The organism is Vibrio sp. Vb0349 (genome assembly GCF_033338975.1).
In genome coordinates this window covers 57,672-99,764 of the sequence record NZ_JAWOTS010000015.1, presented here as the reverse complement: position 1 = coordinate 99,764, position 42,093 = coordinate 57,672, and the positions used below count along the sequence as shown (strand labels likewise).

Below are 42,093 nucleotides of genomic sequence, written 5' to 3'. Positions count from 1 at the left end.
GGACGGATTCGAACCATCGAAGGCAGTGCCGGCAGATTTACAGTCTGCTCCCTTTGGCCACTCGGGAACCCCTCCAGAGGATTTTTATACTTAGTAAGATGTTTTCCCAACTCATCTCCCAAGTGCGGAGCGAATCATAGCAAACTCGCTCAGGCTGTAAAGCGTTTTTCTTACGTTTTTACGTTGAATGCTGTCTTTTTGGGCAAAGATGGTAGAAAGTCAGCGTTTTGTTTGTCCTTTGAACAGAAGAGAAGCGCGCTTTTTACTTGAATTTACACTACTTGACGTTAAACACCGTATCTACTGATAAACTGTAAGCAGTTTAATGACATAAGTTTATTCGTTTAGAAGTCAATATCATGAGCATGAAAGCCACGTTATCGTTATCTGTTTTAACGCTTTCTATATTACTGAGTTCTCCATCGGTTTGCGCTGCGATGCGAGGAGGCTCAGCGGTTACCGTTGTGACTGAACAAGTAGAAACGCACGAGATCAATCAATCCTTAACTCTTATCGGCAAATTAAAGGCAGCGGAGTCTGTGGTTGTCGCATCGGAAGTCGCCGGCAAAGTGAATCAAATCGCTGTTAAAGCGAATCAAAATGTTCAGCAAGACCAGTTATTAATTAAGTTAGATGACGATAAGGCTCAAGCCGCTTTGATTGAGGCAAAGGCGTATCTAAAAGATGAACAGCGTAAGTTAAAAGAGTTCCAACGTTTGGTTAAGCGGAATGCGATTACTCAAACTGAAATCGATGCACAAAAAGCCAGTGTTGAAATAGCACAAGCGAGGCTAGATGCTGCTCAAGCCAATTTAGCTGATCTCCATATTACTGCTCCATTTTCTGGCACTGTTGGTTTTATCGATTTTAGCCGCGGCAAAATGGTCAGTGCGGGTACTGAACTTTTGACGTTGGATGATCTTTCCGTCATGGAACTGGATTTACAAGTACCGGAGCGCTATTTATCGATGCTTTCTATTGGTATGGAAGTCATCGCTAAAACCAGTGCATGGGGTAGCCAGATCTTTACTGGTCAAGTCACAGGTATTGATACGCGTATCAGCGCCGAAACACTGAATCTTCGCGTGCGTATTGAGTTTGATAACCCAGAAAATCAATTGAAGCCGGGCATGTTGATGAACGCTTCACTAGCATTTCCTGCTATTAAGGCGCCAATCATTCCTGTTCAAGCGCTTGAATACTCCGGAACTAAACGTTTTGTATATGTAATTGATGAAAACAACAAAGCTACTCGTCAAGAAGTGTCGCTAGGTGCTCGTGTTGGTAACGAGGTGGTGATCGAATCTGGTGTTGAGATTGGTGACAAGATTGTGGTTCAAGGCATTGTTAACATGCGTGATGGTGTCGAAGTGAAAGAAATTGTCGCGCCACTAAAAGCGAACACCACGGATGTGACACGCAATGACAGTGAATCGGATGAGGAAGAAAACTAATGTTACTGTCCGACGTTTCAGTTAAACGCCCTGTCGCGGCGTTGGTTCTGAGCATGCTGTTGTGTGTGTTTGGCTTTGTGTCATTCACCAAATTAGCCGTTCGTGAAATGCCTGATATAGAAAGCCCAGTCGTTTCTATCAGTACGCGTTATGAGGGTGCATCGGCGACTATTATTGAAAGCCAAATTACCTCCGTTTTGGAAGACCAGCTTTCTGGGATCAGTGGGGTTGATGAAATTAGCTCCACTACTCGTAACAGCATGTCGCGTATCACGATCACGTTTGAGTTAGGTTACGATCTCAACACAGGTGTGAGCGACGTGCGTGATGCCGTAGCTCGTGCTCAGCGCTCGCTACCTGATGAAGCGGATGACCCTATTGTTTATAAGAACAATGGCTCGGGAGAGGCGTCGCTCTACATCAATCTCAGTTCTGCAGAGATGGACCGTACTCAATTAACGGATTATGCCGAACGTGTATTGATGGACCGCTTTAGCCTGATCTCTGGGGTTAGCTCCATTGATCTCTCCGGTGGTTTGTACAAGGTAATGTACGTGAAGCTTAAGCCAGAACTAATGGCTGGACGTTCAGTTACAGCTTCGGACATTACATCAGCTTTACGAAGTGAGAACCTAGAAAGCCCAGGTGGTGAAGTTCGCAACGACTCAACAGTAATGTCCGTGCGTACGGCTCGTACTTATAACACGCCTGAAGATTTTCAATATCTTGTCATTAAACGCGCAAGCGACAATACACCTATCTATTTAAAAGATGTAGCAGATGTCTTCATTGGTGCAGAAAACGAAAACTCAACCTTCAAAAGTGATGGTGTAGTAAACATCAGTCTTGGTGTGGTACCGCAGTCAGACGCAAACCCGTTAGAAGTAGCGAAGCTGGTTAGGTCTGAAGTCGATAACATCCAGAAGTTCTTACCAGAAGGTACACGTCTTGCGATAGATTACGACGCGACAGTATTTATCGAGCGTTCAATCGAAGAGGTGTACAGCACGCTATTTATCACAGGCGGCCTGGTGATTTTGGTGTTGTACATTTTCATCGGCCAAGCGCGTGCAACCTTAATTCCTGCGGTTACGGTGCCTGTTTCTCTGATTTCTTCGTTCATTGCCGCGTACTACTTTGGGTTTTCTATCAACTTGATCACCTTGATGGCGTTGATATTATCGATTGGTTTGGTGGTGGATGACGCAATTGTGGTTGTAGAGAATATCTTCCACCATATTGAACGCGGTGAATCGCCATTACTCGCCGCATATAAAGGCACCAGAGAGGTTGGTTTTGCTGTTATAGCAACAACATTAGTGCTGGTGATGGTGTTCTTACCGATCTCCTTTATGGATGGCATGGTAGGTCTACTATTTACAGAGTTTTCTGTATTGCTGGCTATGTCTGTCATATTCTCCTCTTTGATTGCCCTGACGCTGACTCCTGTATTAGGTAGTCAGATTTTGAAAGCGAATGTAAAACCAAATCGATTCAATGAAGCGGTTGATCACTTGTTTAGCAAGCTTGAGAGTGGCTATCGCGCATTATTGAAAGGCGCATTGAAAGTACGTTGGGCTGCTCCGCTGGTGATTCTAGCTTGTTTGGGCGGTAGCTATTTCTTGATGAATCAGGTACCGGCCCAGCTGACCCCACAAGAAGATCGCGGTGTGATATTTGCGTTTGTGCGCGGTGCAGATGCTACGTCATACAATCGTATGTCAGCCAATATGGATATTGTCGAAGACCGATTGATGCCATTACTAGGGCAAGGTTATCTGAAGTCATTCAGCATCCAAACGCCAGCGTTTGGTGGCCAGGCAGGAGACCAGACAGGCTTTGTGATCATGATTCTAGAAGATTGGAACGAACGTGATATCACGGCTCAGCAAGCCCTTAACAAAGTACGGAAAGAATTGGCAGGTATCCCAGATGTTCGAGTGTTCCCATTTATGCCAGGTTTCCAAGGTGGTTCGAGTGAGCCAGTTCAGTTCGTATTAGGCGGCTCTGATTACGATGAGCTCGTTGTTTGGGCTGAAATGCTAAAGAACAAAGCAGAAGAATCACCAATGATGGAAGGAGCAGAGATAGATTACTCGGAAAAAACGCCTGAGTTATTGGTTACAGTTGACCGACAGCGTGCCGCAGAGCTAGGAGTCAGTGTTAAAGACATTTCTGACACCCTAGAAATCATGCTCGGTGGTAAAAGCGAAACGACTTATGTTGAGCGTGGCGAAGAGTACGATGTGTATCTTCGCGGTGATGAAAATAGCTTTAATAATGCTGCAGATTTAAGTCAGATTTATCTGCGCACGAATAGCGGTCAGCTAGTGACGTTAGATGCGGTCACAAAAATTGAAGAAGTGGCGGCCTCTATTCGTCTTTCTCACTACAACAAACAGAAGTCCATCACTATTACTGCCAACCTGTCGGAAGGTTATACATTAGGAGATGCGCTGAATTACCTAGACCAGGAAGCCATCGACAACTTACCGGGTGACATTTCGGTGAGCTATTCGGGGGAGTCGAAAGACTTTAAAGAGAACCAAGCGAGTGTTGCTGTTGTGTTTGCATTGGCACTACTAGTGGCGTATCTCGTGTTGGCGGCTCAGTTTGAAAGCTTCGTAAACCCGTTAGTGGTCATGTTTACGGTGCCGATGGGTGTATTTGGTGGCTTCCTTGGTTTGGTTATTATGGGCCAAGGTATGAACATTTATAGCCAGATCGGCATGATCATGTTGATTGGTATGGTGACGAAAAACGGTATTTTGATCGTAGAATTTGCCAATCAGCTACGTGATCGTGGCGTTGGGTTTGAAAAAGCGATCATTGATGCAGCTGCGCGACGTCTACGTCCAATCTTGATGACTGCGTTTACCACACTTGCTGGCGCAATTCCGTTGATCGTATCGACAGGGGCGGGTTATGAGAGCCGTATTGCCGTGGGTACGGTAATCTTTTTCGGGATGGGGTTTGCGACATTGGTGACCTTGTTTGTTATCCCGGCAATGTACCGATTGATTTCGGCGAAAACACAAGCACCAGGTCATGTAGAAGCAGAGTTAAACAAAGCAATTAGCCATGATACGAAGGGCCGTGTTGCCCACCCCTAGCAGTAGCACGTAAAGCTTTGATTGAAAACGCCGGGCAATTTTTGTTCGGTGTTTTTTTATATAGATAGTGATTACTTATAGATTTAATGATTATTTTTGTTTATTATTTCGCCACTTCTTCGAGGGGCACAGGACTCGCTCATCGTTTTGACTGAATGTTGGGTCTTGTTAGGTTTAATGCTAGGAAAGCAGCCTATGCCTATTATTATTGAGGTGTTTCCTTGAAAAAAGTACGTGGTAGTTACATGGTCGAAATGGTTTTAGTTGCAGGTGTTATGGCGTTGCTAGCAACTACCGCACTTCCAACGTTGACGAATGCATTAAAAGATCGTCAAGATGGTATTTTGCATTCTCTCGATGCTGGTCAACCAAGCAACCATGTGAACAAAGAGGCTACAGAAACGTTCTCTGTTCAGTAAGTGACGACATATTATAGAATCTAAAAGAAGCCGAGGTAAAACTCTCGGCTTCTTTGTTTTTCAATTATGGAAACTTGGTGCTATCTAATGTTAGAAGCGTTTCCCTAGGCTGATTTGTACACCTTCGTAGCTGTCGTAAAAATCTTCAAAACCCATATCCGCGACATTATAAATGTACTCTGCGCGTAACCAGATATCTGTACTCATATCCCAATGGACACCAGCACCGATGTTGAATAGTGCGCCTGAGTCATCTGTGACTTTTTGTTCGTTTGGTACGTACATTTCGACTTGAGTGCCAAGCGCTGTTACGCGACCGAATAGTGATAGTGGCGTATCGCCTAAGTCATCACTCGTTACAACAGCTGACATACCTGCTTGGTAATAGTGAAGATCTAAGTCAGTTTTTAGAGCATCGTTCTTAAGTTCATTTTGTGAATAGCGCAGAACCCCTTCAAACGCGAGGTATTGGTTTACATGGTAACCCCAGCCAACTGTGATATGTGGTGTTGACCACTCATTGTCTCTATCCGAGCCGAAATACGGTGTATCAAAACCAACGTTACCAGTACCCAGATAAAAATAAGATTGATGAGCTTGTTCTTGAGCAGCTAAAGTTGGCACGCTAATGGTCAAGGCAGACAATAATAGAATGGCGTTTTTCATAACTAGACGATAACCTTGGTAAAAGACCGTTGTAATGATTTGTTTAAATGTTAATTTAATCAATAGGATGGATGGTAATTATCATATCAGCTTTTATCAAAGGTAGTGATTTTAGAATGGGAATTGTTGCGCTAAAGCATACTTATTACTCATGACTACCGACTAACTAGATATGGTGACGAAACTAGCTAAATAAGAGAGAAGGAAAGGAAAGTGGCTGAATTCAAATACAAAAACTTGACTCAAGAAGAACAAGATAAGTTAGACGCGGCGACATTTCGCCGTTTATTGGCGCATTTAGATGCCAACAAAGACGTACAAAACATCGACCTGATGATCCTTGCGGGCTTCTGTCGCAACTGCTTTAGCAAATGGTATAAATCTGAGGCTGAAAATCTCGGTTTGGATTTAGATATTGATGACGCTCGCGAACGTGTTTACGGGATGACTTACGATGAATGGAAACAAAATCATCAACCAGCGGCAACGCCAGAACAATTGGCTGCGTTTGAAGCGCGCCAGAAAAAGTAAAACCCAGCGATAAAAACAGCCCGCATGAAGTTGGGCTGTTTTTTAAAGTCCAGTTTGCACGTTAAGCGTTAGTTGAGCCGCAACAAGCTGGCTCAACGCAACCTTTTGCTTGAATGACTTCGAGTTGAGCTAAGTAAGGTTGAATATCGCCGATGTTCTCTTTTACCCATGTTAAGTCATAATACGTATCTAGGTAACGCTCTCCAGAATCACATAGAAGCGTCACGATAGAACCCTTCTCACCGCGTTGTTTCATCTCACAAGCCAATTGCAGCACACCGTAAAGGTTGGTGCCTGTTGATGCGCCGACTTTACGCCCAATCAGCTGAGATACCCAATGGGCGGTTGCCACACTGGCTGCGTCTGGAATTTTGCGCATTTCATCAATGACACCAGCAATAAAGCTTGGTTCGACACGTGGTCGCCCGATACCTTCAATTTTGCTGCCAGTATCACCTTTCAATGAGTGGTTTCCTGACTGGAAAGCGTCGTAAAACACTGAGTTTTCAGGGTCTACCACGCAAAGCTTGGTGTCGTATTTTTGGTAACGAATAAAACGGCCAATGGTTGCTGATGTGCCGCCTGTTCCAGGACTCATCACTACCCAGCTAGGAATCGGGTGATCCTCTAACTCCATTTGGCTAAAGATAGAGTTCGCGATGTTGTTGTTACCGCGCCAGTCAGTCGCACGTTCAGCATAAGTAAACTGATCCATGTAGTGACCATTTAACTCTTGAGCCAAGCGTCGAGACTCGTCATAAATCTGATCTGAGCGCTCTACAAGATGCGCTTTACCACCGTAAAACTCAATTTGTTCAATCTTTTTACGTGCGGTGGTTTTCGGCATAACAGCAATGAACGGTAAGCCAAGCAAGCGAGCAAAATACGCTTCCGAAACGGCAGTGCTGCCTGAGGACGCTTCAATCACTGTGGTTTCAGGACCAATCCATCCGTTACAAATCGCATAAAGAAACAACGAGCGTGCCAATCGGTGTTTCAGAGAGCCTGTTGGATGCGTGCTCTCATCTTTTAGGTAGATATCGATACCATCAAGAGAAGGCAGTTCAAGTTTAAATAAATGAGTATCAGCAGAACGTTGGAAGTCTGCTTCAATTTTACGCACTGCATTGTTGATCCAATTGTGGTCAGTACACATGGCGTCTCTCCTTGGGAAATCGATAGATAAGTATTAGATAGGGATAATTTATCTATAATTTTCGAGAAAAACTTTGCTATTGTTACTCTTAATAAATATTTTTGTAGAAAAATTTTCTACATTTTATGGGTTTTATAGAAATGAGTTTAGATCGAATAGATAAGCAGCTGCTTGCTTTACTACAAACCGACAGCACCTTGTCATTAAATGACGTGGCTGAGCGAGTCAATCTTACTACAACACCATGCTGGAAGCGCTTGAAAAGGTTGGAAGAAGAGGGCTACATCGAAAAACGCGTGGCGTTGTTAAGTGCAGAAAAGCTCGAGCTATCTTTCATTGCATTTGTTCAGTTAAAAACGATTGATCATTCCGAAGGTTGGTATCACCATTTTGTTACAACTGTGAGTGACTTTCCTGAGGTAATGGAGTTTTATCGTATGGCTGGCGAGTATGACTACATGATGAAAGTACTAGTCAAAGATATGAAGTGTTTTGACGAATTCTATAAGCGGTTAGTTAATAGCGTAAAAGGGCTATCTAATGTGACTTCAACATTTGCTATGGAGTCCATTAAATACACAACAGAGTTACCAATCCTAAAATAACTCGCCCTATAAGAATTCTATCTAATGTTAATTCTACCTTTTAGTATTTTAAATGTTAAAAGGTAGTTTGATTATGCTTTTAAAACTATTTCCTATCAGATTTTCATAAATATAAACGATATTTATTCTCTCTTCTATTTTTCATTAACCATTTGTTTTTACAGTCCATTAATCCCATACATCATAATGAAAGAAAAAATAACGCAATTTTTTCTCTTTCTTTTTCATGTTTTATTTTATTGAATATTAATTTTTACTAAATTAATGGAAGAGTTTGATTTAAACGTTTGCTTTTTGTGTTTTCATGTAATTTGGTCGCTATTTTTGAGTATTTGTTTTTAGGATTAATACAGTAGCAATTACTTAAGTAATAAAGTACTCAAAAATGGGGATAGTGATTAATAAAACATCGTATTATTATCGCCCCATCTTGTATGTAACAAAGTATTACTAAAAATGAACAGAAATTACTATTTGCTTTTTCTCGCAGCTTTACTCGCTGGCTGTGGCGGTGGGGGAGACTCTAAGCCGAACAATACGAAGACACCAACTACGATAACAAAGCAGAACCGTCCGCAATTAAAAGTGGAAGACACGGTGTTGAAGTTTGAAGGAGTGGGAACGGTTACTGAAGCAAAACTGAGCAATGTACATGGGTCGGTATCTTACCAAGTCATTGACTCTAATCCGCCAAATGTCGTGAAAATTAATGACTCAGGAATACTACAAATTCTGCGCCCAGGAACGGCGACTATTCTTGCTACAGATAGTAGCTCTGCTTATGAATCTTCTGAAGCAAGATTTTCTGTCACTGTAGAGCGAGGCATCAATACTGAACTTTCAGTGAGTGATCTGAATTTCAATGCGATTGAGCCAGAAGGAAAAGCGTTGATCGTCCGTGGCCAAAAAGGCGAACTGAGTTATGAGGTAGAAAGTGGTCATAACTTGATTCGTGTTGATGAGAACGGTTCGGTATATTCATTAGGTTCAGTTGGTCAGGCATCGGTGCTGATTACTGATTCAGGTAACGACTTTTACTTGCCGAAACAAGTTCGCGCTACGGTTAAACTGCATGCAGTAGCTCCGGGGCAATTACAGTTCGCTTTGCTTGAAGACGAGTATCGAGAAGGGTTGACGTTAGAACCAGTGCGTCTAGATAAAGCTCAAACGCAACGTATTTCTTACAAAATTATAAATAGTGTACCAGACAGCAAGGTGGCCGAGTTGCTAGATCCTGAAACGGGTTTGCTTCTTGTTCATAATGTTGGGCAATTAACGGTTGAAGCGACAGCAACTTACAGCGACGCGTTTCTAGATAAACAGCAAACAGCGCAATTTTTTGTGGATGTAAAACAAGGCAAGCGTCAAGAAATCAGCGCAGCGGATATCGTCACAACTTATGAGGAAGGAGGACGAATTTTCCCTAAGGTGACGAACGCCTACGGTGACTATGAGCTGAGAATCATTCGTGGTGAAGACGTTGTTGCTAAAACTGAAAATGGTGAAGCATTACTGATCAAAGGTGTTGGTGCTGCTGAAGTGGAAATTTACGAGCATGACATGCGTAATTATCCTGCAAGCAAAACTCGTTTTGATCTTGAAGTTAATCGCGCGCCTCATCCCGTTATAAAAGACATTGAAATGGCGCTTACCTATCAACCAAATCTTTCAATCCCTCTGGCGTTTAAAGGGCAAAAAGGTAACGTAAATCTAGTTAGCAGCTTACCTAATGGCTTACGAATGACTGACGGCAAGTTGGAGGTAGTGACTGCGGGTGAGTACGACATTAAGTTTGAAGACGATGGTGGGGAGTTCTACCAACCTATTCAATTTAATGTCGCCATCAAAGTTGCAAAGGCTGAAGGCCAACCGATGGCAACGCACGATTATGACGTTGTATACAGCAACAAATACAGTTTTGATCTTCACCGTGATTTTGGTTTGAGTGCTGACGAGCAAATTGAGATTGTAGATAACACCGCACCAGATGTTGTCGGTGGTTTTAGTGAAGGACGTCTCCATGTGTATAAAGCGGGTAAAGCGACGCTAACTGTGCGCAGAAAAGAGAGCGCGAATTATACTGTTGGTCCTGATCAAAAAGTCTACGTGACAATTTTGAGTGCGCCGAGCCGAATTGAAGTTCAATCCGATGTGGAAGAGATTTGGAAGGTTGGCCAAACATTTGTTGCGCCGAAAATCTCTGGTACGGTTGGGGAAGTTACGTACCGATTTGCAGACAACGCAGCAACAGATGTAGTTTCCTTAAACAGCCAAACGGGTGCCATGCAAATTCTTAACGCGGGTAGCACAAAAATTATTGTTTCGGATGCGGGGGACGACAAAGTGGATCCGGGTGAAAGTAGTTTCTCGGTCACGATTAAACAAGGCACAAACCCTGTATCGGTTACTTACCCAACGGTAGAATTCTCCGCTGGTAGTGTTATCTCACCAGTGATGAGTGGTGGGACTGCGAAGGCAAGTTACCGTCTTATTAACCAAAAAGATCCTGTGGTCGAGCTAGTTTCCCCTGATACGGGGCGTTTGAAAATCCTGCACGCAGGCGAGTACCAAGTAGAGGTTACTCTTACTGGACGCAACTACAAAGCTAAAACAATCGTCGTAAATGGCACTATTAACAAAGCGAATCACCCTGGTTTAAGTGCTTCTACAATGAAGGTGGAATTTGAACCATTTAAAAAGGTTAAGCTAGACTTTGGTACACCAATAGGAAACCGCAGCTATCAAATATCCAGCTCAACAATTAAAGGAGTCGCTTCATTAGATGTTGATAAGGAAGAGCTGACGTTACTTGACCTCCCACCAGTAAAAAGACGTTGGATTTCTCTCGACGTTTCGGAAGGAGAATCTCGAGATTACAAAGCGTTGGAAAGTAAGAAGGTCCAGCTGCATCTAAGCTTTGCAGATGAAGGTGTTGCGGATCAATATACATTGCTTGAAACTGAACAAACAGTATTGTTTAGCACGCTAAATGCACGTGAGTTTTCTAACTTAGAAGAAAGTGAGTTTGGTTTGATGAACGTTCGTTCAGTGCGTGAGCCAACGGACGAAGAATTGAAATTATACGGCAAAGGTAAGATTGCACTACTTGCATTCAAGCCGGTGGGTAACGATGACCAAACTCTAATAAAAGGAGCGTGGGTACACTTAGCTCGATTTGATGGATGTACATCAGAGCTGTTCGAAGATGATCTCAAGCCTTTTGAAGCAATTGACTATGATGACCCAGGGTACTGCACCAACGGCAGCACGATTCGTATGACTCGGTTCTTAATAATTGATGACTCGAAGATGGAAAAGGTAGAGTATGAGTTAGTAGCACCTGTGATTACTTACCGTCGTGGGGTTCGTGAATTTTTAGCAACGAATAAAGGTGGATTCTATGCCGACCCAAATGTCATTTACGGGAAAGGCGAATATGGTTACCCGAAATCACTTTACGAATGGTCGGTTATTAACATGAAGTATCAACCAAATTAATCATCGTTTGATACCCATTAAAAAAGGAGTGCGGAACAGCACTCCTTTTTTCGTCTGGCGAACACGAGCTATTTCGTGTAGCGCATCACCCCTTCTTGCACGGCGGTCGCCACTAAGTGACCTTGCTGGTTGTATATTTCGCCACGGACCAACCCACGAGTATTGCTCGCCGTTGGGCTCTCTATCGCATATAGAAGCCATTCATCCATCTTAAACGGGCGATGGAACCAGATAGAGTGGTCAATGGTGGCCACTTGAAAGTTAGGCGTCATTAATGAGACTTCATGTGGATGCATTGCTGTTACAAGGAATCCCCAATCGGATGCGTAGGCCAGAAGGTACTGGTGAATTAGCTGATTCTCTGGCATTTCACCATTAGCACGAATCCAAAGGTACTGTTTGGGTTCTGCTTTTTTGGGCTTCAAAGGGTTGATAACCGTAACGGGGCGAGTTTCGATTGGCTTTTCCCCGCAAAATGTTTTGCGTAAGCGTTTGGGTAGAAATTCTGCAATATGGCTTGCGAGCTCACTCTCTGAGGCAAAGTTTTCTGGACCAGGGATATCTGGCATTTCTTTTTGATGATCAAACCCAGGTTGATCGCCATGGTAGGATGCGGTTAGGTAAAAAATAGGGCGTCCATTTTGAATTGCCTTTACGCGTCTAGTGCTAAAGCTACGGCCATCTCTCAGATTTTCTACATCATAAATAATAGGTTTTTCTGGATCGCCAGGGTACAAAAAATAGCTATGGAAGGAGTGTACCGTGCGTGTTTCTTCAACGGTGTAGCGCGCAGCAGAAAGTGCTTGCCCAATTACTTGACCGCCATAAACTTGAGGCAAACCTAGGTTTTCACTTTGGCCACGAAACAAGCCTTCTTCTAATTTTTCGAGTTGTAGTAGGCTGAGCAATTCTCGTAGTGGTTTACTCATTGTGTCTCCTCACCGTTGTCTTTCATTTCCAAGTTACCTCAACAGCCTCACTCTTGTGAAGTGGCATAGTTAAGAACTATTGAGTAACTTAGAAATAGTATTGTTCCAATTATGAAACAAAATCAATTGTTTGATAAATTCTAACTCAGTCAAACTATTGTCAAATAAAGTGACAGGAAGCAGACAGTTTTATATTCCACACCTATAATTGCCTCGGTTTAATGCTCTTTTCGAGGAATATATGAAAAAAACACTACTACTTGTTACTTCTCTACTCTTTGGGGCTGCGTTAGTGGGTTGCCAAACTTCTCAAAATACAGAAATGGAATCTACAGAAGCGTCAATGAAGACGATTACAGGTACAGTGGCTTATCGCGAGCGGATTGCCTTGCCACCAAACGCAGTGGTTACTATTGCGTTAGAAGATGTGTCCTTGGCGGATGCGCCAGCAAAAGTGTTGGCGAAACAGACATTCGAAACGGAAGGTAAGCAAGTTCCTCTTTCTTTTGAGTTGAGTTACGACAGCAATGAAATCAAACCAAACCATCGTTACAGCGTTCGTGCTCGCATTGAGGTAGATGGAAAGCTGCGTTTTATCAGCGACACACATAACGGTGTTATTACAGATGAAGCACAAACTCACCAATTAGATATTCGTCTAGTTGGAACACGTTAATACGACGTACTGAGAACAAAAAATGGCAGCTTAAGGCTGCCATTTGTATTTTTTAAGTGAAGTTTTGCCAACTTCCGATACTTCAATCCCTTCTGCTTCTAATTTCTTTTTTTGTCGCTCTAAGTCTCTGCCTTTTAAAGATATTTTTCCTTGGCTATTTACCACTCTAAACCAGGGGAGTTTGCTGCCTTCTGGTAGGTTACCCAGTGCTTTACCAACATGTCTCGCATAGCCCGGATAACCGGCCATTTTTGCAATTTCCCCATAGGTGGAGACTTTTCCTTTTGGAATTTGGTGAATTACAGCAAAGATTTGCGCTAAAAATTGGTCCATACTCAAAAGTGTCTATTTTGGATTACTAAGGAATGGTAAACCATTGGACTTGTATATTGCTAACGGTTCTTAACCCTTGTGTTGTCAGCGACTCACTTTGAAGAATTACATTTTCTGTTCTTTAGTGTCGTTGGTTGATGAGCCTTAAACAGCATGAAGCAAACGCAAGCTAAGCTTGAATCTAGACCCTCTCAACGACTTTCAATCCCAGTTTTTGCCGTTGAGTTACCAAGTAGGTGGGGAAGCCAGGAGGCGCTATGATTTTATCGACACTTCAATTTTTCGTTACGACCTTACTCGCTGTTGTCTGCGTTCGGGCGATGAGTTTGAGCGAGGGTGACATTCCCGTTCTTGCACTTATGATCCCCGCGCTGTGGGTTCTGCCACAAGGTGGGTTCGCTGGCCTAGTATTACTGGGCGCGATGATGGCTTTTGGTGCGACACTCTCAATGCAGCCAATTGCTTTGTCGGTTGGTGTTTTGATCCTTTTCCCACTTTTAATGGTGGTATTTTCTCGTAGAAGCTCTTTAGGTGTGTTGCTCACCGCTGGTCTTATTGTACTTACACTGCAAGTTGGTCTTATGGTCACACAGCAAGGCGGTAAGCTGGATGGGTCTGCTTGGGTTACAGTGGTTCAAACCATTGCGGTTATGGCGATGTGGTGGTCGGCTGCGCATTGGACGCCATCCAATAAACACAGCTGGTGGCCGTTGTTTTTGTTGCTCCCATTGTGGATTGCAGGCCTACCGTATGCCGTTCTTATGGCGTTAAGTTTGACGGGAATGTTAGCGTCAATGGAAGCACTTGCGAAGCTTCAACATACCATTCGTTGGAGCAAATTATTATGTTGGACATTGCCGACTGTGGGTTTTGCCGCTTTGGTCGTCAGCCCGACCACGGATGTGCCAAACCCTGTTTTCGTGGTTTGGATCTGTTTGTTAGGGACGGCTTGGATGACTGACTATATTTTACGTAGTAGCGATGAACAGGCTGAATTATGAATTTTTAGTCAGGTAAAAAGTGACATGTGCGGCAGAGTATCGAATTGGTTGTGGAACAAAATGGAGATTAGTATATGTTCTTCATTTCATATTTACTACACTTCCAATAATAATAACCACAATATAAGTGGTTGATTTAAGATAAGTTTGTCATGACAACTTTTGCTCGAACACTGTTGCTTTTTGCATGTTGCCTCTTGAGTTTGAATGTAAAAGCCGAAGCCCCTTTAATTGCTCATTATAAAGTCGCGACTGAAGCGGATGATGTCGTCACTCGTGTTCTTTTCAATGCTGCTTCAAAGGAGTTTGGCTTTACCGTTCAATACGTAAACTACTCCAGCTTTGATGCCATTCTAAATTCAGTAGCGAATGGGGAAGCGGACTTTGCTGCGAATATCACTTACACACAAGAACGTGCTCAACGTTTTAGTTATTCCCGCCCAACAAATATCGAATATACCTACCTCTTTGGTTTAAAAGATTCGACGTTGAGTGACATTTCGCGTGTTGGCGTCCCCAAAGATACAGTTTATGCCCAATTACTTAAACAACACTACCCTGAGCTAGAACAGATCTCTTATCAAGGTCACGAACAAGCAGTAACACTGCTACGTTCAGGTGCTGTGGACGGCGTTGTCGATGCCATTAACCAGCTCAAGCCGATGCTGATGGAGGGGTTTGACGCCAAGATGCTCAATGATCAGATTTCGATAAAGCCCGTATCCATCATCAGTAAAAAAGATCATCATTTTGAGGAGTTGGACACGTTCGCCACGTTTATTCACGGAGAAGCGGTGCAAAAGCAGCTTCGCGAAGAAATTTCCCAGTATCAATTTGAATTAAGGCGAGCAGCGTTGCGTGAGTCTATTCGTTTATTGCCCCTTGATTTTAATGAACCAATACGGATTAAGCTCGAATCTATCTTTCCATATGTTGTATACAACGCAGATGGTAGTGTCGAAGGGATGACGGCTGATGTAGTTCTAAGAAGCTGTGAGATCTTGGCTTTAAACTGCTTGATCATTAGTGAGCCTGGTGAAAGCTGGGGTTCTATGTACCATGAGTTTATCCAAGGTAATTTCGAAATTTTGGCGCCGTTAACGGTCAGCCGTGAGCGGCGCGCATTTAGCTACTTTCCAAAGTCCCATTACGCGCCAGCATCGGTGATGGTCAAGCGTTTAGGTTACAAGCCGAGCACATACTCTCATGTTTCACAGTTGATATCTGAGCGGATTGGCGTAGTTAAGGATGACTTTTTCGATCAAATGATGACGCAACTGTTACCGCTAAAAGAACTCAAACGTTATCGTACCCAACAAGAGCTCATTCAGGGGCTACTAAATGAAGAAGTCGATTACATTCCGATGGATACGGCGATGCTCAATCATTTTTTACGTCTCAGTGAATTGGTTCCGATAGAGCAGGATACCGCTATTGGCGAGTTTTATGAGTCACAACTCTCTGTTGGATTGGTCGCGAATGAAAAAGGAGCCATGCTTGCGCCTTTCTTCAGTCGAGCGATAGCGATGTTAGAAGTTGATAAGATCATTGCTCAGTACGATGTACGCCCAGATTGGCGTACCGCACTTGAATATGAGATTCGATTAGCGACGCAAACACAAGCTGTGTTTATCTTTGTATTATTGTTTGCTATTTGTGTTTCGCTTTATCTTTACCGTCAATCGAACACTGACAACTTAACAGGGTTAAGGAACCGTCGTGCGTTGCAAGTAAAGTATCGAAAAGGAGTAAACAAAGATCTATCCATACTTTACTTAGACATTAATCATTTCAAACGAATCAATGACACTTATGGGCATCGCGCTGGGGACGAAGTTTTACAACTACTGGCACTAAAAATTCATTATGTCTGGTCGGGAAGATGTTATCGAATTGGAGGGGATGAGTTCATATTGCTGGGTTATCCAACGCAAGCCGAGTTAACTAGAGCAATGAGAGAGCTCAGTAGAATCGACGTGAAAGGCAAATTATGTAGTGATTTGGAGTCTATAAGTATCTCTATTGGTTTCTCTGCAAAAAGGGAACGGCACATGAGCTTAGAGCAAGCGATGCATTTGGCTGATGAAGACATGTACATGAGTAAGCAGTCCTCACGGCACGACTCCTCTTATCGTGACTGCACGGTTTCATCATAAAGGAATGAATTGATCGAGTTTTGTTCAAACGGTAATGAAATGATGAAATTCAAGGTTTTTGCTCTTGCATTATGAGAGCTGATACTGAATAATCGCCCCATCGATTGAGGCAAGACCTCTCGAAAAGAATTATGGGGCTCTGGTCCTCTCGCAACAATAGCTCGTGAACTCGGTCAGGTCCGGAAGGAAGCAGCCGCAGCGTGTGACTTGTGTGCCGGGATGTGGCTGGGGTCCCACCCTTTGAAAGCCCTGCGTTATCGCAGGGCTTTTTTCGTTTTTGAGCCTTCTTTTATTTTGGCTACGCTTGGTGTTCAACGTCTTCTGATGACCAAGCTTCTTGAGGTTATTTAGGTATAATTTATAATCTCATCCGCTCGATACCGAACTTTCGTGAAGATTGTTTAGGGTACGCTCGCCGAATAACCATTTTCACCTGGGATACTTTAATGATTTCAAAAAACCAATTAAAACTGCTTCGTGCTTTAGGTCAAAAGAAACAGCGTAAAGCGCATGGCTTATTCCTAGTTCAGGGTGAAAAGAACGTACTAGAGCTAGCAAGTAGTTCATTGAAGGTGAAGCAGGTTTTTGCAACAGCGGCATTTCTCGAACAAAATGCTGGTACGCTAAATCGTTTTGATTGTGTTGAAGCATCGCTTGATGAATTGACCAAAGCGAGCACGCTTGTGAGCAATAATGCGGCCATTGCTATGGTTGAAATTCCGAGTGTAAAAGAGCCTCAAGCGAAAGGATTGATGATTGCGCTAGATGGTGTATCCGACCCTGGTAATCTAGGTACGATTATTCGTGTTGCAGACTGGTATGGCATCAAGCACATTATTGCGAGTACAGATTGTGCTGATCCTTATAATCCTAAAACGATCAGTGCGACCATGGGCAGCTTTGGCCGCGTACAAGTGAGTTTGGTGGATTTGCCAAGTTACTTGGAACACGCCAAATTGCCAGTATATGGCGCGTTTTTGGAAGGAGAGAGCGTTCATAAAGCGGATTTCGCTGCTGAAGGTATTTTGTTGATGGGTAGCGAATCTCATGGTGTGCGAGAAGCCGCAGCAAAATTCGTGACAGATAAGATCACGATTCCGGCGTTTGGCGGTGCCGAATCACTGAATGTCGCGATGGCGACTGGCATTATTTTAGACAACATGCGCCGCCAACATAGCTAACGCAACAATTACTTAATAACAAAGCCAGTCAATTTGACTGGCTTTGTTGTATTTATTGCCTAGAAAAATCAGCCTGGCTGAATCTTGCGTTTAACGAAATACAGTGAATGTTGTTCGGTGAGTTAATTTTGTTTTAGTTCAATAGGCTGTGCCTATAAATAAAATTACTCCTTTCCATTTAGTAAAATCAGGAAATTAGGCGACACTTATCTAAAGGCCGCAATAAAATGCCCTTAAGGAGATAAGAATGCATTCATTAAAAGTAAAAGATTACATGACGTTGCAAGCGGTGACTTTCACGAAAGATATGTCACTTTCGGCAGCTTTAAACAAAGTAATGCAAAGTGTCACACTAGGTGGCCCTGTCATTGATGAAAATGAAAAAGTGGTTGGGTTTTTATCGGAGCAAGACTTATTAGATAAGTTGGTGAAAGCAAGTTATCACTGCCAAGATACACATACGGTACAAGAGTGTATGCATGATGATGTCTTATCTGTTTCTCCAGAAATGTCAGTAATTGAACTGGCTGACATGATGAAAGTTGGAAAGCCGAAAATGTATCCAGTGGTGGATGGCAAAGGTAAGTTGGTTGGTGTTATCACAAGAAGAGACGTGCTGCGTGCCATAGGAATGACATTAAATGAGTGCTTTAAGCATCCCGTTTAACCTCTCTGTTTAAACTTTACGGAATATTGCTTTTAAACTGGTTTGGAAAGACGCTTCGGCGTCTTTTTTATTTTCTATCGCCGAACTGTACAAATTTATCTTGACCTTGGAGCTTACTCTAAGGTTTATCCTTAGCAATAGGTAAATCACCGATACCAATAAGGAAAAAATTATGTGTACAAAACATCAAGGTTGCCAATCTAGCAAAATCAAAACTGTGGTGCCGCTTGGTGCAAGCGAGTCATGCTGTGCGCCAGTAAAATCTTCGCTCAATATCTCTCAGGCCAGTGTTGATGTTTCTGAAAGCTCTTGCTGTAGTGGAGGAGGCTGCAGCGTTGACACAGGCGAGGAAGACGATCCCACAAGGGAGAGTAATTCCTCCGTTCGGAACGCTTGGCTTGTGTCAGGTATGGATTGCCCATCTTGTGCGCAAAAGCTTGAGAAAGCCATTACGTCTTTACAAGGCGTCAGCCAAGCCAAGGTTTTGTTTGCAACAGAAAAACTGGTCGTCGATTTTGATGGTCTAGAGCTGATAGCTACGATAGAGCAGACAGCCCAAAAAACGGGTTTCCCGCTCTCTTCACTTGATGCTCCAAAACCAAGCACTACAAAGAAAGGCTGGCTTGGCGTCATAAGAGACAACATCCAAATTCTCTCGATTGCTGGTGCAATGGCTACTGCGGCAGTAATTTCTAAGATCGACCCTCAAATAAGCGCTTGGTTATTCACTTTGACGTGTTTACTTGGTTTATACCCAATCGCGCTCAAAGCATTTAAGTTGGCGCGTAGCGGTACGCCTTTTGCGATTGAAACGTTAATGAGTGTAGCGGCTCTCGGCGCTTTATATTTAGGTGAAACCGCCGAAGCCGCAATGGTGTTATTGCTTTTCCTTATTGGTGAAAAGTTAGAAGCATATGCATCATCTCGCGCGCGAAGCGGTGTTCAGGCGTTAATGGACTTAGTCCCAGAAAATTCAATTTTAATTATTGATGGAGAGCGTAAAGAAGTACCAGCTGCGCAGCTTAAACCAGGGGATATCATAGAAGTCGCACCCGGAGGTCGTTTGCCTGCCGACGGTGTTTTGCAAGATGCGCTTGCGAGTTTTGACGAAAGTGCGTTAACGGGAGAATCTGTTCCCGTTGAGCATCAAACCGGTGGCAAAGTGATGGCCGGGGCTGTGGTTGTCGATAAAGTGGTTCGCTTACAGGTGACTTCCCGTCAGGGCGAGAATGCGATAGACCGAATTCTTCATTTGATTGAAGAAGCAGAATCCCGTAAGGCACCATTAGAACGCTTTCTTGATAAATTTAGCCGTTGGTATACGCCGCTAATGATGCTGGTGTCTCTTATGGTTATCGTTACGCCGCCATTACTATTTGCCCAACCGTGGGAAACGTGGATCTATCGAGGACTCGCCCTGCTGTTGATTGCTTGTCCATGTGCATTAGTAATTTCAACGCCTGCGGCGATCACTTCTGGCTTGGCGGCAGCTGCTAAGCGGGGCGCATTGATCAAAGGTGGAGCGGCGCTTGAGTTGCTTGGCAAGGTTGAGTCTGTCGCATTTGATAAAACTGGGACACTGACGCAAGGTAAACCAGAAGTGACTGACGTCTTTGCTTTTGATATGGATGAAGACAAATTACTTAGCCTAACTGCGTCAATCGAGGTTGGTTCAAGTCATCCTCTAGCGGTTTCTTTAGTTACCAAAGTGCAAGAGCAGGGGCTTACTATTCCTGAAGCGTTGGATAAAACCGCGCAAGTAGGCTCTGGTGTCACTGGTTACGTCGATGGAAAAATGGTCCAAGTGGTCACGCCTTCAAAGGCAGACTTTCCACTTTCTCAGGAAGCCAAAGAGCAAGTGGTTACGTTGGAACAACAAGGTAAAACGGTTGTCATTGTTCGTTACGATGACGAGGTCATTGGCGTGATCGCATGGCAAGATACATTGCGCTCAGATGCCCAGCAAGCCATCGCAATGTTGAAGGAACTTGGGGTCACGTCGGTGATGCTAACGGGTGACAACCCGAGAAGTGCAGAAGCAATGGCAAATAGAATAGGCTTGGATTATAAAGCGAGTTTGTTACCTGCAGACAAGGTGCATTACGTCGAGAAGCTATCACAACAACATACCGTTGCGATGGTGGGAGACGGTATCAATGATGCTCCAGCCATGAAAGCTTCGAGTATCGGCATTGCGATGGGAGGCGGTACGGATGTTGCGCTCGAGACAGCTGATGCGGCGTTAACACACAACCGTTTGATTGAGCTACCTGCCATGATAGAACTGTCGCGTGCGACGCTAAGTAACATTCGTCAGAATGTCGCGTTAGCGCTAGGTTTGAAAGGTGTATTCTTAGTGACAAGTTTACTTGGTGTTACTGGGTTGTGGGTTGCTGTATTAGCCGACAGTGGTGCAACAGCACTGGTGACATTGAATGCGTTGAGATTACTTCGTTTTGAGTCCAAGCAGATTAAATAACTGACCTAACCATTGATCCCACTCATTAATAGCCCGAGGCATTCGTGTATCGGGCTTTTTTTAACCGTATTAACCTGATGCGATCAGACGTTTTTCTCGTCCTTGAAATCACGCATTGCTATGCAACAAAATGATCTAACGCCCCTTAAAGTGTGATAAATACCAGTTTTGTTTGAAATTTCATTTTCATTACATTTTGTCATTGTGATTGTGATCACTCTATGTTGGTGAAAGGTTCGCTACAGTGCATCTGTACCCAATAACTGATTAATGAGCTTATTGTTCATAAAATAAGCCACAATAAGGAGCGACTTATGTCTCAAGCTGTATTCCATTTAGGTGTTACTGAAGCTGATCTTAATGGTGCGACTCTAGCGATCATTCCTGGTGACCCAGCGCGTGTTCAAAAAATCGCAGAACAAATGGAAAATCCAGTATTTCTAGCAAGCCATCGTGAATACACGCTATACCGTGCAGAGCTAGACGGTAAACCTGTTGTGGTTTGTTCTACAGGTATTGGTGGTCCTTCTACCTCTATCGCAGTTGAGGAATTGGCACAGCTTGGTGTTCGCACTTTCCTACGTGTTGGTACAACGGGTGCAATTCAACCGCATGTAAACGTGGGTGACATGATCGTAACGACGGGGTCAGTTCGTCTTGACGGTGCGAGCCTACACTTTGCTCCTATGGAATTCCCAGCAGTTGCTGACTTTGAAGTAGCAACCGCAATGAAAGCAGCGGTAGAAGAGTCTGGCGCTACAGTTCACATGGGTGTGACTGCATCAAGCGACACGTTCTACCCTGGTCAAGAACGTTACGATACGTTCTCTGGTCGTGTTGTTAAGCGTTTCCAAGGCTCTATGCAAGAATGGCAAGACATGGGCGTACTTAACTTCGAGATGGAGTCTGCAACACTGCTAACAATGTGTGCGAGCTCTGGTTTAAAAGCGGGTTGTGTGGCTGGTGTTATCATCAACCGTACACAAAAAGAGATTCCAGATCATTCAACTCTGAAAGAAACGGAAGCGCGTTCAATTAAAGTGGTTGTAGAAGCAGCGCGTAAAATGCTTTAAGCCTCTATAGTTGGCATTTAAACAAACAGAAAAAACCAGAGGCTAACCTCTGGTTTTTTTCTACTTATAGAAATGCGTACAGCTAAAATTTAGGTATAAAAAAAGCAGCATTAATGCTGCTTTTTATCGTTGTGAATTTTAGCTTTTCTTAATGGCACTATATCTCGTCTGAACCGCCCGCGTCTTTAAACCAAGCCGTTAAGTGCGTTCTTAAATCTTTAAGCTCATCAGGGCCAATCAGGGCTAGCCCTAAGTCTTCAGCACGAGTAATGTCATTGTGACGAAGAGGACGGAAGCTCACCAACATTGCGCGCGCTTGTAAGCCACCTAATAGATCGCGAAGCGATTCTAACTTATATAAAGTATCGTCGCCGTCATCTCTCATGCCTTTGGTTTTGCACTCGATGATGTGCAGCTTGTTGTTTACAACTGTTGCGACATCTAACTCATTGCGTACTTCACTTTCACCAAGTTTACGATAAACCTGAACATTTAACGATCGATCTTGAATCGTCGGCATGGTGTCTTGGATTTGCTTCACGGTGCTGTGAACCAAAGTTTCTAACCACTCACCGTTTGAAAAGCGTCGAGCATCTTCATCTGCAAACGTTAAAACGCCATTTTCATAGGTGGCGATTTCTGCTTCTACTAAATCTGAAAGCAACATGTTGAGCTCACGGTAGCCCTGCTGTTTTTCGGAGAGCTCGACATCAAGCTTTTGTTCTTTGCGGCATGTGGTTGCAAGGTAGTTAAGTGTTGCTAGACCTGGCCCAAGTTCAAGCGCATTTGAGGCCCATCGTTCACCAAGTTCATACAATTTTTTATCAAGAAGAGGTGGTAAATCAACGTGGTGAAACTCGCCGCGTGCACCAAAGATAGTGAGGTAATCTGCAATCGTAATGTGATCTTCGACTTGGGTATCTTCTTTGCCATCAGGGTATAACCAACAAAGCTTATCGCTACTAGGCTCAACCACAAAAATTGGCCAGCGATAGGTACGGAAAACTTCGTACACCGACAACAAGCGATGACGAAGACCACAGCTCGCGTTCAATTTTACATCTTCGCCGCGTTCATGGAGGTCTTTTGCCAGTTTTTGAATTGCTTGTTTGATCAGAGATGTATTAACAGCGGATGGAATTTCAAAAAATTCAGAAGTAATTTCTCGTTGATCTAAAACGGCACTCAGTCGGTCAAATATATCTAACTGGCTCTTGTCTCCGATGAAGACGATATGTGTGCTTAGCGTACGATTATCTAATAGAGGAGTGACCAATCTCACTGGGTCTTGGTCGATAATACCAACATGAACAGCCATAGATTTTCCTTTTTATGAGGCCGCTCGAAAAGAGTTGTGCAAGGGGATGAGCTGGCCTTATTAATCATATGTAGACATGGCCGACAAAAAACAAGGGCGACTTAACAAAAAGTCGCCCTTATACAGTTGATTGCACTAATTAATGCTCTTAATTATAAAGTATTTATAACTTAAAGCGGTGGACCAATTCATTTTGCTGATGAGCCAAGTGGGTCAGTGACTCACTGGTTTGTGCGATACTCGACATGGCTTGGAAACTTTCATCGGCGATGTTGTTAATATCTTCAATGCTGCGAGCAATGTCTGTTGATGTTTCACTTTGCTCTGCTGCTGCTTGTGAAATGTGCGTACTCATTTGGCTGATCTCAATGATTAGCGCCTGGATTTCTTCCATTGAGCTGTTCGCTTTTGACGCTTGCTCAACCGACATCTCCATATCGCTCATACAGCTTTGTATGACTTGGTTTGCCGATTGTGAGCTAGATTGCAGATTACTGATCATAGATTCAATTTCAGTGGTTGATTGAGTCGTTCTTGATGCGAGTACTCGTACTTCATCTGCCACTACCGCGAAGCCGCGACCTTGTTCACCAGCGCGAGCCGCTTCAATTGCCGCGTTCAATGCCAGTAGGTTGGTTTGCTCCGCAATGTTGCGGATCACATCAAGGATAGACCCAATTTGACCACTCATCTTTTGTAGCTCAGAAACTGCGGAGACCGATTCGTTCAAACGTGTTTCTAGTTGATTAATGGTTGAGATGTTACTGCTCATAACATTTCTGCCTTCTTCAGAGGCAGATTCGACGCGTTGCACCATTTCTAGCGAGCCTTGCGCACTTTGCGCGACTTCCTGCACTGAATGAGACATTTCTGTCATCGCGGTAGCGACGTTTGCCGTTTGTTCGCGTTGAGAGCTCAATTTAATTTGTGCTTGCGAAGAGGTGCGTTCGTTGGTTGTCGCGGTTGACGATAGGTTTTCTGACGCTTCGTTGAGTTTCACCAAGATCTCGTGAAGGTTGTCGGCGAGTGAGTTAATGTGTCCACTCACACGGCTGAATTCGTTGTTATAGCGAATATCGATACGCTGTGTCATATCACCTTCAGTCAGGCCTTCTAACACTTTTAGAATACGAGTCAACGGCTCGCGAACGCTTTGTGCGATGTGGTAGCCAATCGCTGTCGCGAGTAAAACGACAATAACGCCAATGATGATGGCTTTCGTTACACCGGCCGAATATATGTCACCTGCATCTGCCAATGATTCATTGAGCTTATCTGTTGCGGTTGTCGTAAATTGCTCAAGAATCGCCATGGTTGAATCCACTTTATTTGCTAGGTTGGCGATATTGTTATACAAAGCGGCGCGAGCATTGAGGTAATTATTATGTTGGTCTAGCACACCGCCACGCATACCGACGTCACGAGTAAATTGCTCTACAGATTCGCCAAATGCTTTTTCTAGCTCAGGAAGCTGAGTCACCAACCCGCGGAATGCGTAATTCAAGTGCGTTACTGCTTTGCGGTTTTTAGCTACGGCTTGCGTAACAAACTCAGGGTTGGAACTGGCGAGGGCATCAGAGGTAATTACTTCGGCATCTTTTAACTTGATAAAGTAGCTCTTTGCCATGACTTTGACAGAAATGCTGGTTTGATCTGCCACATATTCTTTAAGACCAACCGAAAGTTCGGTATTCAGTTTTTGGAAGCGGCGTGAGGATTTTTGCACTTCTTCTTGAGCCGCGAACATTGCTTCGTAGTTGTCCATGGCCTCTAGAGCTTCTGTAAAATAGCTCTGCTCTAACGTTTTTAACTCTGAAAACGGTTCGGCAAGAGAAGGGTAGATTTGGCTTGCGGTTTTCAGTTGAGCCAATGTGGATTCGAAGCGCTGTTGAGATCTAGCAAATTCCTGACGCATTTCATCCATGCGTTGTTTATTCTCTGTTGTCAGGAAGTCTTTAAATGATTTGTCGGCAGAAAGCAGCTCAACACTGGTTTGATTAGATAACGATACCAACGGTAGGGATGATTTAGAAACCGTGCCAAATTTTCCGTGAATAGCACTCATTCCTCCCATCATAATGGCAATTGTGACGGCAAATAGGATGATGATCAGTGCAAAGCCGGCATACATCCTTTTAATAACTGAACCTCGCATAAGTGAGCTTCCTCTCCCAAAAATAGACAAGCTACCCAAGCATTTTTGAGTTTACTTGGGTATAAAAATAATAATTGTCTTAAAAAAGTAACAAAATTCATTGGATTGTATTCAGTTTGTGACGCGCATTTTATGACGCACACGACAAAAAAAGCTTCGTTAATTAGCATTTGATTAATAATGTTAAGTGAACACTGTTTTTATTGAGCTCCGCTTTTGGTTGGCGCATACTAATTGGGGTCTAATTACGTTTATAAAATGGAGTCCTCATGGCGGAAGAAACGATCTTTAGTAAAATTATTCGCAAGGAAATCCCTGCCGATATCCTTTATCAAGATGATTTGGTGACTGCGTTTCGCGACATTAACCCTCGCACACCAAGCCATATTCTCATTATTCCGAATAAACTGATCCCAACAACGAATGATGTAGAAGCTGAAGATGAAGCAATGATGGGGCGTTTGTTCACTGTTGCTAGAAAGTTAGCGAAAGAAGAAGGTATTGCTGAAGACGGCTATCGCCTGATCGTTAATTGTAATCCACATGGTGGCCAAGAGGTTTACCATATTCACATGCACCTACTAGGCGGCCGCCCTCTAGGTCCAATGGTATTGAGCTAAGCTTTTAAAAGTGGGTGGTGATTCACCCACTTCTTTTTCCTGTCGAATGACACATTTGTGGAGATAAATGTGAAACTAGGTGTAAAGCTGTTAGGGCTGATGAGCTGGGCTTTAATGGCCTCTGGCTGCGCGAATTTATCTGCGGGCAATCTGTTTAGCCATTACAGCAACCAGAATCAAGAAGTTTATCAAGCCGTTGTTGCAGGGGAATATGCCAAAGCAAAACAACTTCAATCAAGTGAAGTGGGTGGCGAGATACTTGGCAATTTTGAAAAAGGTCGTATCTCTTTTCTTGCTGAAGATTACCTAACAAGTTTAAATGCGCTAGAAAGCAGCGATCGTGCTGTACGTGTTCAACAAGATCGTGCGACGATATCTGTGTCAGACACGGCAACGAGCGTCGGCTCTCTCGCAGTGAACGACAATCTCCAAGACTATCATCCCGCCGATTACGAACTTGGCTTTTTGCACCTGTATCTAGGACTAAATTACTTACAGAAAAACGATTTAGAAGGGGCACTAGTTGAAGTGCGTCGAGCTAATCAAGTTCAGGAAGCAGCAAGAAAGGCGCGTGAAAAAGAGCTAAAAGCAGCAGAGAAAGACCTTAACAAGCAAGGCATGTCTGCCAATTTAGGCAGTGTGTTAGCGAACTACCCTGATGCTGGTAAAAAACTAAGCGCGGTACAAAATGGTTATCTGTTCTATCTTTCTGGCTTGTTATATGAAGCGTCGCGAGACTTAAACAGTGCTTATGTTGATTACCGACGAGCACTCGCTGTAATGCCAGACAACAAGCAAGTTGTGGAAAGCACCTTATACGCTGCTAAGAAGCTGGGCATGCGTGAAGACTTGCGCATGCTAGAGAAGCGGTATGGTAAAGCACCTTCTGGATTAACTCAGTCACAAGGGCGAGTCATCGTTATTGATGAGCAGGGTGTTGTTGAGGCGATGAAAGGGTGGCGTATTGATTTACCAATTTACGACAGTCGCGATAATGGCGCGATTTATTCGTTGGCGCTTCCTTATTATCAGAACCGAGGTGCTCAACGTTTTAGCGATGTTGTTTTAAATGGTCAGATATTGCCTTCCAGTACGCTGACTGATGTTAATGCGATGGCGCAAAACGATCTTAATGAACGTCTTACTACAATAGTGATCCGTCAAGCTCTTCGTGTTTGGGCAAAAGATCGAATCCGAAAAGAGGCGGCGAAAAAAGGCGATGATGTAGGCAACATACTTTTCAATGTATGGAACACATTGACCGAACAGCCAGATACAAGAAGTTGGCAAACATTGCCAGCGCAAGTGAAAACGGCTTCAAAAATCGTGAAACCGGGAACACAAAGTTTAAACTTGGGTGATCAAACCTATCAGTTTGAAGTGCCTGCACAGCAGACTACATTGGTATGGGTATCTCGTCAGGGAGCACACTCAACCGTGTGGCATAAACAGCTAGGGAGACTGTAATGAAAGCATGGCTTGTTTGTTTAGCAATGGCTATTGGTTTAGTTGGATGCGCCGAAAACACGGCTGGTATTCGAATTGATGGCCAAACGCAAAAAGTATTTTTTAATGATAACGTTTTAGGTAGTCGCTTATTAGTTGACAACATCACCACCACTTACGTTGATGATCGCCCACGAGGAGTCGTGCTGCTGAGTAGCAATTACAAAGGTGATCAGCACATTCTTTACCGATTTTATTGGTATGACAACAATGGTTTAGAAGTGAATACCAAACCTGGTCCGTGGCGAAAAATGATTGTGCGCGGATTTGAGCAAGTCACGTTATCTGAAGTTACTGTGAATCCAAATGGCACAAAATTCCGTGTGCAAATTAGAGAAGCACAAGACGATTAATCTTAACGGCTCTGCCGAAGCTGCCGCGCTAACGATGCGCTGGTATTGAAAAACTAAGGAACTCTCATGAAAAAAAGTATTATTGCTCTTTTAGGTCTTGCCGTCATTTTAGGTGGCTGTTCTAACAAAGTCTCTTACGGCGATGCGCAAGCAACAGAAACCACGACTATCGATTTTGGCTCAACAGATTTACAAAAAATCGCGGCTGAAATGGTGGATAGCATGATGATGTCGGGCTCTGTAGCAGCAATTACTCGTGACCAACGTCCTATCGTTTTTGTTGAGCGAATTAAGAACAAAACCAGTGAACATATTGACACTGAATCCATTACTGACACGATCTCTACTAAGATGTTGAACTCAGGTAAGTTCCGTTTTGTTGATATGGATCGTGTTGAGTCTGTGCGTGAACAACTTAACTTCCAAAATACGGATGAGCTTGTTAACCAAAGCACAGCGATCCAATTTGGTAAAATGGTTGGTGCTCAATACATGCTTTACGGCAACCTATCTAGCATTGTGAAAAATGCAGGTAGCGATAAAGATGTATACTACAAGATGACCATGCGCCTAATGGACCTAGAAACAGGTTTGATTGAGTGGGCGGATGAAACTGAAATTCGTAAAGCGCAATCTAAGAGCCTATTCGGTCTTTAATCGAACAGGGTGGAGAAGTCATCAATGGCATGGTTTTCTTGGCAACAAGCAAAACAGTTAGATCCGAGTCTTAACGCTCTCGATGGCTTCTTTACGGAGCCTCCGGTAAAAGTACAAACTGTTACCGGGGGGCTCACCAACCGTTGTTGGCGGTTGGAATCTTCTCAAGGCCTTGCATACATCTGGCGACCGACCAGTCATGTCTGCAAGGCTTTTTCAATTTCTCGTCACAGTGAATATCAAGTGCTGAATGCAGTCTCTTCATTGGAAATTGGCCCCAAGCCAGTTTTTATTCATGAGCAAGGGTTGCTGGTGGAATGGATAGAAGGAGAGGCTCTGACGGAGTCAGGCTTAGCACTAAGCAATTTATTATCCATTGCGGCGAAGATTCATCAATATCCGATAAGCGCAATTCCTTTGGTTCCATTTTCATATATTTCTCGCATCGATCATTATTGGCTTGAGCTTGGTGGTCAGTATGTGGGGACGGAGTTTGAGGCTTTGTACATGAAGTGGCGCACGGAACCGAACGTTGCACCTGTTCCGCTGGCCCTATGTCACTTCGATTTGGGGTGTTACAACCTAGTGCGAGGGGAGAGTGGGGTGAAAGTCATTGATTGGGAGTATGCCGGGATTGCTGACCCTAGGCTTGATTTGACCTTAACTATTCAGGTCGCGAATGCGCCTGTGGAAGAAGCGGTAAAGCAGTATTGCCAACTTCGAGGTATCGAAGATGTGTCTCTTTGGCTGAGAGGTGTACACGCTTGGCAACCAAGAACCTTGGTGATGGCGATGCTCTGGTATCTACTTGCCTATAAATTGTGGGGAGATGAACAATACTTAAACAGTGCGTATGAGTTGAAAGGCTCATTGTGTATGGAAGATCACTGTTTTGAGAACTCGTGATATTTTCCCCTTTAACAGTAAGGAAATAGTGGTAGTTTTAATAAAAGTACCAGATACACACAGGGAGAGGTACAGATGATTATTTACTTACACGGCTTTGACAGCACAAGCCCGGGTAACCACGAAAAAGTTCTTCAACTGCAATTTATCGACGACGACGTTCGTTTTATCAATTACAGCACCCTTCACCCAAAGCACGACATGCAACACTTGTTAAAAGAAGTGTCTAAAGTTATCGATCAATCTGATGACCCAAACCCGTTAATCTGTGGGGTAGGTTTAGGTGGTTACTGGTCTGAGCGAATTGGTTTTCTATGCGGTATCAAGCAAGTGATGTTCAACCCGAACTTGCACCCAGAAAAAACGATGGCTGGTCGAATCGATCGCCCAGAAGAGTATGAAGATATCGCAACAAAATGTGTTGATCAGTTCCGAGCGAAAAATCAAGCGCACTGCTTAGTGATTCTCTCTAAAGATGATGAAGTGCATGACAATTCGAAAACGGCAGCTGAGTTAGAAAAACACTATCAAATCATTTGGGATGAAACTCAGTCTCATAAGTTCAAAAAAATCTCTCATCATTTACAAGCGATAAAGGCATTTAAAAATACTTACTAATGTTGAGTGTAGACAGTAAAGCGGCGTTTTTATCGGCTGCTTTGCTGCGATTCCTTCTCTTGAGTATGCCGAGCCACTGTCTCTTTGAAAGGCACATTTTCTTGGTTTAACGCTTTGAATATTGTGTTCTCCTTACCGTTTTCTTACTTACCTCCTATGTAGCACGAACACCTTGTTGTAGAGTAGTCGAAAAGTAGTCAATCCGTACTCGTTACACGGATTTTGGTTGCCTTCAAAGTTGGTCTCTATATAATGAACCGGACTAAAATAATTTGATAAATATCAAAAAAAATTGAGAGCGAGTAATAAACTTGCCCAAAAAATTCTGGCGTCGTATGCGTACCAGATAAACATGCCAAACCCTGACAAGTCATTGATAGATAAAGAATCAAGGTGAGTGGCAGTTTTTTAATCCAAGTAATTGAGACACCTCTAAGAACCAAGAATTCATCGGTTGGATGGATGCCACAAATGTTTGTGAGTCATGCATCGAGCTGAACCCCATATATTCATTTTTGTAGAGGAAAATCATTGTGACACGCATTATCGTTGTAGGCGGCGGTGCAGGTGGTCTTGAGTTGGCAACTAAGCTTGGTCGAACTCTAGGTCGCAAAAACCGTGCGCAAATTACGCTAGTCGATCGAAAAGCGAGCCACTTGTGGAAGCCATTATTGCATGAGGTTGCTACAGGTTCTTTGGACGAAGGAGTAGATGCACTGAGCTATCGAGCTCATGCAAAAAACCACAGCTTCGACTTCCAAATGGGTAGTCTTCAAGACATCGACCGTGAACGTAAAGTTATCATCTTAAGTGAGCTTAAAGACGAACACGGTGAACTTCTTATGCCAAGCCGTGAGCTAGAATACGACATTCTAGTGATGGCGATTGGCTCGACATCAAACGACTTCAATACGCCTGGCGTTCGTGAAAACTGTATTTTCCTAGACAGCCCTGAGCAAGCACACCGTTTCCGTACAGAAATGAACAACGAGTTCCTAAAGCTGCACGCGAAAAACGGTAACGGTACGGTCGATATTGCGATTGTTGGTGCTGGTGCAACTGGCGTTGAACTATCAGCTGAGTTACATAATGCTGTTAAAGAGCTGCGCACTTATGGCTTCGGTGATCTTGATTCTAGCAAGTTGAACGTCAATCTGATTGAAGCAGGTGAGCGTATTTTACCAGCGTTACCTCCACGTATTTCTTCTGCTGCTCATCAAGAGTTGGTGAAGTTGGGCGTAAACGTGCGCACCGCCACTATGGTGACTAAAGCTGAAAAAGATGGCCTTACTACAAAAGATGGTGAGAAAATCCCAGCTCAAATCATGGTTTGGGCTGCAGGTATCAAAGCTCCAGACTTTATTAAAGATATCGCTGGCTTAGAAACGAACCGTATCAATCAGCTTGTAGTGAAAAACACACTACAGACAACACGAGATGATGACATCTTTGTTATTGGTGACTTAGCACAATGCACCCAGTCTGACGGTTCGTTCGTGCCGCCACGCGCTCAAGCTGCACACCAAATGGCAAGCCAGGCATTTAGTAACATCGTCGCGAAGATCAACGGGCGCGAGTTGAAAGACTATGTATATAAAGATCACGGTTCATTAGTGTCTCTAAGTCGCTTCTCAACCGTTGGTAGTCTGATGGGGAACCTAACTAAAGGGTCGATGATGGTAGAAGGCCGTATTGCTCGTGTCGTTTACATCTCATTGTATCGCATGCACCTAATGGCGTTGCACGGTGTATTCAAAACCGGTCTGATGATGCTCGTCGGCCGCATTAATCGCGTGCTGCGTCCAAACCTTAAGCTGCACTAAGGTTTTAAATCCACTCTGTGTGGATGTGTTGTATCTTAAAAAATGCAGAAGCCACCGCAAGTCGGTGGCTTTTTTTTATGTTAGATCTGTCGGTAAAAGTGAGAACACAACGCCATCTTTAGGCTTACCCTGAAAAATAAACCGGTTTCTGGCGATGGCTTCTTTTTGTGCACCGACGGACTCAATTAAGGCTTGGCTAGCTTCGTTGTCGGGGTCACAAACAATCTCTAGTCGAGTTAAACTTAGCTTTGCGAAGCAGAATTCTGCTAAGGCTTTAACGGCTTCTTGGGCATAGCCTTGCCGTTGATAGCGGTCGGCAACCCAGTAACCAATACTCGCCATATTAAACGTATGATATAACTCATTAACCGCTGCCATTCCAACCAAAGTGTTACTTTGCCGCTCATAGATACCGAAACCAAAAGCCTCAGTTTTGACCCAGTTAAGACGGGTTGCCAACAGAAAGTCCTGCGCGGTTTTCAATGTGACGTTTTTATCACACCAGTCAAGCCATTGGTGCAGCGAAGGGGATTCTGCAAGTAATCGTTGTAGTGAATGTGCTTCTTCAGCAGGGATGAGCTTGAGCGCTAAGCGGGGCGCAATGATTTCAAAGTCTGGACTCATGAACTAATACGACTTCCATGTTGAGTGTAAGTAAATTGAAAGCTGTCTATTTATACTTGAACGCAGCTATTTTCCTTGCTCTGCGTTGGTTAGGAATAACTGAGGTATAGCAGATAAAAACAAAGCGCAGCTTTGCTGCGCTTTGTCGAACCGCTCGTGCTTATCGAACCCGACGAACTTGAATGATCATACCCATCAACGGGTTATCTAGGTAATGAGTCTCGCTGCTACGCATACGACGTTTTTGATCCATTCGATAACTCTTCAGGAATTTCTCTTCGGTTACTGTCGGCGATATTTCTGCCAAGTTACCGACTTGGACGTTACCATCTACTTCACCTAAGTCATCCGCCAATTGCTCAGTTGAGGTTGGTTCAAAACGCACCTCTCTAACACTTGGTTCGCGCAGATCTAGTGTTGTTTCGGCGAAGAGGTAATGCTGTACGTATATTTGGAATCGACCATCTAGTTCATATAAAGGACCATTGACCGTCTCTTCACTGTAACCGTCGCTGGAAAATGTTTGATTGCCATTGATTGGGCGGCCATCTGCTTGATAAGAATCAGAGAAATCTCGCCCGCCAACGATGCGGAAAATTGGGGCGCTAGATTTACCTCGGTCACCTTGACGCCAGGCTACGTGTTTAAGCACTTTAAAGCCGGCATGATTATTTAGTGCCGCTTCTTGCGCGTTGAGACGGAAAGAAGAACTTGGCAAAAGTGTCACGCCTTTAGAGCGGCGGTAGGATTCACTCTCTAGGCTACCGACATTTTCCATATCGATTTTTGGCAGTTGATTCGGCCAAGATTCTGCTGTGCTTTCAGCGTCGACTGCTCGCTTGAAAATGATCACTTCAATATCAAATTGGCGCTGTGCCCAAGAGGGCATTGAGACACATAGAAGCAATAACGGGATCAGTATTCTCATTCGACTATTAGCTCGTTGGTAATAAATTCTGTTTAAAATCATTCAGTAAGTCTTGAACAAACTGAATGCGTTTACGTCGGTCCACCAATGGTACGCTAAACTTGAACTTAGTTGGACCTTCCATTGCAAATTTTTGCGGCTGTGATTGCAGCAGTTTAACTAAATACGCTGGATTTATGTCAGCATCAGGGTAAAACTCGATAAATCCACCTTTATCATGGGCTTCTATCTTTTTCGCTTTTAAACTACCAGCCGAAATTTTCAATTCTGAGACGGCAAGTAAGTTCTTTGTTGCGTCTGGAAGCAAACCAAAGCGATCAATCAGCTCCACTTTTAGCTCTGATAGTTCATCACTGCTTGTGACACTCGCAATGCGTTTGTACATCGACAGTCGTGTGTTTACATCCGGAATGTAATCATCTGGTAAGAGCGCTGGGATTCGCATTTCCACTTCAGTTTGCTCACGAAGCAGCTCATCCAAAGATGGCTCCTTGCCTTCTTTTAATGCTTGCACTGCTTGTTCCAGCATTTCCATATAAAGTGTAAAACCAACGGATTGAATTTGCCCACTTTGCTCATCACCAAGCAGCTCACCAGCACCACGGATTTCTAAATCGTGGGTTGCTAACGTAAAGCCAGCACCTAAGTCTTCCAGTGAAGCAATCGCATCAAGACGCTTGATGGCATCTTTGGTCATGGCTTTTGGATGTGGCGTTAATAAGTAAGCATAGGCCTGATGGTGTGAACGTCCAACACGGCCACGCAATTGATGCAACTGCGCCAAGCCAAGATTGTCCGCACGATCCATGATTATGGTATTTGCCGTTGGTACGTCGATACCGGTTTCGATGATGGTTGTACACACCAACACATTAAAGCGCTGATGGTAGAAGTCATTCATGATTCGCTCAAGTTCGCGCTCGCGCATTTGACCATGAGCCACGGTAATGCGTGCCTCTGGGATGAGTTTCTGTAAGTCTTCTGCCGTTTTTTCAATGGTTTCAACCTGATTGTGCAGGAAGTAAACCTGACCACCACGCATAATTTCACGCAGTACCGCTTCACGGACCACTGGCTCTTCTTTTTGTCGAACAAAGGTTTTAATGGCTAAACGGCGTGCAGGAGGTGTCGCGATGATCGACAGGTCTCGCATGCCACTCATTGCCATATTCAGTGTGCGTGGAATTGGTGTTGCGGTGAGGGTAAGAATGTCCACATCCGCACGCATTGCTTTGACTTTTTCTTTTTGACGAACCCCAAAGCGGTGTTCCTCATCAACGATCAACAAACCTAAATCTTTGAATTTAATGTCGCTCGAAAGCAGCTTATGCGTACCAACGACAATATCGACTTTACCATCGGCAACGTCTTGCAGAATGACTTTTTGTTCTTTGGCAGATTTAAAACGAGACAGTACTTCAACTCGGATTGGTAAGTTGGCAAAACGGTCACGGAAGTTTTCGAAATGCTGCTGAGCAAGCAAGGTTGTTGGTACGAGTACGGCGACCTGTTTACTGTTATCCGTTGCGACAAATGCTGCGCGCATAGCGACTTCCGTTTTACCAAAGCCCACGTCACCACACACTAAGCGATCCATCGCTTTTGCCTGGCACATGTCTGACAATACGGCATTGATGGCCATCGCTTGGTCATCTGTTTCTTCAAACGGGAATGTTGCTTTAAATGTTGCGTATTGCCCACGATCTAGCTCAAATTTGAAGCCAGGTTTTAATTCTCGTTTTGCATACACATCCAGCAATTCTGCCGCGACATCACGCACTTTTTCTGCCGCTTTACGACGTGCTTTTGCCCACGCTTCACCACCTAATTTATGCAGTGGCGCATTCTCTTCAGCGCCGCCAGAATAACGGCTGATAAGATTCAGTGATGAAACTGGCACGTAGAGCTTGGCATCGTTTTGATACTCAAGGGTGACGTATTCCGTTTTCATGCCACCGGCTTCAAGTGTTTGTAAACCGATGTAGCGACCAATACCGTGATCAATATGAACCACAGGTTGACCGGGTTTTAACTCCGCAAGGTGGCGAATAACGGTGTCACTGTTGACGGCTTTTTTATCTTTGCGGCGTCGCTGGATAACACGGTCACCAAGTAGATCACTTTCACAGATCAGAGCGAAGTTCAGCTCTTCGTGAATGAAACCATGCTCTGCTGCGCCTAAGATCAAGCTGAATCGATCACCTGAGTCTAGAGCTTGGTAAAGTGAGCCATGTACGACTGGCCGAACTTTGATGCCTTGCAACAGCTCCGTTAGTGCTTCACGACGACCTTCTGACTCTACCGAGAAAACGATTTTTCCGCTGAATTGTTCACTAAACTGACGAAGGCGCGAGAGCGGCTCTTTGTTTTGTTGCTGAACGCCAAGCTCGGCTAACGATTGTACGGGTAGGTTTTGACGACCGGCACGCTTAACCACTTTATCTAGGCTCAATTGAGCGATAGGGAGCTGTTTTAGTTGACTGAAAAGTTCGTCTTTTTTCAACCAAAGCTGTTCAGGAGTCAAAAGAGGACGCAGCGGATCAACTTTTTTCTGGTCGTATCGATATTCGACATCGGTTAAGAAAGTATCGACCGCAGATTCGATATCACCATATGTGATGACTTGAGAGTCTTCTGGCAAATATTCAAATAAAGTCTCGGTATGGTCAAAAAACAGCGGCTGCCAATACTCAATACCAGCGGGCCACGTGCCTTTGGTCACTTGCATGTAGATTGATTCAGGCTCGCGGCGTGCGTCGAACTGGGTGCGCCAACGTGTACGGAAATCTTCAATCGCTTCTTTAGTGGTTGGGAACTCATGTGCAGGCAGCAATTGGATTTGCTGAATATCGTCGATAGAGCGTTGGTTCTCTGGATCAAACGTGCGAATGGTATCTATTTCATCATCAAAGAAGTCGATGCGGTACGGGTCATTGCTGCCCATAGGAAAGAGATCCAGAATAGACCCACGACTTGCATATTCACCTGGCCCAAATACTTGATCTACATGGCGGTAGCCTGAATTTTCAAGTTGTACACGTAACTTCTTTAGCGAGATTCGATCACCAGTTTTCACCATTAAAGTGTGTTGCAACAGAAAATCACGTGGCGATTGGCGTTGCAATACTGTACTGACCGGGACGATGGTTATGCCATCACGTTGACTTGGCAGTTGGTATAGGCGTGCGATACGTTCAGAGATGATTTCTTGATGCGGAGAAAAGTTATCGTAAGGCAGCGTTTCCCAGTCGGGGAACAGGCTTACCGTTTGGTCGGTGAATTGCTCAATCTCTGCCTGAAGCTTTAAAGCGATTTGCGGGTCAGGCACAACGAGTAGCGAGTGACTCGAATGCTGCTTGGCCAGCTCTGCAATGGCTAGAGGTAGAGCTGCGCCCGGCAAATTACCTAGCTGTTTTTTGTCGCCACGCTCTGAAGGGTTTGTGACGGAAAGAATCGTTGCTTTTGTCATAGGAATTATTTTTTATCTCGCTCCATCGAGCGCTGACGTAAAAGTTTTTGTTGTTGATACAGTGCCGCCTTTATCAGTAAATCTTGATCAGATTCTCGGAGCATCTTGTATCTAAGCGTGATAATGAAATCTTGCTCTGAAGCATCACATTCTTCTACTTGAGCGTAACAGTAAATCGCCGCAGCAGGGTGATCGAGGAACAGTTTAACACGAACGAGTTGTTGAGTAGTTAACGCTGTATCTGAGCGGAAACTGAGTTGACTAGCACCAAACTGCGTCGTTTGATATCGAATGGAGGCGTCATCTTGTTGTGAAAGCATAAAGCTCAACAAGAGGTTAAGTTTCGCGTTTTGCGTATCAAGCAAGTTGATCACATGCTTTAACTCTTTGTTTTTCAGCCCTAGACGCGCGTTGTCTGCCAACATATCTAAGTGACTAAATTCACTGGCGACAATAAATGGTGCTGGAATTTCGGAGGCAAATGTTTCTTCATCTGGCAAAGCAAAGTCCGCACTCAACGTTTCGACGTTGATGGTGAGGTTATGATGGACGGTAAAGTATTCTTGCTCTGTCATATAGTCGATCCTTTTGCCAGTGAGCGCTCCTTGCTCACTCAACAAACAAAGAGAAATAGGGCACTGATTATCGCTAACTGAATGAAGTTATCAAGTTTAGCCGATTTGTCCTTGAACTTTTTGCCCTAAATACAGACTTATTGCATGTCGTTGACAAATTTAGCGATTCTCTTGTCTTCTTAATGAGAAGAGTAAGGTAAGATAATCCGCTAAAGCTTTATATCAAAACAACCAGTTGGTTTGTCTTATATGTATCATCCTATCTCATTGTTTATTGGCTTAAGGTATCTTCGGGGACGCTCTGGAGATAGGTTCAGCCGATTTGTTTCTTATATGTCGACGGCGGGTATTACGATCGGTGTAATGGCGTTGGTGACGGTTCTTTCTGTGATGAACGGGTTTGAATCGCAGTTAAAAGAACGCATTTTAGGTGTGCTACCTCATGCCGTGGTTTCGCAACACGATGGAAAAACGCCTATGACCGAGTCTGCCCCTCCATTTGTTCAAGCGATGTCGAGTGAATCTCAGCCGGAGCCTATCGTTAGAGGAGAGGCTGTTATTCAGAGTTCTGCACAGCTGACGGCTGGTTACCTCATCGGTATTGAACCTAAGAAAGGCGATCCGATTAGCAACCATTTGATTGCCGGACGATTATCGTCACTTCAAGCAGGTGACTACAATGTATTTTTGGGTCACAGTTTGGCGCGTTCACTAAAGGTCTCAATCGGGGATAAAGTGCGCTTGATGGTGACCAACGCAACGCAGTTTACCCCACTTGGCCGTATTCCTAGCCAGCGAAACTTTACTGTCTCAGGCATTTTCAATACGGGATCGGACGTTGATGGTCAATTAATGATTGTGAACATGACGGATGCATCTAAGCTGATGCGTTTCCCTAAAGACACGGTTTCTGGTTGGCGTGTCTTTTTCTCTGACCCATTTATGGTGACGGATTTTGCTGACCAACCCATGCCTGATGGGTGGCAATGGAGTGATTGGCGCGAACAGCGTGGTGAGCTTTTCCAAGCGGTGAAAATGGAAAAGAACATGATGGGACTTATGCTAGGTCTAATTGTGGGTGTCGCTGCATTCAATATTATCTCCGCTTTAATCATGGTGGTAATGGAGAAACAATCAGAAGTCGCAATATTGAAAACTCAAGGCATGACTCAATCTCAAGTGATGACCATTTTCATGGTGCAAGGTGCAAGCAGTGGTGTAATTGGCGCGATTGTTGGTGGCGCTGCGGGCGTGATCTTGTCACTTAATCTAAATGCGATTCTTGAATCTGCTGGTGTGGCGCTATTCAGCTTTGGTGGTCATCTACCCATCTTGATTGATTCACTGCAAATTCTTTTAGTGGTGGTATTGGCGATTGCTCTTAGCCTTGCTGCTACGCTTTATCCTTCTTATCGAGCATCTTCTGTTAAACCTGCTGAGGCACTTCGCTATGAATAAGCTATTAGAATGTCGTGATATTCGTAAAGTCTACCGAGAGGGTTCGTTAGATACGGAAGTGTTGAAAGGCGTAAGTTTCGATATCGACAAAGGGGAGTTGGTTTCTATTGTTGGCTCTTCTGGTTCGGGAAAAAGTACCTTATTGCATATTTTAGGTGCGTTAGATGACGCAACTCATGGTGAAGTTGATTTTCTAGGGCAAAACCTATCAGCTTTGAGCTCGAACAAACAGGCGGCATTACGCAACAAGCACCTTGGTTTTGTATACCAGTTTCATCACTTATTGGCTGACTTTACTGCGCTTGAAAATGTGGCGATGCCACTGATGATTGGCGGTGCTAAAGTAGCGGATGCAAAACAGGCGGCTAAAGCGCTGTTAGATAAAGTTGGTTTGAGTCATCGGATGCAACATAGACCCTCCGAGTTATCGGGCGGTGAGCGTCAGCGTGTTGCGATTGCGCGTGCATTGGTGAATAAACCTGATCTGGTCTTGGCTGATGAACCTACGGGGAACTTAGATCACAATACGGCACTGTCTATCTATGATTTGATGCGCGAGCTCAATAAAGAGTCAAACATTGCATTTTTGGTTGTCACGCATGACAAAGAGCTGGCAGCAAAAATGGATCGTCAAATGCACATGCAAGATGGTTTGCTCGTAGATCGTTTTGTGACTGATACAGCATCTGCGGAGGGCTAGTTTTGTTTACCTCTTTAGCTTTGATGATTGGTGGTCGCTTCAGTCGAGCGAAAAAGCGCAACAAGATGGTGTCTTTCATATCGCTTTCTTCGACCATTGGTATTGCGGTTGGCGTTGCTGTGATCATTATCGGTTTGTCTGCAATGAATGGCTTTGAGCGCGAGCTGCAATCGCGTGTGTTGTCTGTGATCCCACACGGCGAGTTAGAAGGTGTTAATGGACCACTTCATGACTACACCAAAACGATGAATCAAGCTCTAAAACATGAACATGTTGTCGCGGCAGCACCGTACGTTCGTTTTACGGGTTTGGCAGAAAAAGGCAGTAAGCTAAAAGCGATAGAAGTTCGTGGCGTAGAGCCTACTTTCGAGCAAGCGGTGTCGAGCTTATCGAATTTTATTGACCAAGCAGCTTGGCAAAACTTTTATGCCGGTCAGCAGCAAGTGATCTTAGGCCGAGGTGTAGCAAACGAGCTAAATGTCGCCGTGGGGGATTACGTTACGTTAATGATTCCGCAAACAGGCGGCGCAAATAAAGTGCAGGCTCCTAAGCGTGTGCGCGTGAAGGTGTCAGGGTTCTTAACGTTGAATGGCCAAATCGACCACTCTCTAGCGTTAGTACCATTAGCGGATGCGCAGCAATACGCGAGGTTAGGGGAAGGGGTCACTGGCATTTCACTAAAAACTGACGATGTTCTCAATGCGCCTTCTATTGTTCGCGAGGTTGGTAGCATGGTTGATGTTTACGTGTATTTGAAAAGCTGGCAGCAAAAGTTTGGTTTTTTGTATCGCGATATTCAGCTCGTGCGCACCATTATGTACTTGGTGATGGTACTGGTGATTGGCGTGGCATGTTTTAATATTGTGTCTACGTTGATGATGGCAGTGAAAGACCGAGCGGCGGAAATTGCAATTTTGCGAACAATGGGAGCAAAAGATAGCCTAATCAAACGGATCTTTGTTTGGCAAGGTGTATTCTCTGGTGTATTTGGCAGTCTCGTCGGCAGTGTTATCGGTGTCTTAGTGGCGTTAAACCTGACTCCGTTAATTAAAGGGTTAGAGAGCTTAATTGGTCATCAGTTTTTATCGGGTGATATTTACTTTGTTGACTTCTTACCATCACAACTACACTGGCCAGATGTCGCATTGGTGTCAGTGACGGCGATAGTGCTTAGTTTACTTGCGACGTGGTATCCTGCTTCTCGTGCCGCAAGGTTGAATCCGGCGGCTGTACTGAGTTCTAAATAGCTGATTGTTTTACAATATGCGAAAAACAAAAAGGACCGAATTCGGTCCTTTTTTGTATTTATCCGACTTGAGTAACATCGCGTTTCATTCTAACTGTTAGATGCCCCTCAACTGATAGCTCAAATGCTGATTTTTACGCAGTAAGGTCTTATCTTATTTTGCGTTTTTGCCAGCTCCGTACCACGGAGTAGCGCCAAAGCCCTCGAATTCCGAAGTAGCCAATAATCGCGGATACAACCCCACAAATTGCGCAGCCCAATAGAAATGGAGGTCCAATGGTGCTCATTTGCTGCATGATGAATTCCCACGATAGTTCAAAATGAAAAGGTTGCGGGGGAAGACGCATCACTAGAGCACCTAGCTTGTACGCAAAGTAAAATAGCACAGGCATAGTGATAGGGTTGCTGATCCATACCAAAGCGACGGAGAGGGGCAGATTGACACCCAACATAATGGCCAAGCCAGCGGCCATGATCATTTGGCTTGGCAGCGGAACAAAAGCCATAAATAACCCGACAGCAAAAGCCCCTGATGCCGAGCGGCGGTTTAAGCACCACAAGTTCGGGTTGTACAACACATTGCCGAAGACCTTCAATGCTTTTTGGCGTTTGATCAATTCATGATCTGGCATGAAGCGTTTTATCAGCTTTCTAGGCATAGGACAGCATGACTCTCTCAGAAAAAAGTTGGACCTTGGCGTTATTTGTAGCGAGCGTAATCTCGTCGGCTTGGTGGCCGACAATACCAGATTGGCGTTGGTTGCTGCTGGGAATAATAACCACTGGCTCAATAATCAAATTACGTCGTGGCTTAATTAGCATAGGCGCAATTGCGGGCTTTATGGTTGTCATCGTCCACGGCAATGTATTGGAGTCTCAGAGACAAGCCCTTTTTCAAGCAGGGGAGAATATTACCATAATTGGTAAAGTTGACAGCCCTTTTACGCAAATAAGTCACGGTTATGAAGGTATTGTCGCGATAGAAGCGGTAAATTCTCAAACTCTGTTACCTTTTCTTAAACCTAAAATCCGTCTTATTACGCCTTTTCCACTCGATGTTAACAGTGAGTTTACGACATCCATCTCGTTAAAGCCGATTACAGGTCTACGCAACGAAGCTGGCTTTGATGCTGAAAAGCACGCGATGGGTAAAAATATTATCGCCCGAGCGGTTGTTAACAAAGATGCTAAGTGGATTGT

General features: G+C 44.2%; 35 protein-coding genes, 1 tRNA gene and 1 other RNA gene (1 of these 37 cut by a window edge). 25 read left to right on the top strand and 12 right to left on the bottom strand.

Features of this window, described 5'->3' with window-relative positions; genetic code table 11:
• Positions 1-67, bottom strand: a tRNA-Tyr gene (locus R7Q47_RS16300).
• 292 nt (positions 68-359) lie between these two features.
• Between R7Q47_RS16300 and R7Q47_RS16295 the strand changes: the two genes are divergently transcribed.
• The 3 genes from R7Q47_RS16295 (at position 360) to R7Q47_RS16285 (ending at position 4,986) form a co-directional block, all read left to right on the top strand.
• A complete protein-coding gene (locus R7Q47_RS16295) occupies positions 360-1,454 on the top strand; it encodes an efflux RND transporter periplasmic adaptor subunit (RefSeq protein WP_005389959.1) in 1,095 nt (364 codons plus the stop codon).
• Positions 1,454-4,567: a multidrug efflux RND transporter permease subunit gene (gene vmeF / locus R7Q47_RS16290; protein ID WP_213876656.1), complete on the top strand. Its 3,114-nt coding sequence runs from the start codon at positions 1,454-1,456 to the stop codon at positions 4,565-4,567. Before R7Q47_RS16295 ends, vmeF begins: the two co-directional genes overlap by 1 nt.
• Before the next feature lie 221 nt (positions 4,568-4,788).
• Positions 4,789-4,986 carry a type II secretion system protein gene (locus R7Q47_RS16285; protein WP_031781369.1) on the top strand — a complete coding sequence of 66 codons (198 nt, stop codon included), beginning with the start codon at positions 4,789-4,791 and terminating at the stop codon, positions 4,984-4,986.
• A gap of 90 nt (positions 4,987-5,076) precedes the next feature.
• Here R7Q47_RS16285 and R7Q47_RS16280 read toward each other — a convergent pair whose 3' ends face one another.
• Entirely contained in the window at positions 5,077-5,652 is a 576-nt protein-coding gene (locus R7Q47_RS16280) for a porin family protein (RefSeq protein ID WP_318089259.1), read from the bottom strand.
• Between the two features lie 213 nt (positions 5,653-5,865).
• Between R7Q47_RS16280 and R7Q47_RS16275 the strand changes: the two genes are divergently transcribed.
• Positions 5,866-6,183: a DUF1244 domain-containing protein gene (locus tag R7Q47_RS16275; protein WP_005378586.1), complete on the top strand. Its 318-nt coding sequence runs from the start codon at positions 5,866-5,868 to the stop codon at positions 6,181-6,183.
• 61 nt (positions 6,184-6,244) lie between these two features.
• On the opposite strand, the gene R7Q47_RS16270 is transcribed toward R7Q47_RS16275, so the two are convergent.
• Complete coding sequence (locus R7Q47_RS16270; protein WP_005389952.1) at positions 6,245-7,339, bottom strand: PLP-dependent cysteine synthase family protein; 1,095 nt, start codon at positions 7,337-7,339, stop codon at positions 6,245-6,247.
• A 140-nt stretch (positions 7,340-7,479) separates the two neighbouring features.
• On the opposite strand from R7Q47_RS16270, the gene R7Q47_RS16265 reads away from it, so the two are divergent.
• A complete protein-coding gene (locus tag R7Q47_RS16265; RefSeq protein WP_025998626.1) occupies positions 7,480-7,944 on the top strand; it encodes an Lrp/AsnC family transcriptional regulator in 465 nt (154 codons plus the stop codon).
• Positions 7,945-8,400: 456 nt separating this feature from the next.
• Positions 8,401-11,442, top strand: a complete 3,042-nt coding sequence (locus R7Q47_RS16260) for a cadherin repeat domain-containing protein (RefSeq protein ID WP_318089258.1) — start codon at positions 8,401-8,403, stop codon at positions 11,440-11,442.
• 68 nt (positions 11,443-11,510) lie between these two features.
• Here R7Q47_RS16260 and tesB read toward each other — a convergent pair whose 3' ends face one another.
• A complete protein-coding gene (gene tesB, locus R7Q47_RS16255) occupies positions 11,511-12,371 on the bottom strand; it encodes an acyl-CoA thioesterase II (RefSeq protein WP_005378575.1) in 861 nt (286 codons plus the stop codon).
• 241 nt (positions 12,372-12,612) lie between these two features.
• On the opposite strand from tesB, the gene R7Q47_RS16250 reads away from it, so the two are divergent.
• Entirely contained in the window at positions 12,613-13,047 is a 435-nt protein-coding gene (locus R7Q47_RS16250) for a YbaY family lipoprotein (protein ID WP_005378572.1), read from the top strand.
• Positions 13,048-13,077: 30 nt separating this feature from the next.
• Here R7Q47_RS16250 and R7Q47_RS16245 read toward each other — a convergent pair whose 3' ends face one another.
• Entirely contained in the window at positions 13,078-13,380 is a 303-nt protein-coding gene (locus tag R7Q47_RS16245; RefSeq protein ID WP_005378570.1) for a DNA base-flipping protein, read from the bottom strand.
• Between the two features lie 257 nt (positions 13,381-13,637).
• Between R7Q47_RS16245 and R7Q47_RS16240 the strand changes: the two genes are divergently transcribed.
• The 7 genes from R7Q47_RS16240 (at position 13,638) to udp (ending at position 21,937) form a co-directional block, all read left to right on the top strand.
• The gene (locus R7Q47_RS16240) at positions 13,638-14,381 is read left to right on the top strand and encodes a hypothetical protein (protein ID WP_005389942.1); all 744 of its coding nucleotides are present in this window, start codon (positions 13,638-13,640) and stop codon (positions 14,379-14,381) included.
• A 152-nt stretch (positions 14,382-14,533) separates the two neighbouring features.
• Positions 14,534-16,537: a GGDEF domain-containing protein gene (locus tag R7Q47_RS16235; protein WP_213962926.1), complete on the top strand. Its 2,004-nt coding sequence runs from the start codon at positions 14,534-14,536 to the stop codon at positions 16,535-16,537.
• 137 nt (positions 16,538-16,674) lie between these two features.
• Positions 16,675-16,771: signal recognition particle sRNA small type (ffs, locus tag R7Q47_RS16230), an RNA gene on the top strand.
• Positions 16,772-16,983: 212 nt separating this feature from the next.
• A complete protein-coding gene (locus R7Q47_RS16225; protein ID WP_154204725.1) occupies positions 16,984-17,718 on the top strand; it encodes an RNA methyltransferase in 735 nt (244 codons plus the stop codon).
• A gap of 247 nt (positions 17,719-17,965) precedes the next feature.
• Entirely contained in the window at positions 17,966-18,385 is a 420-nt protein-coding gene (locus tag R7Q47_RS16220; protein ID WP_005378483.1) for a CBS domain-containing protein, read from the top strand.
• Positions 18,386-18,557: 172 nt separating this feature from the next.
• Positions 18,558-20,864, top strand: coding sequence for a zinc/cadmium/mercury/lead-transporting ATPase (locus tag R7Q47_RS16215; RefSeq protein WP_213962927.1), 2,307 nt, complete (start codon positions 18,558-18,560; stop codon positions 20,862-20,864).
• Positions 20,865-21,178: 314 nt separating this feature from the next.
• Positions 21,179-21,937, top strand: a complete 759-nt coding sequence (gene udp / locus R7Q47_RS16210; protein ID WP_005378479.1) for a uridine phosphorylase — start codon at positions 21,179-21,181, stop codon at positions 21,935-21,937.
• A gap of 157 nt (positions 21,938-22,094) precedes the next feature.
• Here the strand turns inward: udp and R7Q47_RS16205 are convergent, their stop codons facing one another.
• On the bottom strand, positions 22,095-23,255 hold the full coding sequence (locus R7Q47_RS16205) for a DUF1887 family protein (RefSeq protein ID WP_005378476.1): 1,161 nt from the start codon (positions 23,253-23,255) through the stop codon (positions 22,095-22,097).
• A 163-nt stretch (positions 23,256-23,418) separates the two neighbouring features.
• Entirely contained in the window at positions 23,419-25,410 is a 1,992-nt protein-coding gene (locus R7Q47_RS16200; RefSeq protein WP_318089257.1) for a methyl-accepting chemotaxis protein, read from the bottom strand.
• Positions 25,411-25,679: 269 nt separating this feature from the next.
• On the opposite strand from R7Q47_RS16200, the gene hinT reads away from it, so the two are divergent.
• From hinT to R7Q47_RS16165, 7 genes are all read left to right on the top strand, one after another.
• Positions 25,680-26,030, top strand: a complete 351-nt coding sequence (gene hinT, locus R7Q47_RS16195; RefSeq protein ID WP_005378473.1) for a purine nucleoside phosphoramidase — start codon at positions 25,680-25,682, stop codon at positions 26,028-26,030.
• 69 nt (positions 26,031-26,099) lie between these two features.
• Entirely contained in the window at positions 26,100-27,497 is a 1,398-nt protein-coding gene (locus R7Q47_RS16190; protein ID WP_065274288.1) for a COG3014 family protein, read from the top strand.
• Positions 27,497-27,889, top strand: coding sequence for a YcfL family protein (locus R7Q47_RS16185; RefSeq protein WP_064353738.1), 393 nt, complete (start codon positions 27,497-27,499; stop codon positions 27,887-27,889). The genes R7Q47_RS16190 and R7Q47_RS16185 overlap by 1 nt, the downstream gene beginning before the upstream one ends.
• Before the next feature lie 66 nt (positions 27,890-27,955).
• Entirely contained in the window at positions 27,956-28,546 is a 591-nt protein-coding gene (gene lpoB, locus R7Q47_RS16180; RefSeq protein WP_005378467.1) for a penicillin-binding protein activator LpoB, read from the top strand.
• 24 nt (positions 28,547-28,570) lie between these two features.
• Positions 28,571-29,452, top strand: a complete 882-nt coding sequence (gene thiK / locus R7Q47_RS16175) for a thiamine kinase (RefSeq protein WP_213901047.1) — start codon at positions 28,571-28,573, stop codon at positions 29,450-29,452.
• Between the two features lie 75 nt (positions 29,453-29,527).
• Positions 29,528-30,070, top strand: coding sequence for an alpha/beta hydrolase YcfP (gene ycfP / locus R7Q47_RS16170; protein WP_005378464.1), 543 nt, complete (start codon positions 29,528-29,530; stop codon positions 30,068-30,070).
• 533 nt (positions 30,071-30,603) lie between these two features.
• Positions 30,604-31,893: an NAD(P)/FAD-dependent oxidoreductase gene (locus R7Q47_RS16165; protein ID WP_005378463.1), complete on the top strand. Its 1,290-nt coding sequence runs from the start codon at positions 30,604-30,606 to the stop codon at positions 31,891-31,893.
• Positions 31,894-31,968: 75 nt separating this feature from the next.
• Here R7Q47_RS16165 and R7Q47_RS16160 read toward each other — a convergent pair whose 3' ends face one another.
• The 4 genes from R7Q47_RS16160 to R7Q47_RS16145 all read right to left on the bottom strand — a co-directional run bounded on the left by R7Q47_RS16160 (position 31,969) and on the right by R7Q47_RS16145 (position 37,489).
• On the bottom strand, positions 31,969-32,517 hold the full coding sequence (locus R7Q47_RS16160) for a GNAT family N-acetyltransferase (protein WP_005387823.1): 549 nt from the start codon (positions 32,515-32,517) through the stop codon (positions 31,969-31,971).
• Between the two features lie 160 nt (positions 32,518-32,677).
• The gene (locus R7Q47_RS16155; protein ID WP_195723107.1) at positions 32,678-33,445 is read right to left on the bottom strand and encodes a peptidoglycan binding protein CsiV; all 768 of its coding nucleotides are present in this window, start codon (positions 33,443-33,445) and stop codon (positions 32,678-32,680) included.
• Between the two features lie 7 nt (positions 33,446-33,452).
• Entirely contained in the window at positions 33,453-36,914 is a 3,462-nt protein-coding gene (gene mfd / locus R7Q47_RS16150) for a transcription-repair coupling factor (protein ID WP_154204722.1), read from the bottom strand.
• A gap of 5 nt (positions 36,915-36,919) precedes the next feature.
• On the bottom strand, positions 36,920-37,489 hold the full coding sequence (locus R7Q47_RS16145; RefSeq protein ID WP_065274290.1) for a hypothetical protein: 570 nt from the start codon (positions 37,487-37,489) through the stop codon (positions 36,920-36,922).
• Between the two features lie 249 nt (positions 37,490-37,738).
• Here R7Q47_RS16145 and lolC point away from each other — a divergent pair, with 249 nt between their 5' ends.
• Genes lolC through lolE form a run of 3 tightly spaced genes read left to right on the top strand, consistent with a single transcriptional unit; the run spans position 37,739 to position 40,894 of the window.
• A complete protein-coding gene (gene lolC / locus R7Q47_RS16140) occupies positions 37,739-38,947 on the top strand; it encodes a lipoprotein-releasing ABC transporter permease subunit LolC (RefSeq protein ID WP_053349430.1) in 1,209 nt (402 codons plus the stop codon).
• Positions 38,940-39,647, top strand: a complete 708-nt coding sequence (gene lolD, locus R7Q47_RS16135; RefSeq protein WP_005378457.1) for a lipoprotein-releasing ABC transporter ATP-binding protein LolD — start codon at positions 38,940-38,942, stop codon at positions 39,645-39,647. Before lolC ends, lolD begins: the two co-directional genes overlap by 8 nt.
• 2 nt (positions 39,648-39,649) lie before the next feature.
• Positions 39,650-40,894, top strand: coding sequence for a lipoprotein-releasing ABC transporter permease subunit LolE (lolE, locus tag R7Q47_RS16130; protein ID WP_064376276.1), 1,245 nt, complete (start codon positions 39,650-39,652; stop codon positions 40,892-40,894).
• Between the two features lie 148 nt (positions 40,895-41,042).
• On the opposite strand, the gene R7Q47_RS16125 is transcribed toward lolE, so the two are convergent.
• The gene (locus tag R7Q47_RS16125) at positions 41,043-41,552 is read right to left on the bottom strand and encodes a DUF2062 domain-containing protein (RefSeq protein ID WP_005387834.1); all 510 of its coding nucleotides are present in this window, start codon (positions 41,550-41,552) and stop codon (positions 41,043-41,045) included.
• 8 nt (positions 41,553-41,560) lie between these two features.
• Between R7Q47_RS16125 and R7Q47_RS16120 the strand changes: the two genes are divergently transcribed.
• Positions 41,561-42,093 carry the beginning of a DNA internalization-related competence protein ComEC/Rec2 gene (locus R7Q47_RS16120; protein WP_213962930.1) on the top strand. Its footprint extends 1,723 nt past the window's final position, so 533 of the gene's 2,256 nt are visible here — the first part of the coding sequence; it begins with the start codon at positions 41,561-41,563; its stop codon lies off the right edge, out of view.

Bases quoted from the DNA above. Each gene is read 5' to 3' on its own strand.
- R7Q47_RS16295 (WP_005389959.1), top strand. From the start codon at position 360: ATGAGCATGAAAGCCACGTTATCGTTATCTGTTTTAACGCTTTCTATA.
- vmeF (WP_213876656.1), top strand. From the start codon at position 1,454: ATGTTACTGTCCGACGTTTCAGTTAAACGCCCTGTCGCGGCGTTGGTT.
- R7Q47_RS16280 (WP_318089259.1), bottom strand. From the start codon at position 5,652: ATGAAAAACGCCATTCTATTATTGTCTGCCTTGACCATTAGCGTGCCA.
- R7Q47_RS16270 (WP_005389952.1), bottom strand. From the start codon at position 7,339: ATGTGTACTGACCACAATTGGATCAACAATGCAGTGCGTAAAATTGAA.
- R7Q47_RS16265 (WP_025998626.1), top strand. From the start codon at position 7,480: ATGAGTTTAGATCGAATAGATAAGCAGCTGCTTGCTTTACTACAAACC.
- R7Q47_RS16260 (WP_318089258.1), top strand. From the start codon at position 8,401: ATGAACAGAAATTACTATTTGCTTTTTCTCGCAGCTTTACTCGCTGGC.
- tesB (WP_005378575.1), bottom strand. From the start codon at position 12,371: ATGAGTAAACCACTACGAGAATTGCTCAGCCTACTACAACTCGAAAAA.
- R7Q47_RS16250 (WP_005378572.1), top strand. From the start codon at position 12,613: ATGAAAAAAACACTACTACTTGTTACTTCTCTACTCTTTGGGGCTGCG.
- R7Q47_RS16245 (WP_005378570.1), bottom strand. From the start codon at position 13,380: ATGGACCAATTTTTAGCGCAAATCTTTGCTGTAATTCACCAAATTCCA.
- R7Q47_RS16240 (WP_005389942.1), top strand. From the start codon at position 13,638: ATGATTTTATCGACACTTCAATTTTTCGTTACGACCTTACTCGCTGTT.
- R7Q47_RS16235 (WP_213962926.1), top strand. From the start codon at position 14,534: ATGACAACTTTTGCTCGAACACTGTTGCTTTTTGCATGTTGCCTCTTG.
- R7Q47_RS16225 (WP_154204725.1), top strand. From the start codon at position 16,984: ATGATTTCAAAAAACCAATTAAAACTGCTTCGTGCTTTAGGTCAAAAG.
- R7Q47_RS16220 (WP_005378483.1), top strand. From the start codon at position 17,966: ATGCATTCATTAAAAGTAAAAGATTACATGACGTTGCAAGCGGTGACT.
- R7Q47_RS16215 (WP_213962927.1), top strand. From the start codon at position 18,558: ATGTGTACAAAACATCAAGGTTGCCAATCTAGCAAAATCAAAACTGTG.
- udp (WP_005378479.1), top strand. From the start codon at position 21,179: ATGTCTCAAGCTGTATTCCATTTAGGTGTTACTGAAGCTGATCTTAAT.
- R7Q47_RS16205 (WP_005378476.1), bottom strand. From the start codon at position 23,255: ATGGCTGTTCATGTTGGTATTATCGACCAAGACCCAGTGAGATTGGTC.
- R7Q47_RS16200 (WP_318089257.1), bottom strand. From the start codon at position 25,410: ATGCGAGGTTCAGTTATTAAAAGGATGTATGCCGGCTTTGCACTGATC.
- hinT (WP_005378473.1), top strand. From the start codon at position 25,680: ATGGCGGAAGAAACGATCTTTAGTAAAATTATTCGCAAGGAAATCCCT.
- R7Q47_RS16185 (WP_064353738.1), top strand. From the start codon at position 27,497: ATGAAAGCATGGCTTGTTTGTTTAGCAATGGCTATTGGTTTAGTTGGA.
- lpoB (WP_005378467.1), top strand. From the start codon at position 27,956: ATGAAAAAAAGTATTATTGCTCTTTTAGGTCTTGCCGTCATTTTAGGT.
- thiK (WP_213901047.1), top strand. From the start codon at position 28,571: ATGGCATGGTTTTCTTGGCAACAAGCAAAACAGTTAGATCCGAGTCTT.
- ycfP (WP_005378464.1), top strand. From the start codon at position 29,528: ATGATTATTTACTTACACGGCTTTGACAGCACAAGCCCGGGTAACCAC.
- R7Q47_RS16160 (WP_005387823.1), bottom strand. From the start codon at position 32,517: ATGAGTCCAGACTTTGAAATCATTGCGCCCCGCTTAGCGCTCAAGCTC.
- R7Q47_RS16155 (WP_195723107.1), bottom strand. From the start codon at position 33,445: ATGAGAATACTGATCCCGTTATTGCTTCTATGTGTCTCAATGCCCTCT.
- mfd (WP_154204722.1), bottom strand. From the start codon at position 36,914: ATGACAAAAGCAACGATTCTTTCCGTCACAAACCCTTCAGAGCGTGGC.
- R7Q47_RS16145 (WP_065274290.1), bottom strand. From the start codon at position 37,489: ATGACAGAGCAAGAATACTTTACCGTCCATCATAACCTCACCATCAAC.
- lolC (WP_053349430.1), top strand. From the start codon at position 37,739: ATGTATCATCCTATCTCATTGTTTATTGGCTTAAGGTATCTTCGGGGA.
- lolD (WP_005378457.1), top strand. From the start codon at position 38,940: ATGAATAAGCTATTAGAATGTCGTGATATTCGTAAAGTCTACCGAGAG.
- R7Q47_RS16125 (WP_005387834.1), bottom strand. From the start codon at position 41,552: ATGCCTAGAAAGCTGATAAAACGCTTCATGCCAGATCATGAATTGATC.